At 55.7% G+C, this 57,340-nt stretch carries 54 protein-coding genes, 2 tRNA genes and 1 pseudogene (2 of these 57 cut by a window edge); 34 read left to right on the plus strand and 23 right to left on the minus strand.

All coding sequences use genetic code 11. The features are described from left to right. Window positions 1–849: the 3' portion of a hypothetical protein gene (locus ABJ205_RS08730; protein ID WP_348159320.1), read on the plus strand. Its footprint begins 36 nt before the window's first position; only the last 849 of its 885 coding nucleotides appear in the window; its start codon lies beyond the left edge, outside the window; it ends in the stop codon at window positions 847–849. Between the two features lie 9 nt (window positions 850–858). Next, on the plus strand, window positions 859–2,340 hold the full coding sequence (locus tag ABJ205_RS08735; protein WP_348159322.1) for a tetratricopeptide repeat-containing protein: 1,482 nt from the start codon (window positions 859–861) through the stop codon (window positions 2,338–2,340). Between the two features lie 6 nt (window positions 2,341–2,346). Here the strand turns inward: ABJ205_RS08735 and ABJ205_RS08740 are convergent, their stop codons facing one another. From ABJ205_RS08740 to ABJ205_RS08760, 5 genes are all read right to left on the minus strand, one after another. Further along, window positions 2,347–2,919 (minus strand): Crp/Fnr family transcriptional regulator, encoded by a 573-nt coding sequence (locus ABJ205_RS08740; protein ID WP_348159324.1) that lies wholly within the window; start codon window positions 2,917–2,919, stop codon window positions 2,347–2,349. Between the two features lie 224 nt (window positions 2,920–3,143). Then, window positions 3,144–4,727 carry a sodium/sugar symporter gene (locus ABJ205_RS08745; RefSeq protein ID WP_348510047.1) on the minus strand — a complete coding sequence of 528 codons (1,584 nt, stop codon included), beginning with the start codon at window positions 4,725–4,727 and terminating at the stop codon, window positions 3,144–3,146. A 42-nt stretch (window positions 4,728–4,769) separates the two neighbouring features. Then, complete coding sequence (locus ABJ205_RS08750) at window positions 4,770–7,154, minus strand: glycoside hydrolase family 3 N-terminal domain-containing protein (RefSeq protein WP_348158078.1); 2,385 nt, start codon at window positions 7,152–7,154, stop codon at window positions 4,770–4,772. Window positions 7,155–7,263: 109 nt separating this feature from the next. Then, on the minus strand, window positions 7,264–8,244 hold the full coding sequence (locus ABJ205_RS08755) for a glycoside hydrolase family 16 protein (RefSeq protein WP_348158081.1): 981 nt from the start codon (window positions 8,242–8,244) through the stop codon (window positions 7,264–7,266). Between the two features lie 75 nt (window positions 8,245–8,319). After that, window positions 8,320–11,166, minus strand: coding sequence for a TonB-dependent receptor (locus tag ABJ205_RS08760; protein WP_348158084.1), 2,847 nt, complete (start codon window positions 11,164–11,166; stop codon window positions 8,320–8,322). 216 nt (window positions 11,167–11,382) lie between these two features. On the opposite strand from ABJ205_RS08760, the gene ABJ205_RS08765 reads away from it, so the two are divergent. Both ABJ205_RS08765 and ABJ205_RS08770 read left to right on the plus strand, forming a co-directional pair. Continuing rightward, window positions 11,383–12,405 (plus strand): LacI family DNA-binding transcriptional regulator, encoded by a 1,023-nt coding sequence (locus ABJ205_RS08765; protein WP_348158087.1) that lies wholly within the window; start codon window positions 11,383–11,385, stop codon window positions 12,403–12,405. A gap of 11 nt (window positions 12,406–12,416) precedes the next feature. Further along, the gene (locus ABJ205_RS08770) at window positions 12,417–13,640 is read left to right on the plus strand and encodes an MFS transporter (protein ID WP_348158089.1); all 1,224 of its coding nucleotides are present in this window, start codon (window positions 12,417–12,419) and stop codon (window positions 13,638–13,640) included. Between the two features lie 23 nt (window positions 13,641–13,663). Here the strand turns inward: ABJ205_RS08770 and ABJ205_RS08775 are convergent. Continuing rightward, window positions 13,664–13,773, minus strand: a tRNA-Ser gene (locus tag ABJ205_RS08775). A 75-nt stretch (window positions 13,774–13,848) separates the two neighbouring features. On the opposite strand from ABJ205_RS08775, the gene ABJ205_RS08780 reads away from it, so the two are divergent. The 5 genes from ABJ205_RS08780 to ABJ205_RS08800 all read left to right on the plus strand — a co-directional run bounded on the left by ABJ205_RS08780 (window position 13,849) and on the right by ABJ205_RS08800 (window position 17,946). Then, window positions 13,849–15,009: a tyrosine-type recombinase/integrase gene (locus ABJ205_RS08780; RefSeq protein WP_348158091.1), complete on the plus strand. Its 1,161-nt coding sequence runs from the start codon at window positions 13,849–13,851 to the stop codon at window positions 15,007–15,009. Further along, window positions 15,006–15,707, plus strand: a complete 702-nt coding sequence (locus tag ABJ205_RS08785; protein WP_348158094.1) for a hypothetical protein — start codon at window positions 15,006–15,008, stop codon at window positions 15,705–15,707. Before ABJ205_RS08780 ends, ABJ205_RS08785 begins: the two co-directional genes overlap by 4 nt. Window positions 15,708–15,823: 116 nt before the next feature. After that, window positions 15,824–16,006, plus strand: coding sequence for a helix-turn-helix domain-containing protein (locus tag ABJ205_RS08790; RefSeq protein ID WP_348158097.1), 183 nt, complete (start codon window positions 15,824–15,826; stop codon window positions 16,004–16,006). Between the two features lie 951 nt (window positions 16,007–16,957). Beyond that, the gene (locus ABJ205_RS08795; protein WP_348158099.1) at window positions 16,958–17,101 is read left to right on the plus strand and encodes a hypothetical protein; all 144 of its coding nucleotides are present in this window, start codon (window positions 16,958–16,960) and stop codon (window positions 17,099–17,101) included. Window positions 17,102–17,430: 329 nt separating this feature from the next. Then, complete coding sequence (locus tag ABJ205_RS08800) at window positions 17,431–17,946, plus strand: hypothetical protein (protein ID WP_348158102.1); 516 nt, start codon at window positions 17,431–17,433, stop codon at window positions 17,944–17,946. Window positions 17,947–17,981: 35 nt separating this feature from the next. On the opposite strand, the gene ABJ205_RS08805 is transcribed toward ABJ205_RS08800, so the two are convergent. Next, a complete protein-coding gene (locus ABJ205_RS08805; protein WP_348158104.1) occupies window positions 17,982–18,548 on the minus strand; it encodes a hypothetical protein in 567 nt (188 codons plus the stop codon). Window positions 18,549–18,653: 105 nt separating this feature from the next. Between ABJ205_RS08805 and ABJ205_RS08810 the strand changes: the two genes are divergently transcribed. Both ABJ205_RS08810 and ABJ205_RS08815 read left to right on the plus strand, forming a co-directional pair. Then, entirely contained in the window at window positions 18,654–22,994 is a 4,341-nt protein-coding gene (locus ABJ205_RS08810) for a hypothetical protein (RefSeq protein ID WP_348158107.1), read from the plus strand. Next, window positions 22,994–24,322 carry a hypothetical protein gene (locus tag ABJ205_RS08815; RefSeq protein ID WP_348158109.1) on the plus strand — a complete coding sequence of 443 codons (1,329 nt, stop codon included), beginning with the start codon at window positions 22,994–22,996 and terminating at the stop codon, window positions 24,320–24,322. Before ABJ205_RS08810 ends, ABJ205_RS08815 begins: the two co-directional genes overlap by 1 nt. A 220-nt stretch (window positions 24,323–24,542) precedes the next feature. Here ABJ205_RS08815 and ABJ205_RS08820 read toward each other — a convergent pair. Further along, window positions 24,543–24,619 (minus strand) — tRNA-Arg (locus tag ABJ205_RS08820). Window positions 24,620–24,887: 268 nt separating this feature from the next. Here ABJ205_RS08820 and ABJ205_RS08825 point away from each other — a divergent pair. The 15 genes and pseudogenes from ABJ205_RS08825 to ABJ205_RS08895 all read left to right on the plus strand — a co-directional run bounded on the left by ABJ205_RS08825 (window position 24,888) and on the right by ABJ205_RS08895 (window position 37,677). Continuing rightward, the gene (locus tag ABJ205_RS08825) at window positions 24,888–25,244 is read left to right on the plus strand and encodes a hypothetical protein (protein ID WP_348154730.1); all 357 of its coding nucleotides are present in this window, start codon (window positions 24,888–24,890) and stop codon (window positions 25,242–25,244) included. Between the two features lie 47 nt (window positions 25,245–25,291). After that, a complete protein-coding gene (locus ABJ205_RS08830; RefSeq protein ID WP_348155037.1) occupies window positions 25,292–25,813 on the plus strand; it encodes an MmcB family DNA repair protein in 522 nt (173 codons plus the stop codon). A 51-nt stretch (window positions 25,814–25,864) separates the two neighbouring features. Then, window positions 25,865–26,629, plus strand: coding sequence for a sterol desaturase family protein (locus ABJ205_RS08835; RefSeq protein ID WP_348154733.1), 765 nt, complete (start codon window positions 25,865–25,867; stop codon window positions 26,627–26,629). Beyond that, entirely contained in the window at window positions 26,626–27,063 is a 438-nt protein-coding gene (locus ABJ205_RS08840) for a DUF2141 domain-containing protein (RefSeq protein WP_348154736.1), read from the plus strand. The genes ABJ205_RS08835 and ABJ205_RS08840 overlap by 4 nt, the downstream gene beginning before the upstream one ends. A 135-nt stretch (window positions 27,064–27,198) precedes the next feature. Then, window positions 27,199–27,762, plus strand: a pseudogene (locus ABJ205_RS08845) (hypothetical protein); the annotation flags it as partial. Continuing rightward, a complete protein-coding gene (locus ABJ205_RS08850) occupies window positions 27,751–29,109 on the plus strand; it encodes a hypothetical protein (protein WP_348155040.1) in 1,359 nt (452 codons plus the stop codon). The pseudogene ABJ205_RS08845 and the gene ABJ205_RS08850, both read left to right, overlap by 12 nt. A 126-nt stretch (window positions 29,110–29,235) precedes the next feature. Continuing rightward, window positions 29,236–30,201, plus strand: a complete 966-nt coding sequence (locus tag ABJ205_RS08855) for an alpha/beta hydrolase (RefSeq protein WP_348154739.1) — start codon at window positions 29,236–29,238, stop codon at window positions 30,199–30,201. Between the two features lie 46 nt (window positions 30,202–30,247). Next, window positions 30,248–31,615, plus strand: a complete 1,368-nt coding sequence (locus ABJ205_RS08860) for a M48 family metalloprotease (protein ID WP_348154741.1) — start codon at window positions 30,248–30,250, stop codon at window positions 31,613–31,615. A gap of 11 nt (window positions 31,616–31,626) precedes the next feature. Further along, window positions 31,627–32,361, plus strand: coding sequence for a DsbA family protein (locus tag ABJ205_RS08865; RefSeq protein WP_348154742.1), 735 nt, complete (start codon window positions 31,627–31,629; stop codon window positions 32,359–32,361). Beyond that, entirely contained in the window at window positions 32,362–33,375 is a 1,014-nt protein-coding gene (locus ABJ205_RS08870; protein ID WP_348154745.1) for a hypothetical protein, read from the plus strand. 116 nt (window positions 33,376–33,491) lie between these two features. Further along, complete coding sequence (locus ABJ205_RS08875) at window positions 33,492–34,751, plus strand: histidine kinase (RefSeq protein WP_348154747.1); 1,260 nt, start codon at window positions 33,492–33,494, stop codon at window positions 34,749–34,751. Window position 34,752: 1 nt separating this feature from the next. Then, on the plus strand, window positions 34,753–35,553 hold the full coding sequence (locus tag ABJ205_RS08880; RefSeq protein WP_348154749.1) for a LytTR family DNA-binding domain-containing protein: 801 nt from the start codon (window positions 34,753–34,755) through the stop codon (window positions 35,551–35,553). Window positions 35,554–35,670: 117 nt separating this feature from the next. Then, a complete protein-coding gene (gene nadC / locus ABJ205_RS08885; protein WP_348154752.1) occupies window positions 35,671–36,537 on the plus strand; it encodes a carboxylating nicotinate-nucleotide diphosphorylase in 867 nt (288 codons plus the stop codon). Next, window positions 36,534–36,983 (plus strand): hypothetical protein, encoded by a 450-nt coding sequence (locus ABJ205_RS08890; RefSeq protein ID WP_348311823.1) that lies wholly within the window; start codon window positions 36,534–36,536, stop codon window positions 36,981–36,983. The genes nadC and ABJ205_RS08890 overlap by 4 nt, the downstream gene beginning before the upstream one ends. Next, entirely contained in the window at window positions 36,964–37,677 is a 714-nt protein-coding gene (locus tag ABJ205_RS08895) for a ribonuclease T (RefSeq protein ID WP_348154756.1), read from the plus strand. The genes ABJ205_RS08890 and ABJ205_RS08895 overlap by 20 nt, the downstream gene beginning before the upstream one ends. 87 nt (window positions 37,678–37,764) lie before the next feature. On the opposite strand, the gene ABJ205_RS08900 is transcribed toward ABJ205_RS08895, so the two are convergent. Both ABJ205_RS08900 and ABJ205_RS08905 read right to left on the minus strand, forming a co-directional pair. Further along, window positions 37,765–38,229, minus strand: coding sequence for a hypothetical protein (locus tag ABJ205_RS08900; protein ID WP_348510048.1), 465 nt, complete (start codon window positions 38,227–38,229; stop codon window positions 37,765–37,767). Next, window positions 38,226–38,681 carry a nucleoside deaminase gene (locus tag ABJ205_RS08905; protein ID WP_348154762.1) on the minus strand — a complete coding sequence of 152 codons (456 nt, stop codon included), beginning with the start codon at window positions 38,679–38,681 and terminating at the stop codon, window positions 38,226–38,228. The genes ABJ205_RS08900 and ABJ205_RS08905 overlap by 4 nt, the downstream gene beginning before the upstream one ends. A 148-nt stretch (window positions 38,682–38,829) precedes the next feature. On the opposite strand from ABJ205_RS08905, the gene rpmB reads away from it, so the two are divergent. Beyond that, the gene (gene rpmB / locus ABJ205_RS08910) at window positions 38,830–39,117 is read left to right on the plus strand and encodes a 50S ribosomal protein L28 (RefSeq protein WP_348154765.1); all 288 of its coding nucleotides are present in this window, start codon (window positions 38,830–38,832) and stop codon (window positions 39,115–39,117) included. A gap of 87 nt (window positions 39,118–39,204) precedes the next feature. Here rpmB and ABJ205_RS08915 read toward each other — a convergent pair whose 3' ends face one another. Genes ABJ205_RS08915 through xseA form a run of 4 tightly spaced genes read right to left on the minus strand, consistent with a single transcriptional unit; the run spans window position 39,205 to window position 42,878 of the window. Beyond that, the gene (locus ABJ205_RS08915) at window positions 39,205–40,188 is read right to left on the minus strand and encodes an esterase-like activity of phytase family protein (RefSeq protein ID WP_348154767.1); all 984 of its coding nucleotides are present in this window, start codon (window positions 40,186–40,188) and stop codon (window positions 39,205–39,207) included. A gap of 1 nt (window position 40,189) precedes the next feature. Beyond that, entirely contained in the window at window positions 40,190–41,131 is a 942-nt protein-coding gene (locus tag ABJ205_RS08920; RefSeq protein ID WP_348154770.1) for a M23 family metallopeptidase, read from the minus strand. Between the two features lie 2 nt (window positions 41,132–41,133). After that, window positions 41,134–41,337 (minus strand): DUF2093 domain-containing protein, encoded by a 204-nt coding sequence (locus ABJ205_RS08925; protein ID WP_348154772.1) that lies wholly within the window; start codon window positions 41,335–41,337, stop codon window positions 41,134–41,136. A gap of 23 nt (window positions 41,338–41,360) precedes the next feature. Next, window positions 41,361–42,878 carry an exodeoxyribonuclease VII large subunit gene (gene xseA, locus ABJ205_RS08930; protein WP_348154774.1) on the minus strand — a complete coding sequence of 506 codons (1,518 nt, stop codon included), beginning with the start codon at window positions 42,876–42,878 and terminating at the stop codon, window positions 41,361–41,363. Here xseA and purD point away from each other — a divergent pair. Continuing rightward, entirely contained in the window at window positions 42,877–44,148 is a 1,272-nt protein-coding gene (purD, locus tag ABJ205_RS08935) for a phosphoribosylamine--glycine ligase (RefSeq protein WP_348154776.1), read from the plus strand. The genes xseA and purD overlap by 2 nt on opposite strands. Then, window positions 44,145–44,678 (plus strand): NADAR family protein, encoded by a 534-nt coding sequence (locus ABJ205_RS08940; protein ID WP_348154779.1) that lies wholly within the window; start codon window positions 44,145–44,147, stop codon window positions 44,676–44,678. The genes purD and ABJ205_RS08940 overlap by 4 nt, the downstream gene beginning before the upstream one ends. 353 nt (window positions 44,679–45,031) lie before the next feature. Here ABJ205_RS08940 and ABJ205_RS08945 read toward each other — a convergent pair whose 3' ends face one another. Continuing rightward, window positions 45,032–46,030, minus strand: a complete 999-nt coding sequence (locus tag ABJ205_RS08945) for an adenosine kinase (RefSeq protein ID WP_348154781.1) — start codon at window positions 46,028–46,030, stop codon at window positions 45,032–45,034. Window positions 46,031–46,123: 93 nt separating this feature from the next. On the opposite strand from ABJ205_RS08945, the gene ABJ205_RS08950 reads away from it, so the two are divergent. From ABJ205_RS08950 to ABJ205_RS08960, 3 genes are all read left to right on the plus strand, one after another. Continuing rightward, a complete protein-coding gene (locus ABJ205_RS08950; RefSeq protein WP_348154783.1) occupies window positions 46,124–46,885 on the plus strand; it encodes an EI24 domain-containing protein in 762 nt (253 codons plus the stop codon). After that, entirely contained in the window at window positions 46,875–47,279 is a 405-nt protein-coding gene (locus tag ABJ205_RS08955) for a hypothetical protein (protein ID WP_348154786.1), read from the plus strand. Before ABJ205_RS08950 ends, ABJ205_RS08955 begins: the two co-directional genes overlap by 11 nt. A gap of 85 nt (window positions 47,280–47,364) precedes the next feature. Continuing rightward, complete coding sequence (locus ABJ205_RS08960) at window positions 47,365–48,339, plus strand: hypothetical protein (RefSeq protein ID WP_348154789.1); 975 nt, start codon at window positions 47,365–47,367, stop codon at window positions 48,337–48,339. A gap of 46 nt (window positions 48,340–48,385) precedes the next feature. On the opposite strand, the gene ABJ205_RS08965 is transcribed toward ABJ205_RS08960, so the two are convergent. The 8 genes from ABJ205_RS08965 to ABJ205_RS09000 form a co-directional block, all read right to left on the minus strand. Continuing rightward, complete coding sequence (locus tag ABJ205_RS08965) at window positions 48,386–48,748, minus strand: iron-sulfur cluster assembly accessory protein (protein WP_348154791.1); 363 nt, start codon at window positions 48,746–48,748, stop codon at window positions 48,386–48,388. Next, on the minus strand, window positions 48,748–49,209 hold the full coding sequence (locus tag ABJ205_RS08970; RefSeq protein ID WP_348154792.1) for an SUF system Fe-S cluster assembly protein: 462 nt from the start codon (window positions 49,207–49,209) through the stop codon (window positions 48,748–48,750). The genes ABJ205_RS08965 and ABJ205_RS08970 overlap by 1 nt, the downstream gene beginning before the upstream one ends. 2 nt (window positions 49,210–49,211) lie before the next feature. Further along, complete coding sequence (locus ABJ205_RS08975) at window positions 49,212–50,441, minus strand: cysteine desulfurase (protein WP_348154795.1); 1,230 nt, start codon at window positions 50,439–50,441, stop codon at window positions 49,212–49,214. Beyond that, entirely contained in the window at window positions 50,438–51,196 is a 759-nt protein-coding gene (locus tag ABJ205_RS08980; protein ID WP_348154797.1) for a SufD family Fe-S cluster assembly protein, read from the minus strand. The genes ABJ205_RS08975 and ABJ205_RS08980 overlap by 4 nt, the downstream gene beginning before the upstream one ends. Continuing rightward, on the minus strand, window positions 51,193–51,948 hold the full coding sequence (gene sufC / locus ABJ205_RS08985) for a Fe-S cluster assembly ATPase SufC (protein WP_348154800.1): 756 nt from the start codon (window positions 51,946–51,948) through the stop codon (window positions 51,193–51,195). The genes ABJ205_RS08980 and sufC overlap by 4 nt, the downstream gene beginning before the upstream one ends. Next, on the minus strand, window positions 51,935–52,474 hold the full coding sequence (locus tag ABJ205_RS08990; protein ID WP_348154803.1) for a DUF559 domain-containing protein: 540 nt from the start codon (window positions 52,472–52,474) through the stop codon (window positions 51,935–51,937). Before ABJ205_RS08990 ends, sufC begins: the two co-directional genes overlap by 14 nt. A gap of 228 nt (window positions 52,475–52,702) precedes the next feature. Continuing rightward, window positions 52,703–54,208: a Fe-S cluster assembly protein SufB gene (gene sufB, locus ABJ205_RS08995; protein ID WP_348154805.1), complete on the minus strand. Its 1,506-nt coding sequence runs from the start codon at window positions 54,206–54,208 to the stop codon at window positions 52,703–52,705. After that, window positions 54,205–54,639: an SUF system Fe-S cluster assembly regulator gene (locus tag ABJ205_RS09000; RefSeq protein ID WP_348154808.1), complete on the minus strand. Its 435-nt coding sequence runs from the start codon at window positions 54,637–54,639 to the stop codon at window positions 54,205–54,207. Before ABJ205_RS09000 ends, sufB begins: the two co-directional genes overlap by 4 nt. Window positions 54,640–54,984: 345 nt before the next feature. Between ABJ205_RS09000 and ABJ205_RS09005 the strand changes: the two genes are divergently transcribed. Beyond that, on the plus strand, window positions 54,985–56,052 hold the full coding sequence (locus tag ABJ205_RS09005) for a quinone-dependent dihydroorotate dehydrogenase (protein WP_348154811.1): 1,068 nt from the start codon (window positions 54,985–54,987) through the stop codon (window positions 56,050–56,052). 10 nt (window positions 56,053–56,062) lie between these two features. Further along, window positions 56,063–57,340, plus strand: partial view of a gamma-glutamyltransferase gene (gene ggt, locus ABJ205_RS09010; protein ID WP_348154813.1) — the 5' portion only. 480 nt of this gene lie beyond the right edge of the window; 1,278 of the gene's 1,758 nt are visible here — the first part of the coding sequence; the start codon lies at window positions 56,063–56,065; its stop codon lies beyond the right edge, outside the window.

Genomic DNA, 57,340 nt, shown 5'->3' on the forward strand with positions numbered 1-57,340 from the left:
CCGGAAGCACCGGACCGCATTTCGGATGAAACTTTCGGATTGCTGGCGGAACCAGATCTCGAGCCGAGCAAGTTAGCGGAGATAGCTCACCTTCTAAATGAACGGCTTTATGAGTATGGGCAAATGCGAGAGGAACTAGGGAAGTTCGAAGGCTTTAAGGTCCCAGGAGAATTAGTGAACTCCCAAAATTTGAAGCACATTAAGCGAGCGGTTTGGCTACAACTTGAGTTATTCATGACTGCCCGAGGATGGAGACTCAAGTACACGCAGAAGCGGGTAGATTTCTCCGTTAAACCCACAAGCAAAAGGAATGTGAAAAGAATCTTGAAGGAGGCCTTCGAGCAGAACCGGGAGGATGAGAGAATCACCTCAACGAACCGCATCAGAAGGCCTCGGAGACGAAAGGAAACGCACCTTTCTATCAAAGCGAAGGTTCCTCAGTTGGTCATGATCTCATTGGCCAAAGATGCCAATATACAATTCAACAGAAGCGGAGCTGCAATCTCCACCAGTAAGGAGTACGAAAGTGCCTTCCTCGAGGCTGGAGTCTTCACAAAAGGTTCTGGACAACGCACGTTCACCGCAGTGAACCAGATCAAGAATGAAGAGGACAAGAACGATGATTGCAAATTTGCCTACTTTATCGTTGATCCAAGAGACCCCCAGCCCAAGCAAAACAGTGGGGGTGGCACTCCAGATCAGGCTGTGGTGAATTCCCCCAAGGCATTCAACATACATTTGGACCTTATTGGACCAAAGTCCAAGAAGAGCGAGGACAAGCCCAAGTACCACATTCCGATAATCATTGACCCGGACATTCGCCACCCGGGTGGCTATGGAGGCGGCTGAGGCCACCCAATGCACCCAACCCATCAAACCATCCTCTCCCTTGCGCGTGCCGGTAATCCGGTGCGGGCTTGGGCGTTGTTTCAGTCTTCTGGGCTGGCGCCCCTTGAGGGTGATCCCAAGGTCCTCACCCTCAAGGGGCGCCTTCTAAAAGATCTTGCGCGCAGGGCCGAAGGGGATGAGCGCAGCCGGCTCTATTCGCAGGCATCCGATGCCTACATGGCCGCTAATGCTTTGGGGGAAGACAGCTATCCGCTGATCAATGCCGCTGCGCTTGCCTGTTTTGCCGGGGACGATGCGCGGGCCGGACGCATTGCGAGCCGGGTTCTGACGCTGATTGAAAATGATCCCAATGAGGGTGAAACCGCCTATTGGCGCGAGGCAACGCGGGCAGAGGCGCATCTCCTTTTAAGGCAGGTGGATCAAGCGACCGCCGCCCTTGCCCTTGCCTACAAAAAACTGCCGTTCGCGCATGAAGATCAGGCCGCAACACTGGGTCAGTTTGACCGCATTCTTGAAGCGCAGGGCGAAGAGCCAAGCTGGCTTGAACCGTTCCGCGTACCTTGCAGCGTCAACTTCGTTTCGGACATTGATAACGATTTTTCAGCAGACCAGATGACCAGGGTGATCGAACAAAGCCTGGATGAACTCACGCCTGGCTATGGATTTGGCACTATTCGCGATGTGCCTGACCTGCTTTTTGCGGAGCGCCTGCTGGAAAGCGGGGCGGAATTATCGCTGGTCTTTGCGCGCGATCCAGAAGCTATTTGCAGCTCTGTGTTCGCCCCGCGCGCTGACCAATGGGAACACCGCTTTCGCAGCGTGCTCGCAAAAGCGGTACAGATCGAAGTTTTGCCTCTGGTTTTGGCGCATCCGCCTATACCCGAGAACATCACTAATGAGATCGTCCAGCTGGTCACGGTAGGTCAAAGCCTACGCCGATCGGAAGCGCTCAGGAGCCGAGCACATTCGATCGTTGTTTCTCGGCGCAATGAGCAAGCTCCGCTTAGGGTTGAATTCTTGAACACGCAGAGCATGCCTCGCTTTGGAGCCAAGCCGTCCTTCACCAATGCAAGCGAGGCAACGCAGCACGGCACAGCATCGTTGACGATGCTTAAGGGTCTAGTTTCTGTTAAAGAGGCAGAGGCGATTTTGGGCATCCCTCAAGCACAAAAACTCAAAGCCGTGGAAACGGCTGATGGACGGTTGTACCAAGGAAGTCTGCACGATGCGCTTGATGCAGCTGTCGCAATTGCGGCCCAGGCTCAGACCTCCGTCTCGCTTCATCTTGGCCATCCCAATGGGCGTGCAGTCTGGGAAAGCCTAAGTGATCGCATGGCGCGATTTGCACGTGCCGAGCATGCTGCCCACCTCAAGATGGGCCTTCAGTCTGCGATGATCGCCAAAGTGTTACGCCCTTCCTTGCGAATTGAGGAACTGGGCGAAATTCAAACCTATTCGGGGCATGCGTCTATCTGGTCAGCGATGGAATGATATGGGTTAGACCACCAAATCTTCGAGCATCCCTCTCGAGACAATCTTGAGGTAGTCGTGACCCCGCTCAACTATCCCACGCCGCTCAAGGTTACCAAGAGCCCGTGAGCCCGTTTCACGCGTGGTTTGTGCAATCAAGGCCAAAGAGGCAATCACTGGAGGCGGAGAAACGGTGTCTCTGCCCTCTGTGGCACGCAAGAGCTCTTTGTAAAAACGCCCAACTGCCGAGAGCGAAACTCTGGATGAAAAGCGATCGAGAACGACGTCTAACTGACCTGCGTAGATACGCGAAAGTCCCGCGCCAATATCGCTGTGTCCCGTAACAAGCTCTGACAATGTTGTGGCCGATACCTCCAGGGCGGTCATCGGACTCAATACACAAATGTCAAAATTGAACGCCTTTGGGCAAGAATAAGCACCGATGAGTTCTCCGGGCCCAAATGATGAGATCACGGTGTTCTGCCCCTCAAAAGAGATCGCTCTAAACTGGACAGTTCCATCCAAGATCAGCCAGAATTTCGAACACTCCTCACCCTGATGCGCAAGAAACGCCCGAGGTTTAAATTTCACAGCATGCATAGAACTTGCAAGGGCAGAGGCGGATTTCTCGCCGCACCCCAAGAAAAAGGAGAGAGTCTGTGCTTTCTCGACAAAGTCCAATTTTTCGCCCGCCCCGAGTTATTCCTGTCTGCGAGCGTTCTACATTATACGATAGCGAGCCAGATTCTAGTGGATGAGAATGGAAATCGACTCTGGCATTGTTTGGACTGGATCGTTTGCTTGGAGGCAATCTGCCAGCTTGATCACCAAAGCCAGACGTAGAGCCCCACCAACATGGCCATCGTGATCGCGGCAAGAGTGTTGAACAGTGTGCTGGTCGCAAAAGCGATGTCGGAGAGTTTCACCGTGCGCTCTTCCGCTGGTGCGGCGGTCATGCGGGACACCACTGCTGCTGCCACCAATGCGCCAAGGAAGACGTACCAGATGCGGATGATGAAGGGCACATCGGGCATGCCGAACTTCAACGCGATGTTGACCAAAAGTGAGCCAACCAGAGCGGTAAGCGCGCCTGCTGCGTTTGTCTTCTTGTCGAAGAAACCGAGAAGGAAAACCACCACAATACCCGGCGCAACGAAGCCTGTGTATTCCTGAACCGTTTGGAAACCGCTCTCAAACCCGCCGATGAATGGGCGGGCAAGAACGAGCGCTATAGCCATGGCGCTAAACGCTGCAATCCGGCCCACAGTTACATAGTGCCGGTCGGGTTTGTTAGGGCGTGCCGCCTTGTACAGGTCCATGGTGAAGATCGTCGAGATCGAGTTCATCATCGAGGCAAGCGAGGAGACCACTGCTGCGATGAGCGCCGCAAAGACAAGCCCGCGAAGCCCTGCAGGCGCAAATGCCATCAGTTCGCCATAAGTCCGGTCCGATTTCTCAGCCAGCGCCGTTCCGTCAAGCACGCCCTGCTGAGCGAGGATGACTGCAGCAATGCCGGGCACCACCACGATGAACGGCACCAGAATCTTGAGGAAGGCAGCAAAAGCGAGCCCTTTTTGCGCTTCACCAAGGTTCTCTGCACCCAGAGCACGCTGGATGATATACTGGTTGAAACCCCAATAACTGAAATGCAGCACCCAAAGGCCACCCAACAACGTCCAGATACCGGGCAAGTCGTTATAGGCAGGATGCTCAGGCTCAAGGATCATCTCGAAGTGACCCGGCATCTCACCCATGAGATAGCTGAAGCCAGCGACAGCGCCATCAGCGGGCAGGGCGTCCAATGCAAACCATGTGATCGCAAGGCCGCCAAGCACGAGAATGACCACTTGGATAATGTCGGTCAGCGCAACCGCTTTAAGACCGCCATAGAGCGAATAGAGCGCAGCAAATCCAGCCAATGCCATCATGCAGTACATGATCCCCCAACCGGTGAGTGATTGCACTGCAAGCCCTCCAAGCCACAGAACGGTGGTCAGGTTCACAGCTGTATAGAGAGCGATCCAGAAGACGCTCATCAGGTTCTTTACCCCGTCGCCATACCGCTGCTCCAGAAACTGCGGCATGGTGTAGATTTTGCGCTTAAGGAAGATTGGCAGGAAGAACTTGGCAACAAAGATTAGAACAATCGCTGCCTGCCATTCATAGGCCGCAATCGCGACGCCAACTGCAAAGCCTTGACCCGATTGCCCGATGATTTGTTCAGCGGAAATGTTGGAGGCAATAAGCGAGGCACCAATGGCCCACCAAGGTAATGCGCGGCCAGCGAGAAAGTAATCCTCGGTGTCTTTCTCGCGGCCCGCAGGCTCCCTGCTCACAAGCAATGCGATACCGAGCAATGCAATCGCATAGCCTGCAATAATCACAATATCGATTGTCTCCAACGTCACCTGCGCTCTCCCCGTTTCATATTTTGTTTGTCAGTGCTCAGCTTAAAACGAGCACTGGGTTTCCCCTTCACGTTGTTCACGCGTGATCTGGCTAATGTCGAGTGTGAATTCGCCTGTAGAGGTGAAGGACAGTTTGCTTCCTGTTTTTCCCAGACACTGCTCGGTTAGCACCATTTCGCGCCATCCTTTGCCTTCTGCAACGAGCATCGATTGTGAGAGATCGAAGGTCTCGCCGCCTGCAGTGACGGTAACAGCGCCGTCTGGGCGTGTGTCTACCTTGTAGGCGATACGCCAGCCTGCCGTACTATCCGGTCCGCTTAGAGTTAGTGTTGCTCCGGGTTGAAAACGTATTTTCCGTGCATCTTCCTGTGCGTTGCGATCAAGCCCTGTCGCAGTGATTCCATTTCCAGTGCCGCGAAGGTCACCCAGCACTGCATTGTCCGCCACCGCCTGAATGAAAGCGCCTAGGCGCCCTGCAGTGAACCAAGCCGAGCCATTGCCCGCATCAAGCGCACCGCATTCCTCGCTCAGTGCGGCAAACTGCTCTGCGCTTTCAAAGGAGAGGCCAAATCCGAGGGGGTAAAGCGCACCATCTGAAGAATTGAGCGGATTACCCTCGCATGTGGCAGGCCAGCTGAAAGAAAGTCTGCCAGTTGCTTGACGCTGCCCGAAGAGAACATCTGCGACACCAGCGCCTTCGCTCCCCGGGAGCCAAGCTGCGACAAAAGCGTTGGCAGCATTGAGTTCGCGGTTCATCCACAAAGGGCGACCTGACAAGAACACGGCAACGGTTGGGACGCCTTCAGCTTTGAACTTTTTAAGCAGCTCTAGGCCTTCTTCATCGCGGAAGACGGTGTCTTTGCGGTCTCCTACGAACTCAGCGTATGGCTGTTCGCCGAACACTACTATGGCCACGTCAATGGAACCCTCGGGCATGGCGCCCTCGGCTGAGAGCGTCGCTCTGCCTCCGGCGGCTTCGGCTTGCGCTGCGATTCCCGCGAAAATGGAAGTTGCACCGGGAAAGTGTTCAGCGGTGAGGTCTCCGCCGCCCTGCCATGTAACCGACCAACCACCTGCTTGTTGAGGGATGTTATTAGCAGCGCTTCCCGCAACAAGAATGTTGGCCCCTTCGCGCAAAGGCAGAACGCCTTCATTTTTAAGCAGCACCAGCGACTTAGCGACCGCCTCGCGTGCCACCGCGCGGTGCGGGGCAAATCCCAGCTTGTCCCAGCGGCCCGCATTCACCCGCTCAGAGGGACGCTTCGGGGAATCGAACATGCCAAGCTGCTGCTTCATCCGCAGCACACGCGTTACCGCTTCATCGAGCCGAGCCATCGGGACTGTCCCGTCTCGCACTTGGGCAAGCGTGTTCTCGTACAGCGCTTTCCACTCTTCAGGCACCATGTAGACATCGAGCCCAGCCAAAAGCGCTTGGGGGCAGTTCGAATTCGTACAGCCTGCAACCTGCCCGTGGCCATTCCAATCCCCAATTACCAGTCCGTCAAAGCCCAGCCTGTCACGAAGTTCGCCGGTGAGAAGTGGGCCATTCCCATGCATCTTACGACCGTTGATCGAGTTAAAACTTGCCATAATCGATGCGACGCCAGCTTCGATTACCGGAGGATAGGGCCTAGCGTGAACCGCCATAAGGTCTTGCAAATCGCCGTTCACATCACCTTGGTCGACGCCCTGCTCCGTGCCGCCATCGCCGAAGAAGTGTTTCGCGGTTGAAGCCACTCTACCTTGACCAAGGAAATCATCAGCACCGGGTATACCTTGCAACCCCTCGACCATTGCCACACCCATTTGCGAAACCAGATCAGGATCTTCTGAGTAGCTTTCGTATGTACGGCCCCAGCGGTCATCCCGGGCCACCGCAACGGTAGGCGCAAAGGTCCAGTCGATCCCGGTGACTTCGATTTCGGTTGCTGTTGCTGCGCCGATCATACGGATCAAGTCAGGATCACGTGTCGCGCCAAGCCCAATATTGTGTGGGAACACAGTCGCACCAATTATGTTCGAGTGCCCATGGACCGCATCCGTGCCCCAAAGAACCGGGATAGCAGGCTCTCCATTCTCAAGCGGTTTAACCGAGGCATCCCAATACGCATCGGCCAACTCGAGCCATTCGGGCGCGGGGGCAAAGTCATTGCCGTTAGGACCCGAGTTTCCGCCATTCAAGACAGTGCCAAAGCGGTAGGTCTCGACATCATCGGGTGTGATCGTCGAAATGTCTGGCATGATCAGCTGAGCCACCTTGCGCTCAACGCTCATGCGCGAAAGGAGGTCAGCGATTTGTGCTTCGCCGGTGTCCGCTGGAATGGCTGTTGAGGATGCCGAGAAGACGGGCTCTTGCGAATCCGAAAGGCTTGCCGTGCAACCGGTCAGCATGGTCCCACAAGCTAGGGCTATGGCGAGTTGTCTCATCGTGCAGTCTCATTCTTAACGTGGGATGATAGGGCCAATTGACGCGAGCAGTATGGTACGACCCGATCCTGCAACAGATGTGCTGTTGCAACACCGAGATCGGTGCGGGTCACTTTGATGACGCCTGCTCTTGTTGCCCGATCAAATTTGTAGGTTGAAACACGCGGACGTAATCGACTTCCATTCGGGCCGGGAAAGCACTTGGATCAATGCCCTTCTGACCGCCCCATGTTCCTCCCACTGCGACATTCAAAAGAAGGTGCTGCGGTTTATCAAAAGGCCAACGGGTCTTCTTGTCGCTTTCTTTTTGAAAGAGAAACTTGGGTTGATCGTCGACCGCGAACAAGAGCATATTGGGTGCCCACAAAAGCTGATATTTATGCATGGCGTCGCAAGCAGTTGGCAGCTCATGCTTGCTTGTCTTTTGTGTGCCGCGTGAAAAGTTGAACGCGGTTGTGTGGATCGAATGATGGATTATGCCGGGCTCAAAGCCCACATGCTCCATGATATCAATCTCTCCGCCGGCGGGCCACTCTATGTCTGGCTCTGATGGTAACATCCAGATCGCTGGCCAAGTTCCTGTACCGCAAGGCAGCTTGGCGCGAATTTCGAAAAAGCCGAAGGTCCAATCACCAAGACCCTGAGTGAGAAGGCGGGCAGAGCTGTACTCCTGCCCACTCCAATCTGGGAAGCGGCCGGGTGCAAGGTCTTCCTGGCGCGCCTCAATAATGAGATTGCCATTCTCCACGCGCGAATTTTCGAGCCGACCTTCTGCGTAATATTGTTTTTCGTTGTTGAACCAGCCCTTTTCATTGCGGAAGGTATCGTACTTCCACTTTGTTGGGTCCGGGAGGCCAGGCGCATCAAATTCGTCCGACCAGACCAGTTCGAAACCTGCTGGGACGCTCGTTTCAACGCGGGGTAGCGCATCAATCGTAGCAGCCTCTTGATCCGCTACGCTGACCTGGGTTGCCGGTGAAGCGTCTTGCGCCGCCACGCTTGAAACAAGGCCGCCGATTCCAGGGCCGGCAATTCCAAGTCCTGCGATTCCAAGTCCTGCGACAAGGCTCAAAGATACTCTACGTCCCATATGTCCTATCCCTTCTCGGCAATCAAAATGGGGGTCAGTGCCTTCTCGTGCACTGACCCCCGATTGATCTCCGTTCTAGAACCGAGCGCGAATGCGAGCGCCATAAGTCCTTGGCCGGGTGAAAAAGCGCGTGTTATCGAACTGTGTGATAACAATCGCCGCTTCCTCCTGCTGGTTGGTGACATTGTTGCCGTAAACTTCGAAGCGATATTTGCCCTCATCATCGATGGTCCAACCCGCACCGATGTCCACCGTGAGGTAGCCATCAATCTGGTCAAGCAAGCGCCCGCCGGTCACAGGCGTGCCAACACCGTTCGTATCGAATTCCAAGCTGTTGAAAATTGTATGGAACTGTGACGAGCGATAACCAAAGGACGCGACCCAATCGAGCTGACCTTGGGGCAGTTCGATAACTTGGCTAACCTTACCGTTCAACTGCCAACGCGGTGTCCGGGGCAATCGATTACCATCAATCGGACGGAAGACCGCATTGCCTGAATCGACATCGGGTTGGAAACGAAAGTCAGGAATTTCCTGGGAATTCTGGATCTGCGCTTCGAGCCACAAAACTGTAAAGTCGACATCGATATTTCCAGGAAGTCCAAAGCCCCCCTCAACTTGGGCACCATAGATTTCAGAGTCTGCAGCGTTAAAGCTAAAGGAAACCACTAGATCGGTATTGGTACCCGGAGGAACAGGAATATCCTGCCCCAAAATACCAACCGCCGTCTCAATTGCGGTCGCGACACTCAACAGTCCGGTGAAAACTTGATCGGTATAATCGTTATAGAAGAACGAAGCGTTGAGATATGCCCGGCGCCCGCCGATATCGAACTCATTCTTACTACCGATTTCATAAAGGACCACGCTTTCGGTCCCGAATGTTGGTGCCACACCATTGTCGCCCAAATTGTCGTTAAATCCGCCAGATTTGTGACCATTGGCAACCAAAGCATATAGCAAGTTATCAGGCGAGATATCGTATTCGGCCCGAACTCTCCAATCAACGAAATCATCTTGGAATTCACCGTCCTGCTGGAAGATCTGTCCTCCAAAAGGAACGGCAAACGTGAATGCTCCGGGATTGATTGGGAAGGTTGCCGGATCGAAAGCGCCGTTAGTGAACCCATCGCAATTAAAGAAATCGAACGAGATTGTATCGATGCACGGCGTTGTCAAAATTGTGCCGTCACCCCCATCGGGGAATGGGGTTGCAAAGATCGCCTGAGGGCCGTTCGCCAGAATATCGCCAAGGTTATCGCGCCCGCCGAATTGTGCGACCCCATCTGCTTGAAATGCGAAGACTTCCGCATCAGAAATAGCGCCATCACCATCGGTATCGGGATTGATGATCGTGCGGTCAAAGGCGGCAAACTCGAAACCTTCGGTGCCGACACGTACGCCGCCACAACACTCGAAGCTACCACCACCCAGAGCCAAGCCATAGCGCGCCGCGACACCAGTGCGTTCTTTCTGATCATCAGTGTAGCGAAGGCCGCCGGTCAGTCGAAAATTGTCTGACACTTCATAGGTCGCATCACCGTAAAATGCGTATGAATCGGTTTCGGTTTGAGTGTTGAATTCGATGCCCTGGAAGAAAAGGCCGCGATCACCAGTCGACCCAAGGAACGAACGCTGGTCTTCATTGATGTAAAGTGCACCAAGGCTCCAGATAAACGGTCCATCGGAGTTGGAAACGCGCAACTCATGGAAGTGCGAACGCGAATCCGAGATAATCCGAAAACGCGAGAAATTGTCGAGATTTTCCTGCAAGATAATCGGGTCGTTAATCACATCACCGGGTTCCGGTGTGAAGATGTTATCTCGCTCAGAAAGGCGATCCAGAACGCCTGGGAAATCCGGTGACAATGGCGTAGTCGCCTCATAATCGTACACCGCATCCCGGTAGCTGCCGATATATTCGACGCTGAAGCCATCACCCTTATATTCGATCGTCGTCCTGATACCCCAGTGATCGGTGTCCTGCTCAGGTGTGATCCCGCGCGCAATCACATCGCGCGGATCAATGTCATCGAATTGCGCTTGCGTAATGTCGCCATCTTCCAGCGCCCCAAGCGGCAAGGCAAAATTGGTCCCGGTGTAACCCGTTCCAGTCTCAGAAATGTAGTCGCCTGCGACCAGAATGCTCAGCCGATCAGTAGGTTCCCAGAGGATTTGCGCGCGGCCAGACAAGTTGTCTTGCGACTCTGCCACGTCAATCCCTTCGACAGGACCAACATTATCATAGTAGGAATCGTTTTCTTGATAGAGACCGGAGAAGCGTACAGCGACCGTATCCGCCAAGGGAATGTTCAAAACACCGCGCAAGGAACGGTGATCGAAGTTGCCATATTCGGCCTCGACAGACCCGTCGAACCCGCCAAGACCAGGACGAAAAGTGATTGCGTTGATCGAACCAGCCGTCGCGTTACGACCCCGCAGCGTGCCCTGAGGTCCGACATTGACCTCAACGCGTTGGATGTCGTGGAAGGCCGATCCAATGCCCGATGGACGCGGAATGTTCACACCGTCCAAGTGGAAGGCCGCCGCAGGATCACCCAATTCGGTGTTGTTGGTTGAACCAATCCCGCGAATGAAAACCTCGACGTTACCTTGGTTGTTTGCGACCGAAAGACCTGGGATCTGGTTCTGCAGATCGGTGACATTCTGGACGCCAAGCGCCCGCAAATCTTCGCCGCTGATCGCGAAAGCCGTACCAGCAAAATCCTGCAGAGTTTGCTCTCGCCGATCGGCCGTCACAATGATGGCATCGCCTTGCACATCTTCCACCGAGGCACTCTGCCCATCAGATTGCGCACCGGATTCATCTTCGGATTGCTGGGCTTGCGCCTGAGCCATGGTGGGCTGCGCAAGACCAATACTGGCCACGCTAGCCAATAACAATGTGTGCCGTGAAATCATGGTATCCCTCTCCCAGAAGCTCGCATGTCGCGAGTCGTCACTATGACATAATAGCAAATTGTGACCGATCACAAGAGGAAAAGTGATCGGTCACAATTTTGCTGGAACCCAACCCAAATTGTGGTAATCGGGACACGGATTGACGGAGGCTAATGCTTCTTTGAAAGTGCATGTAGGGAAAGAAAAGTGGATCTGACGCGCAAAAAGGCTGTGACTATGAGGGACGTCGCCTCAATCGCTGGCGTCTCGCATCAAACCGTGTCGCGCGTGATCAACAATTCTCCAAACGTCAAAGCCGCAGTCCGCGAAAAAGTTCAGCAAACTATTGATGCTCTTGGGTATGTGCCTAATTCGGCAGCGCGCAGGATGGGTGGCAATCGATCTTACCTTATCCTTGCGATCAATGATCGCCAGCGAACCTATGACAATTGGCGCGCAGGGCGCGGCAATGACTGGGTCGATCAAATGCTATTTGGAGGCATGACCGAGTGTGAAGCCCGAGGTTATCACCTTGTATTCGAGCTGATCGACACACAGCCGGAGAAAGCGCAAGGTCAGCTCTCCAAGGTGATCTCTGAGCTGCGGCCGGACGGCGTGATTTTGACACCCCCGCATAGTGAAAACGCTGCTTTGACCGACCTTCTCAAAGAGTTTGGTATCGCTTGTGCTCGGATTGGGAAGCGCGAGGGCGGAGCCTTTGTCGATGTCTGCATGGATGAAGCAGGTGCAGGCTTTGAGGCGGCGCGACACTTGGCTGACCTTGGACATCGCCAGATTGCTTATCTTGCCGGGTCGCCCTTTTACGGAAACTCAATGATGCGGCTCGATGGCTATCGTGACCTCTTGCAGGAGCGAAGCCTACCTTTCCGAAGTGACTGGATTGGAAAGGGTGATTTTAAGTTCGATACAGCGATTACAGTGGTGAAAAAGTGGCTCTCTCATAAGGAGTGCCCGACGGCGATTATCGCGGACAACGACCAAATGGCGTTCGCTGTCCTGCATGTGGCGGATCGCTTGGGGCTTAAGATACCGCGTGACCTCTCGCTCGTCAGTTTGGAAGATACGCCCGGTGTTCGCCTCAGCGTGCCTCCGATGACCGCCATCCGCCAACCCACCGCCGACATGATTGCCAAGGCGTGTGGCGGATTGATTGCCGAAAGTTCTGGTAAGAGCGCGCGAGGCAAGTACGAATTGCCCTTCGAACTTGTAAAGCGTGAGAGTACGGCTAGCGCGCCGTAGGCCATCAGATTTTGACACAACCCTTCGCCCGCTCGGCAGTCTGGACCTACGGATTGGCCTTCCTGGGTGCCTATTTGGGTTTCATGCCTTTGCTCGTCCTGCTTCTACCAAGGCGTGTAGAAGCAGTGGCCCCGGATGAAACAGCCACCTTGCTTAGCCTGCTGCTTTTGACTGGAGGGGTCGTAGCAGGTTTTGCACACCTAATTGCTGGGGCTTTGAGCGACCGCTGGATTGGGAGGTTCGGAAGCCGGCGCGGTCTGATCGCCATTGGCGCTGGCCTACTATTCACCGCTTACGTTGGGTTTGCTTTTGCGCAGACTAAAACGACTCTTTTTGTCGCTGTTGTCTATTTCCAGATAGCGTTGAACTGTTCTTTTGCGCCTTTGGGTGTCTTGCTTGCTGACCACTTTCCGGATGAACTCAAAGGCCGTTTGAGCGGCCTTGGCAATGCGGCATTGCCCACTACGATCTTGCTTGTAGCGCCAATTGCTTGGGTGTTTCCCGAGGATGATCCACGCGCATTTCTGTTTGTCGGAGGAGCTGCAGTGGCTTGCATGCTGCCCCTCTTGATTGCTTGGAATGTGGGTGCGGTTATGGCCGAAGAAGGCGTAAAACCGGGACGCGCTCCTACAGATAGTCAAGACTTGCGGCGAGATCTTGTGCTCGCATGGACATCACGCCTGTTGGTCCAGACAGGTGCTTCCTTCGCTATTGGCTATGTCTATCTGTATATCGCTGCCAAAGGTATAGCTTCCGAGTCATCTGGTGCTGCCGGTGCAAGCGAGGTTCTTGCATTGCTGACGGCGCCAGCCGCAATACTCGCCATTCTTGCAACCTTGTTTGGGGGAATGATCTCAGATCTGAAGGGTGTGAGACGTTTGCCCACATTCGGATTCGCATGCGTGTTCGGAATCGGTCTAGGGCTCTTGGCGATTGCTCCGCAACTTGTTTGGTTCCTTATCGCTTATGGCCTCTTGCAACTTGGGCTCTCTGGGTTCCTTTCTGTAGAGACCGCATTGGTCGCGCAGCTTGTCGGTGGAAACCCGAGGAGAGGGTTTTTGCTTGGTGTCATGAATCTCTCGAACACATTACCCTCAATCATAGCGCCTTCCATTGCGCTCCTCGCCCTGGTTGAGGATGAGATTGCAGGCGCGCTGTCGACTCTTTTCGGAGGTTTTGCGATCGCAGCAATAGTTGCAGGCTGCCTGATTCTCTTTGTCCGCAACGTGCGCTGAACCAACGCCGTTCTTGAAGAAAATGGCGCACCCGAGAGGATTCGAACCTCTGGCCTCTGCCTTCGGAGGGCAGGAAATTGGCGCAATTAGGAATGTCCGGAGACCACCTACCTTAGTGAAACCAATGGCTTGCTGTCCCTACTTGTCCCAGATCACACCACCACGTATTACATACTCATTCCATACGTTTTGAATGAGGCAAACCTTTATGGCTCTAGATTTGAGCAAAGTTGGGCAGCGCGAACGCCTCAAGGCGCAACGCGAGCCACATTGGCATCGGCTGCGCGCCGGATGCTTTATTGGGTTCAGGCCTTCAAAGCGGGCAAGCAAGGGGACTTGGATCGCTCGGGTCTATGATGAGGATACCAGCAAGTATGTCGTCAAATCGCTCGGTGATTTTGGCAAACTTCCAGGCAATGAGATGTTCGCAGCCGCGAAGATCGAAGCCGAGAAGCTTGCGGAATTAGTCGAGTCTGGCGGCGAAGTAAGACGCAAGATCGAAACAGTCGCCGATGCTTGTAGAGATTACGCCAGCACGCGTCTGGAAGCTGAGCAGCGCTTCACACGCTATGTCTACGGCGATCCAATCGCCAAAGTGAGATTGGAGAAGCTTCGCCGAAAGCACGTAAAGGATTGGCGCAAGCGGCTGGAAGATCGACCTGCCCGGATAAGCCGGAGCAAGGAAGGTGCGCAAATCGAGCGCAAGCGAGCGCCCTCAACGGTCAATCGTGACATGGCGGTGTTGCGAGCAGCACTGAGCAAAGTCCTCTCACCGGGCGCTCCGAACAGTGAAGCTGCTTGGCAGGAGGCGCTGAAGGCCATTCCCAACGCAGATGGCCAGCGCACCCGCTATCTTGACCTAAAGGAAAGGCGAACACTCATCAACAACGCGGAAGCGGAAGCAGCGCCCTTCATTCGAGCACTTTGCCTATTGCCGCTTAGGCCAGGAGCCATGGCTGGATTGACGGCTGGCGACTTCGATAAGCGCACCTGCGAACTGGCTATCGGCAAAGATAAGACTGGCAAACCTCGTCGCATTCAAGTTCCCCAAGAGGCCGCCGATCTGCTGGCTGGACAAGCCAAGAATAAGCTCCCCTCCGCTCCTCTATTCATGCGGGCTAATGGCCAACCATGGGACCGACATAGCTGGAAACGTCCCATCGCTGCGTCCGTCGCGACCTCTGGATTGCCAGCCGATGCAACGGCTTACACCTTGAGGCACAGCACTATTACCGATCTCGTGCGGGCTAACCTTCCCCTGCTTACCATTGCCCAAATCTCTGGAACGAGCGTGGAGATGATCGAGCGACATTATGGTCATTTGGCTAGCGATGCGGCTGTCAAAGCGCTGGGCGAGTTGGCGTTGTGACAGAGGATCGATCCAGGGGAGACGAAAGCGCACCTCAGGGAGCGCAGGATTCGCTCGGTGCGAGCGATGATTTGAAGGCGATAAGGAGAGATCGTGAACTCGTGCGTGATGCCGAAGCACGGTATCTAGCGATGGCGCCTAGGGGAGCCAAGATAACGAGCGACATTCGAACTGTTGCTGAGGCTGCCGCTGATTGGCCCCGAGCATCCCTCAGGCACAGGCTGCGTGCACTCCGCGTCTTGGTTAGAAGGCTAGGGCTTCTAGAGACCCGATACTTGGCGATCCTAGCCGAAGAAAAATCCATAGTGCCTTGGCTGCTCACACTTCGGGACAGGCCTGACGCCCAAATGCTCGATGGCGGTAGGGAACGTAAGAAAAGGGAGCAGGATTTTCTCGATTCCTTAGTCGGGCAGGCAGTCTATTCGCTGATCAAGAAAGGAGCCTCCAAGCAAGAAGCGATTGAGGCGGTTAAGGAGGACTATCGGATAAGAAGTGGAGCCTTCAGCAATTTGAGAACTGACAAACGGTTCCTTCCGGACCGGGACGGTATCGAAAAGTGGCTGGGTCGCTTTCGGAAGGGTGCAATCGAACGTGGCTACATAGATCCGTTCACGGCTTCCCCGCTGTTTTCATCGCACGAAGAGCCTGATCTAAAAATCAAAGACCTACCCAAGCGCGGCCGCCCCAGAAAAAAATAGGCCCAGCCGGGACCATCATAATTCCATTTAAGTTGGGTGGATTTCTGAACATCCCTTGCCGTGCCCCAAAGCAGGTCGACATTTCGTTTCGTCCCTGCATGGGCAAGGAAATGGACATGATGAAACTACCTGAGTTCTGCGTAAAATACGGCGTTTCGCGAAGCGCCGTCTATCGCGAAATATCTGCTAGCCGCCTGCGAGTGACACATATTGGCCGATCGGTTCGGATCAAAGTTGAAGATGCTGAGGCATGGGCTGCAAGTCTACCGACTAAGGGGGGAGAAGCTGCCAATGACTAGTCCATATGAGAAAGCCCCCAGGTCCGCTGCAACGGCTCTGGGGGCTGAGGCCCATGACTTGCACGCCAACGGACAACTATCGCTCTATCATTTACCTCGCAGGCGTCGCAAGCCATTGATCGTAAAAGCGGTCGGCCCAAACGGGCAGCCGCTCGTTTTAATGGCGAAAACAGCGAAGACCTTGCTCGCGCTAGTTGGGGCTGCCGAGAACGGGATTACGGCAGGGGAAGTTGATTCCTGGGCCTTCCGCTTGGCTCACTACATCATGGTGCTCCGTCGCACTTACAAACTATCAATACCGATGGAGCGGGAGGAGCACGCAGAAGGCAGGCACGGAAGGTACTTTCTGCGCTCAGATGTCACCATCATCACTATCCTGCGAGACTAGGGCAGTGTGGGGCGAAGCGGCACGAGATTGCTGCTAGCCCCCTATCGCCCTCCTCACATTGAATTTTGCGCAAGGGCATGGCCGGAGGCGCGCGCAGTATTGGCGCGTCGAGAAAGCCGCGTCCTAAGCAAGTCTTAGACAGGCATTCCAATGGCAAAGAAAAAGAACCACCCGCCGAATAAGGCGGACACAAGAGGCCAGCCTTGGCTTGGCATTCCGCACGTAGTTCTCAAGAGCGAGGCATTCCGGCAGCTTCCGCCAATGTCGAGGCTGATCCTTTTTTCAATTGTTCTGCGATTCAATGGATCAAATAATGGCAAGATTGCTGTAAGCTATCGCGAGCTAGCGCACGATCTAAATCGAAAGAACCAGTCGCCATTCCCCGCAGCCATCGCAAAGTTAATGGAGCATGGTCTCATATACATTGCGACTGAAGGTGACTGGTCTCAGCGCAAGGCGCGAGAATACGGGCTGACATTTGCCTCATCGGGCAGGTTCAATTCTTGGAAGCCAGCAACGAACGACTACCTCGACTGGCGTCCCAAACCCGCGAACAAAGGGAAATGAGCACTACGGGCGTGGTAGCAGTTTCGCGTGTTCTGCTACCAACGGTGCAGCACACATGGATCGACCCTGCTGCGCAAGAGGTAGCAGCAAGCACGGAAAACTGGGGTTTTCTGGCCGCATGGCTGCTACCGCGTTGGTAGCACTTATATAAGCCATTCCCTGACCCAACTGATCGGCCGACCGTTAACACCGTTTCGTTTCTAGTTGCTAGAAACGGCGCACCCCCTCCAAGTGCCACTTTCAAGTGTCACGTGACACCTAGTCCAATTCACAAACAGGCGTTACACGGTGTGTACCGCGTGATGTCGTCAAAAGCATTCGCGGTGCGCATGACGCGCTGAGCACGAGCCGCCTATGTCGGGTGGCTCCCGGAATACAACAGCCTCTCGGCGAATAAGGGAGGCGTGCTGCCTCGTGCTCGCGCGTTTTGAACCGCCCGGCACCAGTCGGGCTGAGCACGGAGCATGAGATGAAAACTGCAATCTACGCCGTCGTCCTGACGGCGCTACAAGGCGTCAGCACGAGCGCTGGCGACTTCACATATCACGAACGCTTGGACCCAATTGACGATGCACTGTTAGTTGGCGTCGTTGCCGACCAGCCGGAAGCCAAGCTGTCAATTGCGTGCGATCACTCGAGGTCGCGAACCATCTATGTGACGCTAGATACTGACCGCTTGCTAGCGTCACTTTCGTCACCATTGCTGCGCGAACTGCGGACGTTTCAGTATCGAGTAGATCGCGGTTCGGTGCATCGAGCATCCGCAGAATACACTCACATCGACAGGGCATTTCTCGATGGCGCTGAGGGTCGCGCATTTGCACAGCGGCTGGCTGACAGCGAGCGGGTGGTCATCCGAGTTGATGGCACACGTGGTCCGATTGACGTAAGCTATGACACCGCAGGGCTGCGCCCCCTCATTGAGCGTGTGGCCGAGCGTTGCGGAGATCAGCGATTGATAAATCGCTTGAGGGACAACGCTTAACCAGAGTCTTGGTCTATCTAATCCATCGGGAGGATCTATTGTTGCTCCATGGCGGCCAGGTCATGGATAATTTGTACTCGGCATTGTCCAAGATCAGTAAGCAATGCTCTTACACGCTTAAGCTGCTGCGCCTGATATTCCTGTGTCCATTGCGTCTGGTCAAATTGGACCTCGCCTTGTCTACGAACTCGATCTGATTGAATGATCGGGCCACCGTGCTCGAATGCCTCAAACAAGTAGGCGGAGTGGACCAAGCTATTTCTATGTTCCCGTTCCGCGTCCAAGCGGTTGAGGAGTGCCTCGAAACGCCCTGGCCATTCTGGCCGCTCTCGACCTCGTTGATTTCCTGGATTGGCCTTGAACTCGTCCTTTAGGCGACTGAGTTTTGCTGCAAAACTGAGCTTCTCCAGCCGTCTTTGGCTTTGCGTCCAGTTCTCCGTGCCCCACCAAATGAGTAGTGCTTGATCAATTTGGCTCTCTAGTTGCTGGAATAGCAAGACATACTCGCCGATCGTCTGGAAAACCTGATCAAGTTCAACGGCTGATTGCTTCCATGGCAAAATGGAAACAAATCGAAGCAAGAACCTCTTGACCTTATTCACGGTATCCACAGGTCCCCCAGAACATTTGTGTGCCCAATAGCCTTACTTGTCGGCCCGTTTGAACATACGATGATAAATCAAAATTGGCTCCCGGTTAAAAGAAACATGACAGAACCCAAAGAAACCGATCAGATCAACAGGACTTTTAGGGACATCCCCGCTGACAAAGTCACAGAAGAAGAGCGTCTAGAGTTCCTTGAAGCGCTGTCCGCGCACCGTGGCCTCGATTGGGATCAGCTTCTGGAGTCGCGAAGGATAATGATCGTCTCAGAAGCCGGCGCCGGTAAGACTTTCGAATGCCAACAACTACAAGAGAGACTTTGGGATGCGGGAGAACCGGCTTTCCATCTCGAATTGGCTGAACTAGCTGATAATCCTGTCGACGACCTTCTAACACCCGAGGAATCGGAGCGCTTCGCCGCCTGGCAGTCCGCTCAATCCGAGGACGCAACCTTCATACTGGACTCGGTTGACGAACTTCAGATCAGCAAACGCTCTTTTCGCAGCGCCTTGATCAAGTTGGCGAAGGCACTGGAGGGAAAGCTCCATCTGGCTCGGATCATCGTTACCAGCCGTCCCGTGGCCTTCGACAAACAGGAAATGCGAAAGCGACTGCCAATCCCAAAGACAGAAGCCAGCCTTAGTCAGGAGGAAAGGTTTGCATCTATAGCGATGGGAGACACCGAGCAAGCAGACGAAGGTCAGACTGACCAAAATCACTTTTGGCGCGAAGTCGCACTTATGCCTCTTTCGACCGAGCAAATGGAGATGCTTGCATCAAGTGAGGGTGTCACAGACCCCAAGAAAATGCTCGCGGAAGCAAGGGCGCAAGATGCCGACGATTACCTGAGGCGACCACAAGACTTGATTGAGCTTTGCGCAGACTGGAACCTCCATGGAAGGCTGCGGCGTCACCGAGACCAAGTGAAGTCCAATATCGAGAACAAACTTCAACCGCGCGAGGATAGGCAGGAGAAAGCAGAACTCTCACAGGTCAAAGCTTGGGAAGGCGCGAGCAGACTAGCGCTTGCGGCGATCATGTGCCGCAAACTTACCATTCGCCATAGCAAGGAAGCCGATAGAGAACTGGGCAGCAACTCAAGTCCGCCAATTGATCCCGTGGCGATCCTTCCAGAATGGAGCCATAAAGAAATTGATACATTGCTACAGCGCCCCCTTTTCGGGTTTGCATCTTATGGCCGTGTGAAATTTCAACACAGATCAGCCATTGAGTTCCTTGCTGCTGATCGGTTGAAAACGCTCCGCGTGAAGGGTCTGCCGATAAAGACAATCAAGCGAATGCTATTCGCCACAACCGGCGAAGGAATTGACGTCATCAAGCCAACGATGCGGCCAATTGTTGGGTGGCTGGCGCTAGAGAATGAGACAATATTCGATGAAGCCTGCCAAAGAGAGCCTGCAGCCCTCGTAACTCATGGTGATCCTGAATCGCTCTCGATCGGCGCTAGGAGGCGCATCCTAGCTGCGCTGGTTAGACGTTTTGGAGAAGGCGAATGGAGAGGCATTCACTTGCCTCACATACAACTGGCTCGGCTTTCAGATCCAGAGCTTGCTGCAGACATCCACGAGCTTTGGGAAAATGGGATCGAGAACCACGAGATTAGAGAGATCCTTCTGACCTTGATCGAAGGAGCAAAGATAGCTGCATGCGCTGATATTGCGTTTGAAGTGGTGGCAAACGCCGAGTTGAGCATTAGTGAGCGCCTATGTGCTCTTGATGCGCTTATCGCAGTCGAAGATGTGCGACTTGAAGGTCTTGGTGCAGCACTTGCCACGCGAGACGGAGCTTGGCCGACCCGACTGGCGAAGAGCGCTGTCGTCCGTCTCTTTCCCGAACACATGTCTGTTGATGTTCTATGTGCAGCACTCGCAGTTCATCGGGAGGAGGCAGACGCGATTGGCGATCTCTCATGGTCGCTGCCGAGACTAATCGAGCACAAACAAATGAGTCCCGAATTGCTCGAGGCGCTAAGAGATGGTTTGGCTCAACTGATATACTCCACTGCCACATGGGAAAAAGATCGCTGGCCGCATCTACAGTCGGAGAACCGGCACCTAATCGCTCCGTTAGTCGCGACTTGCCTCAAAGAAGATGAGGACAAAGCCCTTTCTGTCGGTTGGCTCAAGGCTGCAACTATTGCCCTGAAGTTGGGTGACAGCGATTACCAAAGTCGAGAGTCGATTGAAGCGCTGACCGACAGAATCCTTGCGGCTTCGTCTGAGGTTAGGGAGCGCCTGTTCTGGCAAGCTGACGAGTTGCTTCAGGCGGTAAAGACTGAAAGCGACCCATACGCTCGGTTCGCCAATGCAACATTGCGAGAACATCATTTTCTCGATGACGAAGATCGAGAATGGGTGATCAGCTTTCTCTCAGACTCAAAGGCACCAACTGACAAGCGCGCGGTCGCTTTAGAGGCGGCCATCCGTTTGCCACGAGGGGATGTTGAGTGGGTCGATTGGCTCAAAAGTCTTAAAGAGCACGTCGCCGACAACCCGGAATTGACAAAAAGCTTGGACAAGAAGTTGAGCGCCACGAGGCGTGACCGTGAACTGGAGCGGATGGCCAGAAGGGACCGACAACGAGAGAAGAAGGCAAAACGAAAAGACAAAATTGCTCGTGCAAGCTGGATCACGTTGATGCGGGAAATTTTGAAGAATCCGGAGTCGGCTTTTGGCGAGAGCAAAGCAGGCAACACAATCTGGAACCTCTGGAGAGCAATGAGGAACGAGAAGCATGCCAGAAGCCTTTCAGGCTGGAATAGGCGGCTATTGGAGGAAACGTTCGGAAAGGAGACAGCCGATCGCGTTAGATTGGCAATGATGGAGTTTTGGAGATCTGAGGCACCAACACTTCGCAGCGAACGCGAAGATGATGAGAAGAACTCCTATCTGGTAAAGTGGCAATTGGGCCTAGCTGGCCTCTACGCCGAGGCTGAGGACGCTAGTTGGGCCGGCCATCTTTCAGAGGAGGAAGTCGAACTTGCCCTTAGGTATGTCCCGGTTGAGCTAAACAGATTTCCAAGTTGGCTCGCAGACTTCGTGCCAGCATATTCTCAAATCATAGAACGTGTTCTAGGTAGTGAGCTACTCGATGAATTAAAGGAGCGAAGCGACGCTGGGTCAATTTCGCTCTACTATATCAAGTCTGCCCCAACTCCCCTTGCTAGGGTTTTCCTTCCAAGGGTAATGAACCTCCTTGAGTCAGCGGCGAATGCGCGGCCCAGTGAGAATGATACTGATCACCTGTGCAGTCGACTGACCAAGTTAGCAGCGATAGTTCTGGAACACGGCTCCGACGAGGAGATTGTTCAATTGAGTGGCCTCGCGAAGGACGCTTTGGCCTCTCCGATCTCAATGCCAATAGCTTCGACATGGATGTCTGTGATTTTTCGGACGGATCCACAATCGGCCGTCGAACAACTAGCCAAGTATCTCGAAACCAGCCCGCAAGACGCAATCCCATTGATAGGGAGCCTCTTTGGGGACCGGGACAACGAGATCCCCATAAGCCTATCCCGCGGCGGCTACACTCCGGATCAACTCCTCAAGCTCGCGCGAGTGACCCACCAACACATCAAGAGAGAAGATGACGTAAAGAGAGGTCCTGGGACTTATACCCCCGATGCTCGCGATCATGCTGAAAGAGGCCGATATGCAGTTGTGAACGTGCTGCTGTCCTCCACAGATCCTGAGGCTTGGCCCGCCAAACTCGCATTGGCCGAGGATCCTGAATTGGCAGATCTCAAGGATAGGTTTTTTGCTCTCGCACTCGAAAGTGCGGCGGAGCAGTCTGATGGCTCAGTAGCTACGGAAGAAGAGATTGCTTCATTAGGTCCCCGTGCCGATCTCGCTCCCAGAACCAGTCAGGAGTTCTACTCCCTGATGGTCGATCGGCTAGAAGACATTGACGATCTCTTACTTCAGGACGACTCACCGAGAGATACTTGGGCGCTGATCAAAGATGAGAAGCTTATGCGGAGGGAGATTGCTCGCGTTCTCAAGCAGGAAGCAAGACACGCTTACACCGTCTATCAGGAAGGGGTGACTGCGGACGAGAAGGAGACCGATATTCGCCTTAGATCCACAGCCTCCGATCAAGAGGCCGTCATCGAACTCAAGATCGGAGAGAAGGGGCGGGCCGCCAATGATCTTGCCGCTGCGCTGCGCTCACAACTCGTAAGAAAATACATGGCAAAGGAGAATTGCCGGGCCGGATGCCTGTTGATCACGACCAAAAGGGACCGGACTTGGAAGCACCCAAAGACGGGCAAAATGATGGATTTGGAGGCGCTGGTTGCATTTCTAACCGACGAAGCGCGGCAGATTGAAATTGAGATGGGCAACCAATTGAGACTCTTCGTATTCGGCCTTGATCTACGCCCTAGGCTACCAACCGAAAAAGAAGATGCTTTGCGGAAGCGGTAATGCCGATTTTCACGCGCCGACGTCTACAGAGTATGCTGAACGAGTTGGCCCCACAGTTGGCCGCGTCGAAGACGCAAGACCTCGTAAACCGCATCGAATCGAAGCAGATTGAGCAGGCATTGCCAGCCGAGTTAGAGCTAGGAGTGATTTGGGGTCTCGGACAGATCGGCCCAATTGAGATTGAGCCGGAATGGTATAGCGAACGAACGGCGCCGGATGTCCTTAGTGAGAACCTCTTCGAGGGCCACCAGACAATCGTGGAGATTGCTGGACTGTCAGACTCCGCATTGCCCGGTGACAAAGGCATGCGAAACGCATCTCGCAAGCTCAGCCAAGAAGCAAACAAGATTCAGCGCGGAGCAGGAGAGTTTCTCTCCTATTTTTTCTTCGAAGAGACTGAGTTGGTTGACCAGGAATCCATCCGCAGGATTTGCGTCCCGGAAAGCTTGAAGGTTTCCGAGCACCTGAGGAACAATCTACGTGCTTGGCTGCTAGATCATGACAGGCGAGCGAGCGAGAAACTGAATCTGCGCGATGGCATGCTAAAGGTATTGGTTGAATGGAACGAAAAGCGGCAGTCCCAATTCAACTTCAGATCATCGATGCCTCCTGAGATACGGAGCAACAAGAAGAACTATGTGCTTGGCGTCCTCAAGAGGAAGTCAAAGCAGCTTCGAAGCCCGCTGTTCGATGGCCTGAAATGTGTTGTGCTAGGGGATGTCGGGAGCACTGCTCTGCGACGATCACAAAACTGGGACCCCACAAACAGAGTCATTCAGGGAGGAGAGATCGCACGCCGATTTCTGAAGAGCGGTCAAAGCGATATTGATGTCATCATCATCTTGTCCGCCAGAAAAAAGCGGCGTGATCTATCGGCCCTCACTGAGACCACGAAATGGGAGGCGGAGGTATATTCCAATGTCGAACTGAAGCTGGATGGAGTCCGGGAGTTCGTAGCGTCTTTGCCCCCGCCCCGCCTGGAAGGATACCAGATCCGTCAACTACATGAACAACAGGCCTTCTCGCCGGAAGGCAGAGGCTTTTACCTTGGAGCCAGCATATCAGGGGGAAGAGGCATCGACACCAAGATTAGATTCTCATCACGCGCTCTCTTGGACTTTTTAGCAGGTCGCGAAACAAAAGAGAGATTCATGCGGATGCTTGGCACCCGTGCTGACAACAACCTTTTCCGCATCCAGCTAGAAATGGGCCGAACCATTTCTAGCATCAAGCTGGAGCCTGGTGGGTTGGACGAAGACGACGACTACATTGTCGTTACGTTCGAGGATGATGCAGGCGCCGGGAACCTAAACCCAGAAAATGATTAAGGCGCGTATACCAGTCGATTGATCGGCCGCTCTGACGCCGTTGCCGTTAATAGCATTGCTCGAAAGTTCGAGAGCCGCCGAAATTGGGGTCCGCTACCGCATGCGGAAAACTAGCGCTTGGGAAGGACCCGCAACCGGCACAATGCCCCAGAAATGCCGCCACGTTTTCCATACTCATTCCATACAAGCGGAAGTGAGGAACAATAAGTCATTGAAATAATGGCGCACCCGAGAGGATTCGAACCTCTGGCCTCTGCCTTCGGAGGGCAGCGCTCTATCCAGCTGAGCTACGGGTGCTTGAACCATGGCGCTTGTCGTCGATGAGACCACAATGCGCAAGGCCAACTTGCGGCTGGGCGCGGGCGTTAGCAAGGGTCAGGCGGCTGCGCCAGATTTAATTGGTCAAAGATAGTGAGCATATCGCTAGGGCGCTCTTACAAAACAAATGGAATCCGCCTCAGCTGTTCAACCTGTGGTCAGCTTAACCAATCAGAAACGGCCTTGGGTCTACGCGTAGCTCATGATCGTTCCACCGCCATCCCCCAACAACCCCATGGGCCAACCTATGAACCGGTCTGGCCAAGAGCCAGCCGAGACGCTCACACAGCGCTGGGCCGCGCTGCTCCAAAAGGTGGGTGAGATTGCCCTGATGGCCGAGCTTTCCCCAGAGCCTGTTGGCGAGATGAATGCCCGCTTTGCGAATGCTCTTGCGCGCACCGGCGCGCTTTTCGGAAATCACACCCACATTGCGGCTGAGCGCGGGATTGAAGATATGGAAATCCTCATCGACATGGGCCTTGGCGCGGTCAAAGAAGTCGAGTCGCGCGGGCAGAACCCGGTCGTTCCCGCGCTTGCTTTGTGGCGAGAGGTTTATCATGCGCGTGAAGCCGTCCTCATTGCGCTGGAACCGGTTGCAGCCTAAAGCATCCAACACTTGACGGTGTTCGCATTATGTTCCATCCGAATGCTATGGATGAACAAGACAATGCGACTCTCGAAAACTCTACCCAACCCGCCAATGCGCCATGCGCCAAAGACGTGGCGCGCGGGATCAAGCGGCTGTTTGCTCGCAACGATATCTGGTGCGTTGAAGAAATGGCTCTAAAAATCAATGGGCAAACCAATCGCCGCGCCGATTTGATGGGAATCGATGCCAAAGGGCAAATTGTCATCGTCGAGATCAAGGTCGCGCGCGGCGATCTTATGGGTGATCACAAATGGCCCGATTATCTCGATTTTTGCGATAGGTTTTTCTGGGGTGTCCCGCCAGAGTTGGATCGATCCCCGCTCGAAGGCGAAGCGTTCAGCCCGGAACGTTGCGGTGTGATCGTCGCCGATGGATATGATGCCGAAATCTTGCGCCAAGCTCCTTTGGAACCACTCGCCCCGGCCCGGCGAAAGGCCCAAGTGGAAAGGCTCGCACGCATTGCCATGCGCCGCAACACCGCTTTGATCGATCCACAATGTAGTGATCTTAGCAGCGCAGGCTGATCACCTTGGCAGGGTTTCCCATGGCCGCTTTGTCAGTCATAAGCTGATGATATGGTCCCTGCTGACACCCCTGTTTGGCTCGCATTTCTGATTGTCGGAGCCGCGATGAGCGTGATGGTTGCCTTACGCTATTTTCTCAGCAGCGGAGTTTTCGCTTGGGTCACAAGTCGCGCACGGCCCGGGCTTTATGCCAAGCAGCAGCGGCAAATTTCGTTCGAGATCCGTTATTCGCTGATTGCAGCGGTGATCTACGGCGTGCCTGCGGGCGCAGTTTTCTGGTTATGGCGACATCACGATTTTGCGCTGATTTATGCCAAATGGGACGCCTATGCCCTCTGGTATCTCCCGATTTCTGTGCTGATCTATCTGTTTGCGCAGGACACGTGGTTTTATTGGAGCCATCGCGCCATGCACCACTGGCCCAGCCTCTTTCGCCTGGCACACAAAGTTCATCACGACAGTAAGCCACCAACCGCATGGACAGCGATGAGCTTTCATCCCGTGGAGAGTGTGACCGGCGCTATCATCATCCCGATCCTTGTATTCCTCGTCCCGATCCATCTTGCGATGCTTGGCGTGGTTCTGACGATTGCAACGATCATGGGCGTTGTGAACCATTTGAGTTGGGAGATATTCCCACGGCGACTTGTTCATTCCTCGTTTGGCGCCAGCGTGATAACGGCAAGCCATCACGAGCGTCATCACGAGGAATACCGATGCAATTTTGGACTGTATTTCCGTTTTTGGGACAAGGTTTGCGGAACCGATCACGGGCTGTCGCGCCGGTTCGAGCAGCGGGAGGACAGCGCAGAATGAAAAGGGTCCCGCTCCTTATAGTAGGCGGCGCATTGTTGGCGGCATCTGCCCCAACCTCTGCAGGAACGGTGACAATCACCGTGACAGACCTTCGCAACACCAAGGGTGTCGTCCTGGCCTGCATGACGACAAAGGAAGATATCTTCCCGCGTTGCCGCCGCGATCCCAATTCGCATCGCACGAAAGTGAAAGCAGCAAACACGATCACCATCCGGTTCGAAGATGTGGAACCCGGGGAATATGCCATCGCTCTTTTGCATGATGAGAATGACGACGGCAAAGCCAACCGCGTGCTCGGCATGGCACCAAAGGAAGGTTATGGCTTTTCGCGCGATGCACCGGTTCGCATGTCCCCGCCCGATTGGGAAGATGCAGTCTTCAGTGTTGGCCCAGCCTCTCAGAATGTGAAGATAAAGATGCGCTACTTCTTATAAGTCGCGGCGCCCACAATGCCTCGCAAAATTTCGCTGTTCCGTCCAAAGTTTCGCTGACGGCTTAACGGGATGTTTACCACGTAGGCCCAAAACCTCTCCAAAGCTTGTACTAGTTTGGGGGCAATTGGCCTGATCATGGATACTCTTCGCGGACCTTTTGAAAGCGGCACACCTGCTGATGACACGCCTGATTGGGGTGAAGAAAGCGACGTGCGCGAAAAAGAAACCGTGCGTGAATTGCCGCCTGAGGCAATTGGCCAGGACGAACGCCGCATGCAAGTGCGCGCATACAACCATTGGGCAAGCCTTTTGGGCGATGCAACCTTCCCGTCAATCGAAGCGCTTGATCCGGAAAATCAAACTGATTTCGGCCCCAACAGTGTCCTGCTCGACTTTTCAAAGGGTATCGAAGATCCCGCAGTGCAATTCCTCGGCGACCTTTTGGCCGATGAATGTGGAACGCAAGGTTCCAAAATCGAGAAGCTGTCGGATGTTCCTCCACGCTCCCTTTTGAGCCGCATCACCGACCATTACATGCAAATCCTCGCCAATCAGGCGCCGATTGGATTTGAAGCAGAGTTCGTAAACGAGCGCGGCGCGAATGTTCTGTACCGCGGTATTCTCCTGCCGTTTTCCAGCGATGATGAGACAATCGATTTCATCTATGGTGTCATCAATTGGAAAGAGATGGCAGACGCAGCGACCGCAGATGAGCTGCTTCTAGCGATTGATCAGGCGATTGACGAGAAACTTGCCGCAAACAGCGCCGCAGAAAACGAAGAGGAAGAGGACGCTCCACAAAAGCACCAAACCGGGCCGCTTACTGAATGGGCTGATTCGCCAACGCATGAAACCACAAGCGAACCTGCTGGTGAATTTGAAGCGGGCAAAGCTGATCTGTGGGCCGAGGATGATGCCGCTGCTGAACTCGCCACCGACGAAGTGGAAAACGGCACCAATCAGGGCGACAATATCTCGAATTTTACGGATCAGTTGGGCACTTCGCCAAACGATCTTGACGGACCAGACGCCGATCTCCCCACTCCAGATTTTGGCCAGTTCCAGCTCGACGACCCAGAAGTCGATGAATTTGGCGAAGAAATCGAAGAGGGTGACGAAAGCGCAGAAGCCCCAAGCTATAGCTTCGCCTCGCTTACCGATTATATCGAAGTGCCTTCAAAAAAGGCCGTCGATCTCGAAGCTGAGCGCTTTGATCCTGAAGATTACAAGGTTGAGGAGCCTGTCGACCAAACCGGAAATGACGAAGGCTCCGAAGAAATCGGCGTCTCACCTCCCGAACAGGCAGATGCTGAACCTAGCGAGGACGTAAGCGCGCAAGCTGAGACCTCAGAAATCTTGGCGTTGGGCGTCACAGCAGACGATCCTACCGCTAGAGAACTTGAAGCGCCGGAAATGGCTGATCTCCTCATGCTGGATGCGGATGCAGGCCTTCATGACTGCCTCGCTTCGGCCCGCGAATTGGCCCATAGCGCCCGCGCTTCTGAAGACCGCAGCCGTCAAGCGCTTTATGCCGCAGTTGGCCGCGCCTATGATGTTTCGCTGGCCGCGAAGGATGAGCCAGAGGCCTTCAACGAACTGATCGAAGACAACGGCCTGACCGTTCAAGAACGCGCGCCGATGACCCCTGTGGTCAAGCTGGTTTTCGGACAGGATTACGACAAGACCCGGCTTACAGAATACGCCGCCGTCTTAACCCATGCACACCGCCTCGATCTTGAGCGCGGGAGCCTTGCTGATTTTCTTGGTAAAGCTGAGGGCGGTCTGAAGGCCGTGGTTGCGTCTGAACGCCGTCTGCGCCGCGAAGAAGCCGGCCAAGTGGTCGAAGACGAAGGCGATGTTCGTGCAAAGCTTGCGAAGAAGCTGCGCGAACTCGAAGCTTTGATGTTCGACGCCATTTCGGCCGAAGGCCCTGAGTTTTCTCTCGTCATGGTGCGCCGTGATGGAGAGGGCAACGTTGCGATGATCGGTGAGATCGACGATGATGTCGCGCTGATCGAACGCGCCGGAAAGAAGCTTGTCGGTTAAGCCGGCCTAAGCAAAGCAAAACACTTTTGAGAAGGGCGTCCCCGCTTTGTGTGGGCGCCCTTTTTTCATGGGCCAACAGGTGCCAGGGCTTTACGCGGCGCGTAACCCTCTCCAAATGCTTTGCGAATGAGCAATCAAACCACCCGCAAATCCAAAGGACCGTTTCGCATTATGGCCTCTAGTCTTGGTGTGACCCTTGGGGTTCTAATAGGAATCGCAATTCTGGCTGCAATCGGCCTTCAAATCGCCATTTCGCGCGACGGTCCAGCCGTTTTGAGCGCTGTTGACCGCATCGCAGGCGGAACGAGCGGGGCTGAGTTGAAGGCGAAGATCGCAACCGGCGATCATCCAGAACAAAAGTTGATGGTCTGGGGAAGCGATGACTCTTCCCAGAACGAAACGCTGCGACCAGTGCTCCTTTTTGTGCACGGCGGAAGCTGGAATTCAGGTGATCCTGAAAGCTACGGCTTTGTAGGCCGCGCCTTTGTGAAGCAGGGTTTTGTCGTAGTGCTGGGCGGATATCGCTTGGGTGAGGCCGGCAAATATCCTGCCATGATCGAGGACACTGCGCGCGCTATTGCTTGGACACATGAAGAGATCGAGCAATATGGCGGTGACCCACAAAACATTGTAATCGCAGGGCATTCTGCTGGTGCGTACAATGTTATGATGACCGCTTTGCAGGACACATGGCTCGCCCGTCATTCGCTTTCAAGTAACGATATTGCAGGTGTCGTCGGGCTTTCGGGACCCTATGATTTCCTGCCGCTCGATTCAGAAAGCACGATCGCAAGCTTTGGTCATGTTGAAGAGGGCAAGGCACTCTCCGCCACCCAACCCATCAATCATGTGAACAGCGGGGCGCCGGCCAAATTGCTGATCCACGGGGAAAAGGACACCCTTGTCAAAATGCGTCATTCACGCGCCCTTGCGGGCTTGGCAGGTGATGCAGGGGTTGATGTGGGGCTCGAACTTTATCCTGAGATGACGCACTCTGACCCGTTGATCTCTATTGCCGCCCCATGGCGTGAGCGGCGCGATATTGTGCAAAAAATTTCCGACTTTGTCCGGCAACAGACCGCTTCTGAATAAAACTTCAGTTCCCGTTCAGGCCCAAACGCGTTAGCACAGGCGACACATGCCTCTTGCTCGCACCCTTATCGCCCCGCTCCTTGCGGTATTCGCAGCCTTTGCACTTGCCGTGCAACCGGTTGCAGCTCAATCGATCTTGCGTGATGCGGAGACTGAAGCACTCCTTCGCGACATGGCTTATCCTCTGATTGAAGCATCAGAGCTGGAACCTGAAAACGTCGAAGTCGTCTTGATCAACGATCCGTCAATCAACGCTTTTGTGGCGGGCGGACAGGTGGTTTACGTCCATGCAGGGCTGCTCAATGCAGCTGAAACAGCCAATGAAGTTCAAGGCGTGATCGCGCACGAATTGGGTCACATCACCGCAGGTCACGTGGTTCGATTTGGTGAGCGGACGAAAGGCGCGCAGGGCATCTCAATTCTCTCGCTGATCCTCGGCGTTGGCGCTGCACTTGCAGGTGCAGGTGATGCGGCTTTGGGCGCGATCTTGGCAGGTCAGCAGGCCGCGACCGGCAATTTCCTTGCCTTTAACCGCAACCAAGAGGCCGCCACCGATCAAGCGGGCGCACGTTATCTGAATGGTGCAGGCATTTCTGGCCGCGGCATGATTACCTTCTTTGAAAAGCTACGGAATTTTGAAATTCGGCGCGGATACAGCCAGTCGGATGATGCCGCATATGGTCGCACACACCCTTTGTCTGGCGACCGTATTCAATTCCTGCGCGATCAATTGACCAAGGACCCTTATTGGGACGCCCCCGATGACCCCGAATTACAAGCACGCTTCCTTGCCGTGCGCGCCAAGCTTTATGGCTTTCTCGCAAAACCTTCCCGCACATTCCAACAATATCCAGAAAGCGATCAAAGCACGCCCGCTCGCTATGCGCGCGCCTATGCTTTCCATAAGGATGCGCAGGTGGAAAAGGCGCTGAAAGAGGCCGACTCTTTGCTCGCGATTGATGGGAAGAACCCATATTTCCTTGAGCTTAAGGGGCAAATTTTGCTCGAATCCGGGCGGCCTCAAGAGGCACTTGTTCCCTTGCGTCGAGCCACCGAATTGACGCTCAACCAGCCATTGATTGCCGGCATGTTCGGTCATGCTTTGATCGCGACCGAAGATCAGGGCAATTACGAAGAGGCTGAGAAGGTCCTGCGCGCTGCTGTTGCAAAGGATCGCTTCAATCCCTTTGCATGGTATCAGCTTGGCGTTGTTTATGCGCAGCGCGGCGATATTCCTCGTGCGAAGCTTGCAAGCGCTGAACAGCAAATCATGCGCCGCAACTATCCAGAGGCCCTGCGCAACGCAAAAGACGCTGAGGCAGGGTTGCCGGTTGGCTCGCCCGACTGGATTCGTGCACAAGATGTCGGACTTCAAGCGCGCGCCGAACTGGAACAACTTCGCGACAGCCGCTAAGGCTTGCCTCCATGACGGATAATACTGGCCTATCACCAATGCGGCATTCGCTTTTGACTGCGCTCTTGGCTCTCACCTTCGGTTTTTTGGGCGCGGCGATCTGGTCCTATGCCGGGCTCGCTGACAATCGCACCCGCGCGTACCTCTTGGAAAACCCTAGCATCCTCCAAGATGTGGCACAGGCGCTTGCCGCCGAAGATGCGCGTGATCGATTGGCCTCGGTGAAAGAAGACCTCTACACTCCCTTCCCGGGCGCCGTGATGGGCAATCCAGAAGGCAGCAAACTTCTGGTCGAGTTCACCGATTACAATTGCCCCTATTGCGCAGGCAGCTTTGAGGACATTCAGCGCCTTGTCGCCGAAGACCCCGATCTTAAAGTCATCATGCGCGAATGGCCCATCTTCGAGGGCAGCGAAGTGGCAGCGCGCATGGCGCTCGCAGCGGCAAAACAAGGGCGCTATCAAGCATTCCATTCCGCCTTGTTCGAGCGCGGCGATACCAGCTCCGAAGGCGTGGAAGCCGCAGCCTTAGCGGCCGGCCTCAATATGGAGCAAGCCCGCACGGATGCGATTAGCGAAGAGGTCTCGGTCGAGCTGGTCCGCAACCTTACCTACGCGCAAAGTCTCGGATTTACCGGCACGCCCGCTTTCGTCACTGGCGATATTTTGATGCCCGGCGCTGTCGGCGTTGAACGCTTGCGAGAGGCAATCGCCGAGGCTGCTTCAGGATCTGGCGCAACTTCATAAATGATCCGCATATGGGGCCTTGGTTTTTGGGTAGGCTTGAGCGCTCTTGGCGCAGTGCAGGCTCCGGCTGATGCGCGCGATAGGGTCGATTGGGACAAAATCAATCTGACCGCAGAGCGCCGCGCGATTGAGAATTACCAAAGATACGACCAGCTTTTGCAAAACGTCGGATGGCGGTTGGCGCGGGCGAACTCGGAATTTTGCGACCGCGTGATCCCTGCAACCGGCCTACAATTGCAGGACATGGCGAGTTATGGCGCACCAGAGATTGCACGCCGGGCGCTGGGCCTTTCCGGCGATTTTGCCGTGCAAACCGCGGCAACAGGCTCACCTGCAGACCTCTCTGGCAACTTCCCGAGCAACCGGGAAGTCATCCGCATCAACGCCGTCAATCTGAATGAATGGGAGAACCAAGGCCCATTTGATTGGCAACGCCTTGCTCGCGCGCATGACCTTATTGACGCATCTGCCCAAGGCTACGAGGCCATCGAGGTTGGTTTCAAAGACAATCATGTCTCAGTGATCACTTCTGTACCTGTTTGCGCCACCCGGTTTGAGCTGATGGGCGAGGGGAAAAAGGCGGTTGCCGATGGAAGCCGCGTGGTGATCGGTATCGAATTTCCCGCTTTCCAATATGAAGAAGACGAATTCGCAGCATTGGTTGCGCATGAGTTGGCACATAACCTTCTGAGCCACACCGCTTGGCTCGACCGGAATAAAAGAAAACGCCGCAACGTTCGCATGACAGAGCGCGAGGCCGACCGGCTAATCCCATGGTTGCTCGCCAATGCAGGTTATGACCCGCGCGCCGGAAGGCGTTTCTTTGAGAAATGGGGACCAAAGGGTGACGGCGGCCTTTTCCGCAACCGCAGCCATGATGGTTGGGATGAAAGAGCCGAATTCGTCGAAGCTGAAATCCCTCGGATAGAAGCACTTATGGATAGCCAAGGCAAAGCCGATTGGCGCACCCACTTCGTGCGCGAGATTGATCCAGACAAAGGCCTAGAGCGCTAAGCGGTAAGCTAACGGCCTTCCTCGCTTGCGATGGGAGGTTGTGCCTTTGCGTTCATCTGTGCGTCCACAAGCCTTAATTCATGCGACGAACCGTTTTTTGCGCTACACTCCGTCCCATGTCGATGGTGAAACTCCAACCCGCGCCGTTCTTTGCGAGCAAAAACCGCGCCTTCTGGAACCTCCAACTTGCTGGTTGGGGTGGCTACTTCCTGCTTCGCAGCGTGGTTGCCATCGCCAATGACCAACCGCTCGATTTGCTCGTCGTATTGCTCGTCACCACGATCACCGGGTTCACAATCACCCTGATCCTTTCCGTGGTTTACCGCCAATTGATTGATCGTCAGCCAATCGTAACATGGGGCGGAACCGCGATTGTTTTGACCATAGGCGTTCTGGTCCACTCAACAATCGAGGCATGGCTACAAGGGATATACCAAGGCTCACTGACCGAAACCAGTTTTGCCCAGAGATTGATCGGCCTCAGCTTCATTCCGCTTGCCCTGCTTGGAGGGTGGAGCGCGCTTTATTATGCGATCAATTATTTCCTTAGGGTCGAAGAACAAACCGACCGCCTGCAACGTTTGGAGGCGCAAGCCACCGCTGCACAGCTTGCGATGCTGCGCTATCAGCTGAACCCGCACTTTCTGTTTAACACTCTAAACTCCATCAGCACTCTGGTGCTTTTGAAGCAGACTGAACCGGCCAATGCGATGCTCACGCGGCTCTCTGGTTTCCTTCGCCACACGCTTGTGGCTGAGCCGGGTAGCAAGGTCACGCTTGTCCAAGAGATTGAGACACTCCAGCTGTATCTCGATATCGAACGCATGCGATTTGAAGAGCGTCTGCGTACACAATTCGACATTGAAGACGCGGCCCTACATGCAAGGCTCCCTGCAATGTTGCTGCAACCACTCGTCGAAAATGCGATCAAATATGCGGTGAGCCCGCAAGAAGAAGGCGCGCGCATTGCGCTAACCGGCCGGGTGGTCGGACAACGCCTTCGCATGACGGTTGAAGACACCGGACCCGGCGCGGTTCTGGGCGGAAAGAACCGTCCAATCCCATCAAACGCACCGCCCAGACCCGGCCAGCCGGTCTCAACCGGTGTCGGCCTCGTCAACATCCAAAACCGGCTTGCACAAGGGTACGGCGCTAACCATGTGTTCGAAACCCGCTCTGAGCCAGGCGGCGGCTTTACGGTCCTTATTGAAATTCCTTACGAGCCTGCTGAAGGCGCCGCCAATTCCCCACCAAGTTCACTGCCGCCCACGTATGAAACCGCCTCAACCCCCGAACCCGAGACGGCCGATAATGTGATCAATTTGAACGCCCCCCACCCCCCTAAGAACCCCCAGAACGTGATTGGAAAATCATAATATGACCATTCGCACCATCATCGTGGACGATGAAAAGCTCGCCATTCAAGGCCTTCAGTTAAGGCTCGAACCTTTTGAAGATGTGGAGATTATCGACACCTGCGCCAATGGCCGCGAGGCGATCCGCAAGATCAAGACGTTAAAGCCTGACCTTGTCTTTCTCGACATTCAGATGCCCGGATTTGACGGTTTCAGCGTCGTCAAAGGCGTGATGGAGATCGAGCCCCCGCTGTTCGTTTTTGTGACCGCTTACGAAGAACACGCCATCCGCGCGTTTGAGGCCAATGCCGTCAATTATCTGATGAAGCCGGTCGATGAAGACAAGCTAGCAGACACGATCGAACGCGTGCGCCAACGTATTGCTGAGAAGAAGTCAGCAGAAGATGCCGAACAATTGATGGGTGTTCTGTCCGAGGTCGCCCCCGACCGTGCGGCAGGCTTTACCTGCGAAGCAGCCAGCGAGAGCGCGGACCGGTTCGAAAAGCTCATCAACGTCAAAGATCGCGGTCAGATTTTCCGCGTTGAAGTCGATTCGATCGAACGGATTGAGGCGGCAGGCGATTACATGTGTATCTACACCGCTGAAAACTCGCTTGTCCTTCGCGAAACGATGAAGGATTTGGAACGCCGCCTTGATCCGCGCATTTTCCAACGCGTCCACCGCAGCTGGATCGTAAACCTTGATCAAGTGCGCCAAGTGAAACCGCATACCAATGGAGAATGCTTCTTGGTTCTCGATTCTGGTGCAGAGGTGAAGGTTTCGCGGTCATATCGGGATGTTGTGGCTAGGTTTGTGCATTAGTCTGTTCTGCGAAGACCCATCCGGGCCTTCGTCCTCGCTAGACGGGCAGGCAAGCTGCCCCCGCTGCGGGCGGGCAGTCGCCCTTGCGGACCTTGCCGGTCCGTTTATGTGTGACGCATGACTTTCTCATTATCAGGCTTCGACCTCGACACATTCATCCGCGAAACGCTTGCTGAGGACCTTGGCATTGGCCTGCCGGGCGGCGGCAAAGATGTGACTTCTGAAAGCGTGATCCCAGCGGATGCGCGTTTTTCAGGTGTTATGGACTCGCGTGATCCCATCGTTGTCGCAGGGTTGCCATTGGCCGGGGCGTTTTTCCGGCATCTCGATCCGAATTGCGTGGTCGAGACATTGGTACGCGACGGCGATGCGGTGGAAGCGGGCGCAGACCTGATGCGGCTTGAGGGCAATGCCCGCGCATTGCTCACCGCCGAACGCAGCGCATTGAACATCGTCCAACACCTCTCCGGCATCGCCACCATGGCGCGCGAATATGTGACAGCGATGCGGGTGGGCAGCGCAACGTGCACGCTTCTCGATACCCGCAAGACGCTTCCCGGCCTTCGCGTGCTGGAGAAATACGCAACCGTGCAAGGCGGCGCGCAGAACCACCGCATGGGGCTCTATGACGCCGCTATGATCAAGGACAACCATGTCGCGGTCGCAGGCTCGGTTGGCGAAGCGGTGCAGCGCGCGCGTGATGCAGGTGTCTCGCCCATCATCTGCGAAGTGGACCGACTGGACCAAATCGAACCGGCATTAGAGGCAGGCACAGACCACCTCCTCCTCGACAATATGTCGCCGGAAGTCCTGAAAGAGGCCGTTGCAATGGTCGCAGGCCGCGCCAAGACCGAGGCGAGTGGCGGGATCAACTTGGACACCATCGCTGCAAAGGCTGCGAGCGGAGTGGATTATTGCTCCGTCGGAAGACTCACCCAAAGTGCGCCTGCGGCAGATGTTGGGTTGGACTTCAAGCCGGTATGAGAATTGCCAAGGGGCCTAGGCCGCTGTCTATAGCCTTATTCGCGGTGCTATTTCTTGCAGCAGCGCTGCACAATTATGCGAGTGGCCTGCAAAACCTCGACCTTAAGCAATTCGCTTACTCCGCTATGATCCCTTGGGACGGTTGGAACACAGATTGGACAATCGTTACGTTATCAGCATTGCTTTCAATTGCCTTCATTCCTGTGGCTTGGATTTACCTTTTTGCAAGCCGTGTAGCGTTTTGGCTGGTCACGGTGTTTTCAGTTCTAGAACTGTTTAATGTCCCTTTTATGTTTTGGGCGGTCCTGACGATGGAAGGCAGCGTATCGGGCAGATACCTTCTTACGCCAGCATTGCTAGCGGCCGCACTTGTATGTTTATGGCTTCCACTAAGCCGCACTTGGCTAAGGCAGAGGGGAGGGGTCGATGCAGGCCACTTTGATTAAGGCGCTCTTTAGCGTAACCCTATTGATCTCTCCCGCCATCATTTCAGCCCAAGCCTACCAATGCCGCGCGCCGCAGGTCTCTTCGGTGCCGCAAATCTCTCCCGATCAGCGCCCCCGAGTGGTGCCGGTCACTGGCTATACCCTAGCGCTAAGCTGGTCGCCCGCCTTCTGCCGCACGCGCCAAGACGCGCGTTCGCACCGGGTCCAATGCTCAGGCGACAATGGCCGCTTCGGCTTCGTCGTGCACGGCCTATGGCCGCAAGGCGCGCGCACCTATCCGCAATGGTGCGGGAGCCAGACACGCCTCACCCCGCCGCAAATCCGCCAGAACATGTGCATGATGCCGTCCGCCCGCCTGATCGCGCGCCAATGGGCCAAGCACGGCAGCTGCATGGTGAAACGCCCCGAGACCTATCTCGCCGTTACCAAAGTCCTGTGGGAGAGCCTTCGCATCCCCGATTACGACCGCATCAGCCGCGAAGACGGGCTGACGGCAGGTCGCATCCGCCAAGCCTTCGCCGATGCCAATGGCCGCATGTGGCAGGCGAGCCATGTGGGCGTGAAGCTAAACCGCGACGGTTGGCTCGAAGAACTGCGCCTCTGCTACAACAAACGCTTCCGCCCCATGCGGTGTGATGACCGAAGGTATGGAGCGAGGGATGAAGTAAGCGCGAAGATTTGGCGGGGTTTGTAAGGGGCTTTGAAGGGCCTTATCCTCCAATAAAGCGATCTGTCAGATGACTTGTAAGCCTTCCCAATGCGCCTCTATGTCTTTGGACGCTTATCGCTCAAACTGCTTAATAACCGAAAGGTGCGTGTATGGAGCAGGCCAGAGCGAAATCGCATAGTGGTCATCACCATCCAATCCGTTTTCACTCAATGTGTGGAGGCCGGAAAAACACACGCGAACCCGATAACAGCCCTCGCCGAGCGACAGAACATCGATGGATTCTCCGGTGCATTCGTGGATTTCAAGCCGTCCAGAAGGCAATTCAAGACTGGCTTCGGCAATATGATCCCATTGCGCTGGGTCAAGCTCGGGCTCATCATCGAGCAACTCTATGGTGACCGGCACGGTCATGTTCCGTTCGGGTAGGACGACAACGATGTTCTCACCGACTTTTAGACGGTTTTGATTGTCGATCGCGGCGTAGTCTGTTGGAGCATCGGGCTGGGCTCCAGGATCCCAAAGATAGAACTGAAAATAGTCGGCAAAAATTTTGTAGGATCGCTGCATCATACTCACCGCCGCGCCTTGAAAAACGCGCGGAGCAGCTCGGCGGCCTCTTCCTCGCCCATGCCGGTGTAAACCTCTGGCACATGCATGCATTGCTCTTGTTCGAACACGCGCGCGCCATGTTCGACGCCGCCGCCTTTGGGGTCGCTGGCGCCATAATAGAGCCGCGCAATCCGGGCATGGGCGATGGCTCCTGCGCACATCACGCAAGGCTCCAGTGTCACATACATATCGCAGCCCGTTAGCCGGTCATCGCCCAATTCTTCGGACGCCATGCGAATCGCGCGCATTTCTGCGTGGCCCGTGGGGTCGGGCGGAGACCGGGTTGCATTGGCCGCCACAGCCACCACTTCACCGTCCTTGACGATTACTGCACCGACGGGCACTTCGCCTGCATCCGCCGCCTTTCGGGCAGCATTCAGAGCGCTTTGCATCGGTTGTGGGATTGGCCAGCTTGTCATGAAGACGCAGCGCTAACGCTCAAGAGCGCACGAATCAATTGACGATTCGGCAAGGGGGGGTTATGCGGCGCGCTTTCCGGGACACCCTTATGAAAAGGGCCGCCTCAAAGCGGTTAGCGCCCCCACTGTAAACGAGACGAGATTTATCATGTCGCGCATTTGCGAACTGACTGGCAAAGGTCGCCAGGTCGGCAACAACGTAAGCCACGCCAAAAACCGCACCAAAAGGGTTTTTCTGCCGAACTTGCAGAATGTTACTCTTCTGAGCGAAAAGCTGGATCGCAGCTTTAAGTTCCGCGTATCAACCAATGGCCTTCGTTCGGTTGAGCACAATGGCGGGCTCGACAACTGGTTGCTTAAGACCAAGGACGAAAAGCTCTCCACGCGGGCTCAAAAGGTCAAGCGCGAGCTTAAGAAAGCTGTCGCGGCTGCCTAATTCGCCGATTGGCGTTTGAAATTGCTGAAAAGGCGTGGCGCATCGGCGCTCACGCCTTTTTTGCGTTCTCGTTACTCTACACCGGCACTATTCAATGGAGCGAGCCGCTGGATCGTAAACCAACTTAGCCAGCAATGTGCGCTGCATTGCGGCGATGTTGTCGTCTGAGATAATCCAGACCGCGACCGTGCCGTCATCCAGCAAACGGACCGCTATCCCTTCATAATTCTCGGGCGGCAAAACGTCGTCAAAGCGAAACAGAGTTTTCGGCGCCAAAGGCGTTGCTGATCCCGCATCGGGCGCGTCTGAAATAGCCAGCATCCCGCCAAACGGGGGGTAATCCCACACCACATCGCGCATCAGATAGAGCAAACGCCCATCAGGCAGCTGAGTGATGTCGGTGACGGCAAACTCCGGCTCAGGATTGTCAAAGGCTGTGACTTGCGGCTCGCCTCCCTCAACCGGATCGCCGGCAAAGATAAGCGCTTCTTCGTGCCGCTCTGGGATGATCAAAAAACGCCCATCAGACAAACGTACCATCGCCTCCAACCCAGCATTGGCGTACCAATCGACCTCATCTTCCAAGATGCGCACCTTTTCCGGCTCGGTTCGGTAGGAGAAGCGGTGGATCGCATGAGTGTTTTCATACCCAACCCAATAATCGCCTTTTGATCCAGGATCGCGCGTTACCGATTCGATGTCCCAGAGAAGCGGGAAAAGTGATGGATCGGCGAGAGGTAAACCGGCGATAAGCCGCGTCTGCGGGGACTCTTCGAGGCGGTCTGGTTCGATGAAGGTAAACAAAAAACCCCGATCAGAAAAAGCGCGCAATCGGCCACCGCCAAGCGGCAAAAGCCCGGAAAATCCACCAAATCGCAAAGACGGTCCGGTGGAATAATGCCAAACCCCCTCAACACTCCATCCGGGGATGGAGGTTGTCGATGGCCCTGCCACTTGGGCAAGCGCGATGGCTTTGGGGGTTTCCTTGACGACCGGAGTTCGCAGCCAAGTGCCCGGCGCGCACATTGCCGCAAGAGCAAGCGCCCCAATCACCCTGACTGCTTTAGCCACGTTAATTCATGGGCCCTGCTAGAAGGATCGGATCAAAGCGCGCGTCATGCCACTTAAGACCCCAATGGAGGTGCGGACCGGTTGAGCGGCCCGTTGAGCCAATATCGCCAATATGCTCGCCTTGGCGCACCGTATCGCCTTCTTTCACGACAATGCGGCTGCAATGAAGGAACGCACTGTTAAGGCCGTTGCCATGGTCAATCATCAGCAGGCCGCCCTCAAGGCTAAAGCCTGTGCGCGCAAGCACGACTACGCCATCTGCAGGCGCGACAAAAGGCGTGCCATTGGCTTTCGCAATATCGATACCGGAGTGATAGCTGCCCGGCTCGCCGCGATAGATGCGCTGGCGGCCAAAGCGGCCCGAAATGCGTCCCTGAACCGGCCAGATGAAATCCTGCTTCCACCCTTTAGCGCCTGTCTCCTTGGCGCGTGCGGCCACGATAGCATTGTGCTCAGGCTCTCGCTGGCGCCAATAGGCTTCGGGGTTGCGCAGCTGTCGTTTGGCAACATTGACCCGCTCAATCTGCCAATCACGCGAAGAAACCGCGAGTGTTTCAGTCGCAGTCTTCCCGCTTGATAAGACAGCGGTCAGGGTGACATTTGGTGCACTGTCCCGGTCAAAAGCTGCAAAGAACACTCTGTCATCGCCGATGCTGACGTCTTGATCGCCAAGGGTGACTGTCACAGTGCCGCTAGGGGCTATTCCCCGGACAAATCCGCCTTGTGTAAGTTCCCCAGCGAGGAAAAGGAAATCTGCCTGGATGGGGGCGGCCGGAAGCGTAGGCTCTGGGGTTACAATCGCCGCAGGGGTAGCTTGAGTGTTCACAGCCACAGCTTCTGACGCGGCAGGGCTTGCCGCCTCTGTGGTCGCGGCCTCTGTTCCAGTGCAGCTCACAAGAGTGAGCAATCCCAATCCGGCGACAATCCCAAATTCGCGCATCATGTCTACTCTTGCTCAAGCAGGCGCTTTGTCGCGATCTCAGGGGTGGCATAGGCCTCCTGATGCTCCGCGCTCCAATAGCGCAGCTCTTCGAGAGGAATCACCGCAGCCGAGACAGCGCAAATGACATGGTGACCCGGGCGAAGAACGCGGAAACCAGAGGGGCCGTAATGGAGTTTGGCGGTCTTATCGCTTGATGACATCAACATAAGTGTCCCTATAGCACGCAGCGCTATCCGAACAAATCATCTTGGCGCGGATTTGAAGCCTTCGGCGTGGATTTCCTGCCTTTCACCGCAGCTGCGCGCGCTGGTGGTTGGTTGGGCGGTGGTGGGCTTGGCGGTGATGGGTTGGATAGCGGCGCATCACCAACTCCAACGGCCAATTCCCCATCCTTGAACTCAAGGTTGAGGGCCGAATGCTTGCTGGCCTCGCTTTGTTTGGTGATTACGGCGCCATTGTCGCCGCGCACAATTGCATAACCGCGTTCCAAGGGTTTCTTGGGATGCAACTGTTCTGCCAGCCGGGCAAGCGAATCGAGTTTGCTCTGACCTTGTGCAATCGGACGTGTAACGAGCTCCGGGGTAAGCCTCACACGGGCATGGGCATCGCGGCGTTTTTCGAGTGCTTGATTAAGGAGGCGCGGACTAAGCCGAGCCGCGGTTCCAGCAAGCCTTTCCCGGCCTTGTCCGGCGCGATCATGCAGACTCCTGCGAAGGCGTTCTGACAACTCGTCGAGCTTTTGCGCTTGGGGTTGAAGCAGAGATTCGATCTTCGGCATGCGCCGCACGCGTGCCTCCAATCGCTCGCGCCCCAGTTCTAGCGGGCGATGCACCGCGCGGCGTTGGCGGGCGGCAAAATCAGCGACGGTTGCGTCCAAATCCGCCCGCACCGGCACCGCCATTTCGGCAGCAGCCGTCGGTGTAGGGGCGCGGCGGTCTGCTGCGTAGTCGGCAAGGGTTGTGTCCGTCTCGTGGCCTACAGCAGAGATTACCGGGATCGAACAGTCCGCTATCGCGCGCACCACCACTTCTTCGTTGAAGCTCCACAAATCCTCAATCGAGCCGCCTCCGCGAGCCACAATTACCACATCGGGCCGGGCAACCGGACCGCCCGGAGCAATCTCACAGAACCCTCGGATAGCGCCCGCGACCTGCTCAGCGGCGCCCTTCCCCTGAACCAAAACCGGCCACACAAGCACATGGCTTGGGAAACGGTCGGCAAGCCGGTGGAGAATATCGCGGATGACGGAGCCAGTCGGCGAAGTCACAACACCAATAGTGCGCGGCAAGAACGGCAGCCGGCGCTTGCGCTCTGGCGCAAACAATCCTTCTGCATCCAGTCTTGCGCGGGTCTTCTCTAGCAGCGCCAGCAATGCGCCCTCGCCCGCGATTTCAAGGCTGTCCATCACGATCTGATATTTGGAACGCCCCGGATAGGTCGTGAGCTTTCCGGTCGCGATCACCTCAAGCCCGTCTTCGGGCACAAATGCCAGACGCCCGGTGTTTCCGCGCCACATCACCCCATCGAGAACAGCTTTGTCGTCTTTAAGCGCGCAGTACATGTGGCCAGACGCCGCGCGTTTAACGCCTGAAAGCTCACCGCGCAGCCTGACATAGCCAAATCGATCTTCGACCGTACGCTTCAGACTTTGCGAAATCTCGCTGATAGTAAGCGGTTCAGCGTTGTCGCCGTCTCTGCTGCGCGCTAGCAGGCCTGAAGTGTCAGAAGAAGAAGGACTGCGAGCCATGAATATCCTGCTAATCGGGTCGGGTGGGCGCGAACATGCTCTAGCCTGGAAGCTCGCGCAATCCCCGTCTTGTACCATGCTTTACGCTGCCCCCGGAAATCCCGGTATTGCCGAAGAGGCGGACTGCATTTCCTTGGACGTGAGCGATCACAGCGCCGTGGTGGACTTTTGTAAAGCAGAGGCAATCGGTCTTGTCGTGATCGGTCCTGAGGCACCTTTGGTGGATGGTCTGGCCGATAGCCTTAGCAATGCGGACATCCCTGCATTTGGCCCGTCCGCAAAGGCCGCGCAATTGGAAGGTTCTAAGGGCTTTACCAAAGACCTTTGTGCCCGCGCCAATATCCCCACGGGCGGTTATGTCCGCACCACTTCCCTCTACGATGCCAATAAGGCTTTGACCCGTTTTTCCGCGCCCTATGTGCTTAAGGCCGATGGCCTAGCGGCAGGCAAAGGCGTGGTGATCGCCGCCACTCTTGAAGAGGCAGAAGCCGCGCTTTCCGATATGTTCGGCGGACAATTTGGCGAAGCAGGCGCAGAGGTCGTGATCGAGGAGTTTCTCGGCGGCGAAGAGGCAAGCTTCTTTGCGATCACCGATGGCACACACGTTCTCCCCTTTGGCACTGCGCAGGATCACAAGCAGGTGGGCGAAGGGGACGTTGGCCCCAACACAGGCGGCATGGGCGCGTACTCGCCTGCGCCTGTGTTGACGCAAGGATTGCAAGCCCGCGTGATCGAAGAGATCATTCAGCCGACGGTGGACACCATGCGCGCCGAGGGCATGCCCTATTCCGGCGTGCTTTACGCAGGGCTGATGCTGACCGCGACGGGGCCGCAGCTGATCGAATACAATTGCCGTTTTGGCGATCCGGAATGCCAAGTCTTGATGACGCGCTTCGAAGGCGATTTGGCGGCGGTGATGCTGGCCTGTGCGAAAGGCGAGTTGGCGAGCGTCGAGGCTGGTTTCGCGCAAGAAACTGCCCTCACCGTGGTGATGTGCGCGCGTGGCTATCCCGGAACGCCGGAAAAGGGTGGACGCGTTGATCTGGGTACGTCGCAAGAGGGCGGCGCAAAGGTTTTCCATGCAGGCACCAAGCTGGCGGACGGCGCATTGGTCGCAAACGGAGGCCGCGTTCTGAACGTGACAGCCAGCGGCGCAAACGTGACCGAAGCGAAAGCGGCAGCCTATGAAGCGGTCGCGAAAGTAGACTTTGTCAGCGGCTTTTACCGCAGCGATATCGGCTGGAAAGAAGTCGCGCGGGAGGCAGGATGATCCAGTTTCCAGCCTCTCCTGAAATCACTGAAGTCGATCTTCCAAAGGCTCACAATTTCGCGACCTTCCATCCCTTCATCAAAGGTGTTTTCAGCCAATGGCACCCAACACCATTCGAAGTTGAAGGGCGCCAGTACAGCTGCGCAGAGCAATATATGATGCTGGCGAAGGCAGCGTTATTTGAAGACTTCGAGATGGCCCGAAAGATCGCGGCGAGTGACGATCCTGCCGTTCAAAAACGGCTTGGAGCCAGTGTGAGCAACTTCGACGGAGAGGTTTGGCATCGTTGGCGAGTTCATATCGTCTACACAGCAAACCGGGCCAAATTTGCGCAGAACCGTGGGGCGATGCGCCAATTGAAGAACACAACGCCCGCAATGTTGGTTGAAGCTAATCCACGGGATTGGAATTGGGGCAATGGGCTGCACATTGACGACCCTGCGAACCAAAAACCGAAAGAGTGGAAGGGGACAAACCTTCTCGGACGGGTTCTCACTCTGATCCGTGAGCAAGGCGCCATTCAAACCTGATCTGAGTCAAAGGCCCTTTGTTCTGCTGGGCTCATACATCCAGCATGGCTCAGAAACGCGCACAATTATCCTGAGATCATGGATTTCGACCTGACCCGCGAGCCTGTGGATCAGGTATCTGATTATATGATTACACTGCGGCGCAGGGATTACGTGCCGGTGGAGTGAGCGCGTTTTCCTACACCGCCTGGGCCAGCTAGCTTGAGGTATGGCTTTTCACCCACTCAACAACCGGCACACCCAATTATCGGTAAAACCGATCAAAGGGCGCGTCAGTGATCGAGTGGATTTCGCGCCTTGGACAGTGTGTCAAGTGTGTCCAAACTTGCCGATTTGCATGTGATTTGAGAAGCTTAGAGGCTTTTTGCCATCAGCGCCTTCATGTCAGTCTCAGGACGCGGGCCATAGTGGCTGATCACTTCCGCCGCAGCGATGCTTCCGCGTTTGAGGCACGCCTCAAGCTTGTCGCCGCGGGCAAATCCGGCAAGGAAACCGGCTGCGAACTGATCGCCTGCACCCGTGGTGTCGACAACCTTGGCGACCGGTGCTGCTGCAACAACGGCGCGTTCGCCATAGGCGCTGGCGACCGCTCCCTTGGCGCCTTTGGTAGCGACAAGCACGGGGACTTTCGCGGCAACGGCGTCAAAGCCTGCGTCGAATCCCTCTTCACCGGTCAGCGTCGCAAGCTCGGTCTCATTGACGAAGAGGATATCGATCAGCCCCTCTTCGATCATAGCGCGGAAGTCATCACCGTGACGGTCAATGACAAAGCTCTCAGACGCCGTGAAGGCAATCTTGCGGCCCGCCTCGCGCGCCACACCCATCGCGCGCCGCATGGCCTTGCGCGGCTCTTCGGGGTCCCAGAGGTATCCTTCGAGATAGAGGATAGCAGCGCTCGCAATCAGGTCCTCGTCGAGAGCGGCGGCTGGGAGGAATTGGCCTGCGCCAAGGAAGGTGTTCATCGTTCGCTCGCCGTCAGGTGTAACAAAGATGAGGACGCGGCCCGTTGCAGGCTCACCAGAACGCGCAGGTGTATCGAAATCAATGCCGGTCGCGCGCATATCGTGACGGAAAACCTTGCCAAGCTGATCATCGGCAACTTGTCCAATGAAGGCGCATTGCAAACCAAGCGTAGAAATTCCGGCCAAAGTGTTCGCAGCAGATCCCCCAGAGACCTCGCGGGCAGGCGGCATCGCTTCATAAAGCTCATCCGCTTTCGCTTCGTCGATAAGCGTCATTCCGCCGCGATTAAGGCCGAGCTCTTCGATAAGGCTTTCTTCGCAAGACGCGATTACATCGACGACTGCGTTACCAATGGCGATGACGTCGTAGCGGGGCTCTGAATTGGGCAAGGTGTTTGTCCTAGCTGGTATGAGAAGAAGATGGTTGTATCGCCAAAGCGCCTAGCCCGATGCGCTGAGAAGGCCAAGCCCTTTGGCGCGGCGGTGAGTGGTTTGACATACGCAGCGCGGGCCAGCACAGAAGACGGTATGAATGCGGTTTTGACATCGCTTGCAAAAGCTATCGGCCAGCTGGGTGACCGGGTGGTGGCAAGGCTGCTTGTGAAGACGGCCTTGCTGACCTTGCTGGTTTTCCTAGTGCTTGGCACGGGCGCATACGCTGGCCTCGCGGCGCTGTTTGCAAAGACTGGCCTTGCTCAAGCCGGGCTTGCAGGCGCGGTGGCGGCTGTGATTTTGACAGGCCTTGCCTTTTGGTTCTTGTTCCGAGTGGTTGCACTCGCCGTGCTGCAATTTTTCGCCGATGAAGTGATCGTTGCGGTGGAGGAAAAGCACTATCCGCATGCCGCTAAGAATGCTCACAATCTGCCGTTCAGTAGAGATCTACGCAATGCTCTTAGCGGGATTGGACGCGCGCTTGGATACAACGCGCTTGCCGCACCTTTTGCATTGGCACTCATCTTCACTGCGATCGGTCCTGCGGCTGTGTTCTTAATCGTCAATGCGGTGTTATTGGGGCGCGAACTGACCGATATGGCGTGGCTGCGCCATTGCTCCGATCAACCAGAGGCAAATCCAGTGCCAGCAATGCAGCGCCTTATGCTCGGCGGAGTTATCGCCGCTATTATGTTGGTGCCTCTTGTCAATTTTATCGCACCCATTTTAGGGGCGGCAGCAGGGACCCATCTTGCGCATCGATCCATCGGAAGCCGCATAACACACAGCGAAAGGGCAACAATTGAAGCATAAATCCTCCGCCATGCTCTGCCTCGCCGTGCTGCTCCTTTCTGCTTGTGCGAGTGGGTCAGGCGGGGCTTCCAGCGCTGTAAGGCCAAGCCCGTCAGCCGGGACGGCGCGAGCGCCTACTATCCTTCGTGAAGAAGGGCTGGAAAGCGTTATCGGCAAGAGCGCATCGACATTAACCCGCCGTTTTGGCGCGGCGCGGATCGACTTGTCTGAAGGGGATGCGCGCAAATTACAGTTTATTTCAAATGCCTGCGTGCTCGATGTCTTCCTCTATCCGCTTCAACCGCGCTCGCAACCAGTCGCAACCCATATCGAAGCTCGCCAACGGGTAGGTGGCGGCAATGCCGACCGGGCACAGTGTATCGCGGAGGTCGAACGGTCAGCGCGCGGAGGATAGAAAACAGACATCAAAATGCGTTGGTAACGCGGTTTTAAGCACATCGTGTCAAGAAAGACCCCGTATCAAAGGGGTTACGACCAAAATGACCACGCATTTTAAAGATCTCGCCAATGCTGCTGCCGTCGATGGAAAAGTCGATGCTCAGGAAGTCCTCGCTCTTCGCCGCCAAGGTTGGGGCGACGGAATCATTGCCCTCGACGAGGCTGAGGCTCTGTTTGCACTAAACAATGCCTTGGATCAGCGCGATCAAGAATGGTGCGACTTCTTCGTTGAAGCCATTGGCGAATTTGTCCTGAACGGCACGCCTCCGCGCCTGCAATGTGATGCTGCGGAAGCTCGCTGGCTCATCGCGCAGGTCGACCATGATGGCATCGTTGACAGCGTGGTCGAGCTTGAAACAATCGTGCGGATCATTGAACGCGCAGAAAATGTGCCCGCGATCCTTAAGGATTATGTGGTTGAACAGATTGAAAGAGAAGTTCTCACAGGCACAGGTCCGACGCGGTGCGGCGGCGAATTATCAGACACGCATATTACCAGCGCTGAGGCCAAAATCCTCCGCCGTGTGGTCTTTGCAAGCGGAGGTTGCGGCCCTGCTGCAGTGAGCCGTTTCGAAGCGGAAATGCTGTTCCGTTTGAAGGATGCAACCATATCCGCAGCGAACGCGCCCGAGTGGGAGCAATTGTTCCTAGATGGCGTGTCAAACTATCTGACAGGTTTCACCATGGCCAACGCTCAATTGGACCATGATCGCAAGCTAGAGCTGCAGAGCTTTATTGCAGACAGTGACGCGAATGTGGGCCGTTTTATCGGCAAAATGGTTCGCGGCGCGCCCAATGTCTCGCAGAATTTCGCGAATGCAATGGGGGTTGTTTTTGGCAAACGCAAAGGCGGACCATTGCCCGAAAGCACGGGCAAAAACATCGTCGCCGCTTCGATCGAGGGCGCGAAGGTCACTCAAGCAGAGAAAGACTGGGTCAATGCAATGGTAGAGGCCGATGGCGAGTTAGATGATCTCGAACGCCGTTTGATCGCCCGAATTGCTAAGGGTGGCTAGTGGTCACTAATCAGGAAGCGCGCGTTTAACGGCGGGAGCTTCCGGCCTAGACCATAAAGCTCTCACCGCATCCACACGCACCTTTCGCGTTGGGGTTTTCGAAGGTGAAGCCGGCTGTGAAGTCGTCCTCGACCCAATCCATGGTTGAGCCCACAAGATAGAGCACGCTTGCCCCGTCAATGTAGAACGTGCCGCCCGGCGTCTCGATCTTCTCGTCGAACTTGGCTTCCTCGGTCACATAATCAACGGAGTAGGCAAGCCCAGAACACCCACGGCGCGGGGTCGACAGTTTAACGCCTACCGCATCTTCGGGGGCTTGGCCCATTAGATAGGCGATCCGGTCTTCGGCACCCTTTGTCAGGATGACGGCCGCCGGGATTTTGCGGGTCTTTGTGGTTATCTCAGTCATCACAGCATCCCCAGTTCGAGCCGCGCCTCATCCGTCATTTTCTCTGGGCTCCATGGCGGATCCCATACCAGATCAACCTCTGCATCGCGAATGCCAGGCACGGAAGCCGCACGTAGTTCAACCTCTCCGGGCATGGTTTCGGCGACCGGACAATGCGGCGTGGTCAGTGTCATCGTAACTGTTGCATCGCACTCATCATCGACTTCGACACCGTAAATCAACCCAAGGTCGTAAATATTGACTGGGATTTCAGGGTCATAAATCTCTTTAAGAGCATCGACCACAGCTTGCTGCAAATCACCGCCCGGCCCCCCTGCAGAATCGCTGGCGGGCTTTTGATGCAGAAAGCCGTCGAGATAATCGCGGGTCCGGGGTTCCTGAACGCTCGATGCGTCTGAATCCACAGCGTCCTCAACCCGTGCGCGTGGCGGTTTTTCCTGAGCTTGATCTGGAGTGGTCATACTCATTTGCCTTTTCCAAAAATCCGGCGAGTGCGAGCGATGCCTTCGAGCAGCGCGGTGACATCGTCGTGCGTTGAATAGAGCCCAAAGCTCGCGCGCGCCGTAGCTGGCACACCGAGATAGTCCATCAATGGCTGCGCGCAATGGTGACCCGCTCGTATGGCGACATTGGCTTCATCCAAGATCGTGCCAAGGTCATGGGGATGAATGTCGTCAATCGTGAAACTGACAATACCTGCGCTATCTGCGGGACCATAGACAGTCACATCATTCATTGAGGTCAGCTCACGGCGAAGACGAGCGACTAGCTCGCTCTCCGCCTCATGCATCGCGCCAAGGCCGACGGTTTGAATATATTGCGCAGCTGCTGCAAAAGCGATGGCCTCGGTGATCGCAGGTGTGCCTGCTTCAAAGCGTTGAGGGCCGCTATTGTACGTCGTCTTTTCAAAGGTCACGCGGTCAATCATCGCCCCGCCGCCTTCCCACGCAGGCATATCGAGCAATATTTCCGAACGCGTCCACAAAGCGCCAATCCCGGTTGGGCCGTAAAGTTTGTGAGCAGAAAAGACGTAGAAATCGCAGTCCAGCACCGCCACATCCACGGACATATGCGGCACAGCCTGACAGCCATCGAGCAACAGTTTTGCGCCTACGCGATGAGCCAATTGCGCTGCGCGATTGGCGTCAAGCACGCTGCCTAAGACGTTGGACACATGGCCAAATGCGACCAGTTTGTGCTTCTGGGTAAGCATTGCTTCTGCGGCATGAAGATCTATTTGATGATCGTGCGTAAGCGGCACAACATCAATGTGAGCGCCCACCTCTTCGGCCAGCATTTGCCACGGCACAATGTTGGAATGATGCTCCAATTGCGAGAGCAGAATGCGGTCGCCCGCTTTGATGTTCGCCCTACCCCAGCTCTTGGCCACAAGGTTGATCGCCTCGGTTGCACCGCGGGTGAAGACGATCTCATCTTCGTTGCCGCCAACAATCGTTGCAATCGTTCGGCGGGCGGCTTCATATGCCAATGTCATATCGGCAGAGCGCGAATACACGCCGCGGTGAACGGTCGCATAATCCTCGCCAAGCGCGCGCGACATCGCCTCGATCACAGCGCGCGGCTTTTGTGCCGTGGCGGCAGTATCGAGATAATGCCAGGCCGCGCCGTCCTTAGTAGCAAGGCCGGGGAATTCAGCTCGCAAATCGCGTTTCAAAGCGGCGGGAGCGTTCATAGCGCGGCGCCCTCCAGCGCTGCGAGCGCCTTTTCAAGCAGCTTTTCGCGCTCCTCTTCATCTTCCAGTTCAACAAAGGCATCGCCGATAAAGGCTTGGACCAGCAAACGTTGTGCTTCTTGCGGCGAAAGCCCGCGTGCAGCCATGTAGAAGCGGGCGGCTTCATCGAGCTGGCCCACTGTAGCTCCGTGAGCGCACTTCACATCGTCAGCGAAAATCTCAAGTTGGGGAACGGCATTGGCGCTCGCGCCTGCTTCGAGCAGCAAGCCTTTGAAATCCTGAGCGGCATCGGTTTTCTGAGCATCGCGGGCGACTTTGATTTCGCCAAGGAAATTACCCGCGGCCGCACCCCAATGAACGCTGCGCACGGTCTGATTGCTGGTCGCATTGGGCTGAGCGTGAACGGTTTGCGTCACAAATTCGCGCACTGCATCGCCGCCGCCAATGGTGACGCCGCCAAATTCGAAATGTGAGCCTTTGCCAAGCGTTACTTCGATTTCCAGACGAGCGTAATCATCGCCTGCACTGGTCGCGAAAACCTCACCTGTTGCGCCGTCACCCACCTTGAGACGAATGCGCGTCACCTCAGGAGCGTCTCCGCCAACAATCAGGCAAATGCGCTTGGTCTCTCCAGCAGCGATGGTGATGTCCCGCCAATCGGCAATGCCCGCCGCGCCAAGCTTTGCGACTGCATCGATATCGGCATAACGCCACGCCTCGTCCCGGCGGGTCGGAAGGGTTGCGGCCTCGCTCATGCAGCCATCACCGCGTCATAGCCCTCGTCTTCGAGGCGAAGCGCAAGTTCAGGACCGCCGGTTTGGACAATGCGGCCATTTGCCAAAATGCTCACCCGATCGGGCTTCACCACGTCGAGCAGGCGTTGGTAATGGGTGATGAGCAGCACGCCCTTATCGGACGCGCGCATGATCGAATTGATGCCCTCACCCACAATGCGCAGTGCGTCGATATCAAGGCCGCTGTCGGTCTCATCAAGCACGGCGAATTTGGGATCGAGAATGCCCATTTGCACCATTTCGGCGCGCTTTTTCTCGCCGCCGGAAAAGCCAACGTTCACCTGTCGTTTGAGCATTTCCATGTCCATTTTGAGCAGGCCCGCCTTCTCTTTGGCGAGTTTCAGGAACTCACCGCCCGAGAGAGGCTCTTCCTCGCGGAATTTGCGCTGAGCGTTGAGGGCTTCGCGCAGGAATTGAACGTTGGATACGCCGGGAATTTCGACCGGATATTGGAAACCGAGGAACAGGCCTGTCGCGGCGCGCTCATGCGGATCAAGCTCGAACAAGTCTTGGCCTGCAAACTCAACCGAGCCGCCGGTCACATCATAGCCAGGCTTTCCGCCAAGGACATTGGCGAGCGTCGATTTGCCCGCGCCATTGGGCCCCATGATGGCGTGCACTTCGCCTGCTGCGACTTCAAGGGAGAGGCCCTTGAGGATCGGCTTTGGATCGTCCTCGCCAACGGTTGCGTGGAGGTCTTTAATCTTCAGCATTATCGGGTTTCCTGCGATTGGGGCGGGAGTAATCTTGGTTGGGGTTGGCCTCGCGGTGGGCGCGGGCGGCATCTTTGCGATCGCCAATGCGAATGCGCATTCCGGCGGTAATACGTTGAAGCACGGCGTCCATGTCATCAAGAATATCAGCCGCCTTGATCCGCATTACGCGAATGCCAACGCTCTCAAGGCTTTTATCGCGGCGCTTGGCCAACGTTTCGTCCTGATCTTCCTCGTCGATCATGATCGCCATGCCGAGATTGTGGCAATTGTAGTCGACAATAGCGCTGCCGACGACGGCAAAGCGCTTGAAGGTGTAGCGGCCAAGGTCAGCGTCTGCGAACTTCTTGGCGAGCGCCTTGTTTGCAGGCGAGGCAAACCGCCGCATTTCGCGCGCACGGTCGTGGAGCGCATCGAGACGCTTATCCGAAATCTTCCACCCGCGACCCTTTTTGGGAAGATCGGGCGTTTCGTCGGAGGTGTCTTTGATGCCCAAAGTCGAGCGGGGGGTTTTGCGGTCAGTCATGCAGCCTCTTTCAAAGATGGTAGTTGGGCACGATCACCGTCAAACCGGCGGTAAACTGCATGAAGCTCTCGAAGGTCAGCCTCCGACAACTCAGCCTCGTTGATGCGAAGATAGACTCGACTGCCTTGACCACGCACTTCTTCCACGCATGAAATTCGCTTCAGCCACTCAAAGTGAGCTCGCTCGTCGCCTTCTGACCAATAGGTCGTTGATTCGAAAAAGAAGGGGCTATCCAACAGAACCCTCCAAACTAATTGCCAGCAGCTTCTGAGCTTCTACGGCAAACTCCATTGGCAGCTCTTTCAGCACATCCTTGGCAAAGCCGTTGACGATCAGGGCCACCGCTTCCTCTTCGTCGAGGCCGCGTTGTTGGGCGTAGAACATTTGCTCGTCGCTGATCTTGGAGGTCGTCGCCTCGTGCTCGATCTGAGCGCCGGGGTTCTTTACCTCGATATATGGCACGGTGTGCGCGCCGCATTCATCGCCCAAGAGCAAGCTGTCGCATTGGGTGAAGTTGCGCACCCCTTCCGCCTTTGGCCCCACGCGAACAAGGCCGCGGTAGGTGTTGGAGGATTTGCCAGCGCTGATGCCCTTAGAGATGATGGTCGAGCGCGAGCCCTTGCCATTGTGGATCATCTTGGTGCCGGTGTCGGCCTGCTGGTAATTGTTGGTAACCGCGACCGAGTAGAACTCGCCCACGCTGTCTTCGCCATTGAGGACGCAGGACGGATACTTCCACGTCACCGCGCTGCCGGTTTCAACCTGCGTCCAGCTGATCTTGGAACGATCACCCTGACAAAGCCCGCGCTTGGTCACGAAATTGTAGATCCCGCCTTTGCCCTCGCTATCTCCCGGATACCAGTTTTGGACGGTCGAATATTTGATCTCCGCATCCTCCATCGTGACCAGTTCGACGACAGCTGCGTGAAGCTGGTTTTCATCGCGCATGGGGGCGGTGCAACCTTCGAGATAGGAGACGTAAGACCCCTTCTCCGCGATGATCAAAGTGCGCTCAAACTGGCCCGTATTCTCCGCATTGATGCGGAAATAGGTGGACAGCTCCATCGGGCAGCGCACGCCTTCGGGGATATAGACAAAGGTGCCATCCGAAAAAACGGCGGCATTGAGGCACGCAAAGTAATTGTCGCGGGTCGGAACCACCCGGCCCAGCCACTTCTTCACCAGCTCCGGATATTCTTTGATCGCCTCAGAGATGGATCGGAAGATAACGCCCGCGCGCATCAACTCTTCGCGGAATGAGGTCGCAACACTAACGCTGTCGAACACAGCATCCACGGCGACTTTCTTCGCGCCTTTGACGCCTGCGAGCACCTCTTGCTCACCCAAAGGAATGCCGAGCTTGTCGTAAACGCGCTTAATCTCAGGATCGAGATCGTCGAGCGAATCAAGCTCAATCTTCTTGGTCGGTGCAGCGTAGTAATAGGCGTCTTGGTAATCGATCTTGGGATAGCCGACCTTGGCCCAATCAGGTTCTTCCATTTGCTGCCACATGCGGAAGGCTTTGAGGCGCCAGTCAAGCATCCATTCCGGCTCACCCTTTTTGCCAGAGATGAACCGCACGGTGTCTTCGGTTAGGCCCTTCTCGGCAAACTCGGTCTCAATATCCGAGGACCAACCATGCTCATACTCAGTCGCAGCGGCAGCTGCGTCCTTGGCATCTTGGTCCATCTCTGGCCTATCTAATTGAACATCGTGATCGACGTTATCGGTCATGCCGTAAGCTCTTTTTGTGGAAGTTTTTGCGAGGGCGCGTGACGAAGGTCATCAAGCGTAATTTCAGCAAGCGCGCCGCGCAGCTTGGAATTGATAAGCGGCCAATGCGGCTTCATATTGCAACCCGCCTCGTAATCGCACTCGCCATTGTCGAGGCAGGCTGTAAGAGCAATCGGCCCCTCCACCGCTTCGACAATATCGGCAACCGTAATCGCGGCCGCAGGACGTCCCAATTGCAATCCGCCGCCTGCACCGCGAACCGAACGCAGCAAGCTTGCAGCAGTCAGCTTTGAGACCAACCGTTGTACCGTAGGTACAGGGAGTCCCGTCTCATTCGCCAGCTCAGCCGCGCTCACCCGGCCATCCCCGCAATGGGTCGCCGCTTGGCACATCGTGATGATGGCATAATCAGTGAGGTTCGAAAGACGCATGGCGAGGGGGAAGGAGGCCTTATTGCGAGTGGTTCTTAAATCAGATTGATTCGCTCGTATTTCAAATACGCGCGAAACAGTCTGATTTCAAGGAGTGTTCGAACTATCAAAAAAAGGGCGGCTACCACGAATGGATAGCCGCCCATGTGAGTTGAGGAACTCTTTGCATCACTGCTTCGAGCCCTTCGGGTCGCATCCTTTATGTAGCTGAGCTGGAAGGAGATTAATTGTATTGAAGCGACAAGCTTTGCAAATCGCAAAATTATCGCCACACGCTGCTTCCATCAGCCTTGCGCCCTGAATTCCGCTCGACAAGGCAGCGGTTTTGCGGCTTAGCATTGCGCGATGCTTAACCCGTTTAAACTGTTCAACCTCGCTCGGCCTGCGATATTCGCGCTCGATTCGGAAACTGGTCACAAGCTGGCGATCAAAGCGCTCAAGGCAGTGCCCATCGGCCCATCCGCGAGGCGCCAAGACAACCCATCAAAATTGGCCATCCATGTAGCCGGGCTTGAATTTCCCAATCCCGTCGGTGTCGCTGCGGGCTTTGATAAAGACGCCGAGGTTCCAGACAGCCTCTTGGCGTTGGGATTTGGCTTCACAGAAGTAGGCTCGATCACACCGCGGCCACAGGAAGGCAATCCCAAGCCGCGCTTGTTCCGGCTGACCGAAGATCAAGGCGTCATCAACCGAATGGGCTTTAACAATGCAGGGGCTGAGGCAGCATTGAGCCGGCTGGAGGCACGCAAAGCGCGCGGCGGCTTGGTCGGGATCAACATCGGCGCCAATAAAGAATCCGAAGACCGTATCGCAGACTATGCCAAAATGGCTCGGATGATGACCCCTTATGCAAGCTACCTTGCCGTCAACGTCTCAAGCCCCAATACACCGGGCTTGCGCGCGCTTCAGGACGAAGGTGCACTATCGGCATTGATCGATGGCGTCATCGCGGCGCGCGCTGAAGCGGCCAATGAAACCCTGCCGCCAATTTTCCTTAAGGTCGCACCCGATTTGCAGCCTCAGGATATTGACGCGATTGCTCGTATCGCTTTGGATAAAAAGCTGGGCGCACTTATTGTGTCAAACACAACGATTTCGCGCGAGGGCCTCACATCGCGTCACTCAGGCGAAATGGGCGGCTTGTCAGGCCAGCCATTGCGCGAACTGGCGCTGCAACGGGTGCGCGATTTTCGCACAGCCACCGGCGGCCAGATTCCTCTGATCGGTGTGGGCGGAATAGCGACGGCTGAACACGCATGGGAACGCATCTGTGCCGGCGCAAGCCTCGTGCAGCTTTACTCTGCCATGGTCTATCACGGGCCGACATTGGGTCAGCACATAGCAAAGGGTCTTGCGCGAATAATGCAAGCCAAAGGCTTCACAAGCATTGCGGAGGCGGTGGGAAGCGAATAGCTACTGCCCCATGCTAAAACACCTCACACTTCTCCCCTTATTTGCTCTTGCTCTGACTGGCTGCACTGACGCGTCTTCTCCGACCGCAAGTGCACCGCCGCCAATCACCGCGTCCAAAGCCGGGGCCGTTAGCAGCGCTGATCCGCGCGCAACCGCAGCGGGCGAGGCGATTTTGGCCAAAGGCGGTTCGGCAACCGATGCAGCGATTGCCGTGATGCTCGCACTAACCGTAGTTGAGCCGCAAAGCTCCGGCATTGGCGGAGGCGGTTTTATGTTAAGAGCGGGCGATGGAAAGCTCGTGACCTTTGATGGCCGCGAAACCGCGCCAAAAGCTGCGACACCGACGCGCTTTCTTGATGAGGACGGCGAACGCCTGCCACGCGATTTGCGGGTGACCTCAGGCCTTAGCGTTGGCGTACCGGGCAATCTGGCGCTCGCAGCAAAAGCGCATGAGAAATTCGGCGTCCTTCCTTGGGCAGACCTGTTTGAACCTGCGATTGCCCTTGCGCGCGACGGGTTTGTGGTGAACCGCCGCCTTCATGCTTCATTGAGCGGTCGTAAGGAACGTGCTGGTAAAACGGAGGCAGCGCGCGCAATTTTCTATGGCTCTGATGGCAAGGCCGTCTCGGTTGGAACGACCGTCAAAGTACCCGAACTCGCCGCCACTTTTGAGATGCTAGCCAGCCAGAGGCCTTCCGCCTTTTACGAGGGCGCCGCTGCCGATTTTGCAGCCTATGTCGCGAGAGAGACACCGCAAGACGGCGCAATGACCGCTAGTGACGTCTCAGGTTACACCGCAAAGGAGCGCGATCCTGTCTGCGTGTCCTATCGCAGCTATAAGGTCTGCGGCATGGGCCCACCGTCCTCTGGCGGGGTTGCCGTTGGTCAGATGCTGGCACAGCTTGAACGGTTTGATGTGGCCGCGCTTGGACCCAATAGTCCCGAGTTTTGGCACCTTTTCTTGGATTCACAGCGTCTGGCATATGCCGATCGCGAACTTTACATTGGCGATAAGGATTTTGTCGAAGTTCCGGTCGCAGGGTTGATTGATCCAACCTATCTTGCCAGCCGCAGTGCAATCCTAAACCCGCAAAAAGCCATCGAAAAGCCAGAGCCCGGGACACCGCCGGGTGCACCCCTGGCCCGTGCGGATGGTGATGAACCGATTGAAAACGGGACCACCCATTTCTCCATCGTCGACGGCGAAGGCAATGCGGTAAGCTACACTTCGACGATCGAAGGGGCTTGGGGATCAGGCCTTCATTGGGGCGGGTTCTACCTCAACAAT

This window comes from Erythrobacter sp., assembly GCF_039988855.1.
GTDB lineage: Bacteria > Pseudomonadota > Alphaproteobacteria > Sphingomonadales > Sphingomonadaceae > Erythrobacter.

Coding starts and splice junctions, on each gene's coding strand:
- ABJ205_RS08735 (WP_348159322.1), top strand. CDS start 859: ATGCACCCAACCCATCAAACCATCCTCTCCCTTGCGCGTGCCGGTAAT.
- ABJ205_RS08740 (WP_348159324.1), bottom strand. CDS start 2,919: ATGCATGCTGTGAAATTTAAACCTCGGGCGTTTCTTGCGCATCAGGGT.
- ABJ205_RS08750 (WP_348158078.1), bottom strand. CDS start 7,154: ATGAGACAACTCGCCATAGCCCTAGCTTGTGGGACCATGCTGACCGGT.
- ABJ205_RS08755 (WP_348158081.1), bottom strand. CDS start 8,244: ATGGGACGTAGAGTATCTTTGAGCCTTGTCGCAGGACTTGGAATCGCA.
- ABJ205_RS08760 (WP_348158084.1), bottom strand. CDS start 11,166: ATGATTTCACGGCACACATTGTTATTGGCTAGCGTGGCCAGTATTGGT.
- ABJ205_RS08765 (WP_348158087.1), top strand. CDS start 11,383: ATGAGGGACGTCGCCTCAATCGCTGGCGTCTCGCATCAAACCGTGTCG.
- ABJ205_RS08780 (WP_348158091.1), top strand. CDS start 13,849: ATGGCTCTAGATTTGAGCAAAGTTGGGCAGCGCGAACGCCTCAAGGCG.
- ABJ205_RS08790 (WP_348158097.1), top strand. CDS start 15,824: ATGATGAAACTACCTGAGTTCTGCGTAAAATACGGCGTTTCGCGAAGC.
- ABJ205_RS08795 (WP_348158099.1), top strand. CDS start 16,958: ATGAGCACTACGGGCGTGGTAGCAGTTTCGCGTGTTCTGCTACCAACG.
- ABJ205_RS08800 (WP_348158102.1), top strand. CDS start 17,431: ATGAAAACTGCAATCTACGCCGTCGTCCTGACGGCGCTACAAGGCGTC.
- ABJ205_RS08810 (WP_348158107.1), top strand. CDS start 18,654: ATGACAGAACCCAAAGAAACCGATCAGATCAACAGGACTTTTAGGGAC.
- ABJ205_RS08815 (WP_348158109.1), top strand. CDS start 22,994: ATGCCGATTTTCACGCGCCGACGTCTACAGAGTATGCTGAACGAGTTG.
- ABJ205_RS08825 (WP_348154730.1), top strand. CDS start 24,888: ATGAACCGGTCTGGCCAAGAGCCAGCCGAGACGCTCACACAGCGCTGG.
- ABJ205_RS08830 (WP_348155037.1), top strand. CDS start 25,292: ATGGATGAACAAGACAATGCGACTCTCGAAAACTCTACCCAACCCGCC.
- ABJ205_RS08835 (WP_348154733.1), top strand. CDS start 25,865: ATGGTCCCTGCTGACACCCCTGTTTGGCTCGCATTTCTGATTGTCGGA.
- ABJ205_RS08840 (WP_348154736.1), top strand. CDS start 26,626: ATGAAAAGGGTCCCGCTCCTTATAGTAGGCGGCGCATTGTTGGCGGCA.
- ABJ205_RS08850 (WP_348155040.1), top strand. CDS start 27,751: ATGGCAGACGCAGCGACCGCAGATGAGCTGCTTCTAGCGATTGATCAG.
- ABJ205_RS08855 (WP_348154739.1), top strand. CDS start 29,236: ATGAGCAATCAAACCACCCGCAAATCCAAAGGACCGTTTCGCATTATG.
- ABJ205_RS08860 (WP_348154741.1), top strand. CDS start 30,248: ATGCCTCTTGCTCGCACCCTTATCGCCCCGCTCCTTGCGGTATTCGCA.
- ABJ205_RS08865 (WP_348154742.1), top strand. CDS start 31,627: ATGACGGATAATACTGGCCTATCACCAATGCGGCATTCGCTTTTGACT.
- ABJ205_RS08870 (WP_348154745.1), top strand. CDS start 32,362: ATGATCCGCATATGGGGCCTTGGTTTTTGGGTAGGCTTGAGCGCTCTT.
- ABJ205_RS08875 (WP_348154747.1), top strand. CDS start 33,492: ATGTCGATGGTGAAACTCCAACCCGCGCCGTTCTTTGCGAGCAAAAAC.
- ABJ205_RS08880 (WP_348154749.1), top strand. CDS start 34,753: ATGACCATTCGCACCATCATCGTGGACGATGAAAAGCTCGCCATTCAA.
- nadC (WP_348154752.1), top strand. CDS start 35,671: ATGACTTTCTCATTATCAGGCTTCGACCTCGACACATTCATCCGCGAA.
- ABJ205_RS08890 (WP_348311823.1), top strand. CDS start 36,534: ATGAGAATTGCCAAGGGGCCTAGGCCGCTGTCTATAGCCTTATTCGCG.
- ABJ205_RS08895 (WP_348154756.1), top strand. CDS start 36,964: ATGCAGGCCACTTTGATTAAGGCGCTCTTTAGCGTAACCCTATTGATC.
- ABJ205_RS08905 (WP_348154762.1), bottom strand. CDS start 38,681: ATGACAAGCTGGCCAATCCCACAACCGATGCAAAGCGCTCTGAATGCT.
- rpmB (WP_348154765.1), top strand. CDS start 38,830: ATGTCGCGCATTTGCGAACTGACTGGCAAAGGTCGCCAGGTCGGCAAC.
- ABJ205_RS08920 (WP_348154770.1), bottom strand. CDS start 41,131: ATGATGCGCGAATTTGGGATTGTCGCCGGATTGGGATTGCTCACTCTT.
- ABJ205_RS08925 (WP_348154772.1), bottom strand. CDS start 41,337: ATGTTGATGTCATCAAGCGATAAGACCGCCAAACTCCATTACGGCCCC.
- purD (WP_348154776.1), top strand. CDS start 42,877: ATGAATATCCTGCTAATCGGGTCGGGTGGGCGCGAACATGCTCTAGCC.
- xseA (WP_348154774.1), bottom strand. CDS start 42,878: ATGGCTCGCAGTCCTTCTTCTTCTGACACTTCAGGCCTGCTAGCGCGC.
- ABJ205_RS08940 (WP_348154779.1), top strand. CDS start 44,145: ATGATCCAGTTTCCAGCCTCTCCTGAAATCACTGAAGTCGATCTTCCA.
- ABJ205_RS08960 (WP_348154789.1), top strand. CDS start 47,365: ATGACCACGCATTTTAAAGATCTCGCCAATGCTGCTGCCGTCGATGGA.
- ABJ205_RS08965 (WP_348154791.1), bottom strand. CDS start 48,748: ATGACTGAGATAACCACAAAGACCCGCAAAATCCCGGCGGCCGTCATC.
- ABJ205_RS08970 (WP_348154792.1), bottom strand. CDS start 49,209: ATGACCACTCCAGATCAAGCTCAGGAAAAACCGCCACGCGCACGGGTT.
- ABJ205_RS08975 (WP_348154795.1), bottom strand. CDS start 50,441: ATGAACGCTCCCGCCGCTTTGAAACGCGATTTGCGAGCTGAATTCCCC.
- ABJ205_RS08980 (WP_348154797.1), bottom strand. CDS start 51,196: ATGAGCGAGGCCGCAACCCTTCCGACCCGCCGGGACGAGGCGTGGCGT.
- sufC (WP_348154800.1), bottom strand. CDS start 51,948: ATGCTGAAGATTAAAGACCTCCACGCAACCGTTGGCGAGGACGATCCA.
- ABJ205_RS08990 (WP_348154803.1), bottom strand. CDS start 52,474: ATGACTGACCGCAAAACCCCCCGCTCGACTTTGGGCATCAAAGACACC.
- sufB (WP_348154805.1), bottom strand. CDS start 54,208: ATGACCGATAACGTCGATCACGATGTTCAATTAGATAGGCCAGAGATG.
- ABJ205_RS09000 (WP_348154808.1), bottom strand. CDS start 54,639: ATGCGTCTTTCGAACCTCACTGATTATGCCATCATCACGATGTGCCAA.
- ABJ205_RS09005 (WP_348154811.1), top strand. CDS start 54,985: ATGCTTAACCCGTTTAAACTGTTCAACCTCGCTCGGCCTGCGATATTC.